Origin of the sequence: Nostoc sp. NMS7, from assembly GCF_017115085.1 — a bacterium.
Taxonomy (GTDB): domain Bacteria; phylum Cyanobacteriota; class Cyanobacteriia; order Cyanobacteriales; family Nostocaceae; genus Nostoc.
In genome coordinates this window covers 1-55,897 of sequence record NZ_JABXKJ010000242.1, presented here as the reverse complement: position 1 = coordinate 55,897, position 55,897 = coordinate 1, and the positions used below count along the sequence as shown (strand labels likewise).

59 protein-coding genes and 1 pseudogene are annotated in these 55,897 nt (G+C 41.6%); 40 read left to right on the top strand and 20 right to left on the bottom strand.

Going from position 1 to position 55,897, the window contains the following annotated elements; all coding sequences use genetic code 11:
* Window positions 1-298: 298 nt before the first annotated feature.
* Window positions 299-667, bottom strand: a complete 369-nt coding sequence (locus HWQ38_RS32655) for a hypothetical protein (protein WP_366933366.1) — start codon at window positions 665-667, stop codon at window positions 299-301.
* 70 nt (window positions 668-737) lie between these two features.
* Between HWQ38_RS32655 and HWQ38_RS32650 the strand changes: the two genes are divergently transcribed.
* The 3 genes from HWQ38_RS32650 to HWQ38_RS32640 all read left to right on the top strand — a co-directional run bounded on the left by HWQ38_RS32650 (window position 738) and on the right by HWQ38_RS32640 (window position 2,525).
* Window positions 738-929 (top strand): hypothetical protein, encoded by a 192-nt coding sequence (locus HWQ38_RS32650; RefSeq protein ID WP_292802110.1) that lies wholly within the window; start codon window positions 738-740, stop codon window positions 927-929.
* A gap of 273 nt (window positions 930-1,202) precedes the next feature.
* A complete protein-coding gene (locus HWQ38_RS32645; protein ID WP_292802108.1) occupies window positions 1,203-1,883 on the top strand; it encodes a HEAT repeat domain-containing protein in 681 nt (226 codons plus the stop codon).
* A gap of 75 nt (window positions 1,884-1,958) precedes the next feature.
* A complete protein-coding gene (locus HWQ38_RS32640; RefSeq protein WP_292802106.1) occupies window positions 1,959-2,525 on the top strand; it encodes a phycobiliprotein lyase in 567 nt (188 codons plus the stop codon).
* Between the two features lie 386 nt (window positions 2,526-2,911).
* Here the strand turns inward: HWQ38_RS32640 and HWQ38_RS32635 are convergent, their stop codons facing one another.
* A complete protein-coding gene (locus HWQ38_RS32635) occupies window positions 2,912-4,432 on the bottom strand; it encodes a site-2 protease family protein (protein WP_292802172.1) in 1,521 nt (506 codons plus the stop codon).
* Window positions 4,433-4,625: 193 nt separating this feature from the next.
* On the opposite strand from HWQ38_RS32635, the gene HWQ38_RS32630 reads away from it, so the two are divergent.
* From HWQ38_RS32630 to HWQ38_RS32615, 4 genes are all read left to right on the top strand, one after another.
* Window positions 4,626-5,357 (top strand): MBL fold metallo-hydrolase, encoded by a 732-nt coding sequence (locus HWQ38_RS32630; protein WP_292802104.1) that lies wholly within the window; start codon window positions 4,626-4,628, stop codon window positions 5,355-5,357.
* The gene (locus tag HWQ38_RS32625; RefSeq protein WP_292802102.1) at window positions 5,354-5,488 is read left to right on the top strand and encodes a hypothetical protein; all 135 of its coding nucleotides are present in this window, start codon (window positions 5,354-5,356) and stop codon (window positions 5,486-5,488) included. Before HWQ38_RS32630 ends, HWQ38_RS32625 begins: the two co-directional genes overlap by 4 nt.
* Before the next feature lie 183 nt (window positions 5,489-5,671).
* The gene (locus tag HWQ38_RS32620) at window positions 5,672-6,373 is read left to right on the top strand and encodes a Uma2 family endonuclease (protein ID WP_292802100.1); all 702 of its coding nucleotides are present in this window, start codon (window positions 5,672-5,674) and stop codon (window positions 6,371-6,373) included.
* Window positions 6,374-6,434: 61 nt separating this feature from the next.
* Window positions 6,435-7,115 (top strand): Uma2 family endonuclease, encoded by a 681-nt coding sequence (locus tag HWQ38_RS32615; RefSeq protein WP_292802098.1) that lies wholly within the window; start codon window positions 6,435-6,437, stop codon window positions 7,113-7,115.
* Window positions 7,116-7,184: 69 nt separating this feature from the next.
* Here HWQ38_RS32615 and aroQ read toward each other — a convergent pair whose 3' ends face one another.
* Both aroQ and ctpA read right to left on the bottom strand, forming a co-directional pair.
* On the bottom strand, window positions 7,185-7,865 hold the full coding sequence (gene aroQ, locus HWQ38_RS32610; RefSeq protein WP_292802096.1) for a gamma subclass chorismate mutase AroQ: 681 nt from the start codon (window positions 7,863-7,865) through the stop codon (window positions 7,185-7,187).
* Window positions 7,866-8,077: 212 nt separating this feature from the next.
* Window positions 8,078-9,322 carry a carboxyl-terminal processing protease CtpA gene (gene ctpA, locus HWQ38_RS32605; protein ID WP_292802094.1) on the bottom strand — a complete coding sequence of 415 codons (1,245 nt, stop codon included), beginning with the start codon at window positions 9,320-9,322 and terminating at the stop codon, window positions 8,078-8,080.
* A 408-nt stretch (window positions 9,323-9,730) separates the two neighbouring features.
* Here ctpA and petB point away from each other — a divergent pair, with 408 nt between their 5' ends.
* From petB to HWQ38_RS32580, 5 genes are all read left to right on the top strand, one after another.
* Window positions 9,731-10,378 (top strand): cytochrome b6, encoded by a 648-nt coding sequence (gene petB, locus HWQ38_RS32600; protein WP_292802092.1) that lies wholly within the window; start codon window positions 9,731-9,733, stop codon window positions 10,376-10,378.
* Between the two features lie 119 nt (window positions 10,379-10,497).
* The gene (gene petD, locus HWQ38_RS32595) at window positions 10,498-10,980 is read left to right on the top strand and encodes a cytochrome b6-f complex subunit IV (RefSeq protein WP_292802090.1); all 483 of its coding nucleotides are present in this window, start codon (window positions 10,498-10,500) and stop codon (window positions 10,978-10,980) included.
* A 515-nt stretch (window positions 10,981-11,495) separates the two neighbouring features.
* Window positions 11,496-11,939: an anti-sigma regulatory factor gene (locus tag HWQ38_RS32590; RefSeq protein ID WP_292802088.1), complete on the top strand. Its 444-nt coding sequence runs from the start codon at window positions 11,496-11,498 to the stop codon at window positions 11,937-11,939.
* Between the two features lie 288 nt (window positions 11,940-12,227).
* Window positions 12,228-13,409 carry a glycosyltransferase family 4 protein gene (locus HWQ38_RS32585; RefSeq protein ID WP_292802086.1) on the top strand — a complete coding sequence of 394 codons (1,182 nt, stop codon included), beginning with the start codon at window positions 12,228-12,230 and terminating at the stop codon, window positions 13,407-13,409.
* A gap of 104 nt (window positions 13,410-13,513) precedes the next feature.
* Window positions 13,514-13,885 carry a hypothetical protein gene (locus tag HWQ38_RS32580; protein WP_292802084.1) on the top strand — a complete coding sequence of 124 codons (372 nt, stop codon included), beginning with the start codon at window positions 13,514-13,516 and terminating at the stop codon, window positions 13,883-13,885.
* Window positions 13,886-14,011: 126 nt separating this feature from the next.
* Here HWQ38_RS32580 and HWQ38_RS32575 read toward each other — a convergent pair whose 3' ends face one another.
* Window positions 14,012-14,443, bottom strand: coding sequence for a hypothetical protein (locus tag HWQ38_RS32575; protein WP_292802082.1), 432 nt, complete (start codon window positions 14,441-14,443; stop codon window positions 14,012-14,014).
* A gap of 735 nt (window positions 14,444-15,178) precedes the next feature.
* Here HWQ38_RS32575 and HWQ38_RS32570 point away from each other — a divergent pair.
* The 11 genes from HWQ38_RS32570 to proB all read left to right on the top strand — a co-directional run bounded on the left by HWQ38_RS32570 (window position 15,179) and on the right by proB (window position 24,735).
* Complete coding sequence (locus HWQ38_RS32570; RefSeq protein ID WP_292802080.1) at window positions 15,179-15,523, top strand: hypothetical protein; 345 nt, start codon at window positions 15,179-15,181, stop codon at window positions 15,521-15,523.
* 183 nt (window positions 15,524-15,706) lie between these two features.
* Entirely contained in the window at window positions 15,707-17,848 is a 2,142-nt protein-coding gene (locus HWQ38_RS32565; protein WP_292802078.1) for a pentapeptide repeat-containing protein, read from the top strand.
* Window positions 17,839-17,994, top strand: coding sequence for a histidine kinase (locus tag HWQ38_RS32560; RefSeq protein WP_292802076.1), 156 nt, complete (start codon window positions 17,839-17,841; stop codon window positions 17,992-17,994). Before HWQ38_RS32565 ends, HWQ38_RS32560 begins: the two co-directional genes overlap by 10 nt.
* Window positions 17,995-18,018: 24 nt before the next feature.
* Window positions 18,019-18,510, top strand: a complete 492-nt coding sequence (locus HWQ38_RS32555; RefSeq protein ID WP_292802074.1) for a hypothetical protein — start codon at window positions 18,019-18,021, stop codon at window positions 18,508-18,510.
* Between the two features lie 143 nt (window positions 18,511-18,653).
* On the top strand, window positions 18,654-18,860 hold the full coding sequence (locus HWQ38_RS32550) for a hypothetical protein (RefSeq protein ID WP_292802170.1): 207 nt from the start codon (window positions 18,654-18,656) through the stop codon (window positions 18,858-18,860).
* Between the two features lie 549 nt (window positions 18,861-19,409).
* Entirely contained in the window at window positions 19,410-20,666 is a 1,257-nt protein-coding gene (locus HWQ38_RS32545) for a GNAT family N-acetyltransferase (protein ID WP_292802072.1), read from the top strand.
* Window positions 20,647-21,141, top strand: a complete 495-nt coding sequence (gene ruvX, locus HWQ38_RS32540; protein WP_334789076.1) for a Holliday junction resolvase RuvX — start codon at window positions 20,647-20,649, stop codon at window positions 21,139-21,141. The genes HWQ38_RS32545 and ruvX overlap by 20 nt, the downstream gene beginning before the upstream one ends.
* 141 nt (window positions 21,142-21,282) lie before the next feature.
* Entirely contained in the window at window positions 21,283-21,855 is a 573-nt protein-coding gene (locus HWQ38_RS32535; protein ID WP_292802070.1) for a DUF3727 domain-containing protein, read from the top strand.
* Window positions 21,856-22,124: 269 nt separating this feature from the next.
* Window positions 22,125-22,751 carry a hypothetical protein gene (locus HWQ38_RS32530; RefSeq protein ID WP_292802068.1) on the top strand — a complete coding sequence of 209 codons (627 nt, stop codon included), beginning with the start codon at window positions 22,125-22,127 and terminating at the stop codon, window positions 22,749-22,751.
* A gap of 53 nt (window positions 22,752-22,804) precedes the next feature.
* Window positions 22,805-23,344: a YqeG family HAD IIIA-type phosphatase gene (locus HWQ38_RS32525; RefSeq protein ID WP_292802066.1), complete on the top strand. Its 540-nt coding sequence runs from the start codon at window positions 22,805-22,807 to the stop codon at window positions 23,342-23,344.
* 281 nt (window positions 23,345-23,625) lie between these two features.
* Window positions 23,626-24,735 (top strand): glutamate 5-kinase, encoded by a 1,110-nt coding sequence (gene proB, locus HWQ38_RS32520; protein WP_292802064.1) that lies wholly within the window; start codon window positions 23,626-23,628, stop codon window positions 24,733-24,735.
* A 157-nt stretch (window positions 24,736-24,892) separates the two neighbouring features.
* Here proB and HWQ38_RS32515 read toward each other — a convergent pair whose 3' ends face one another.
* Window positions 24,893-25,858: an ROK family protein gene (locus tag HWQ38_RS32515; protein WP_292802062.1), complete on the bottom strand. Its 966-nt coding sequence runs from the start codon at window positions 25,856-25,858 to the stop codon at window positions 24,893-24,895.
* A 111-nt stretch (window positions 25,859-25,969) separates the two neighbouring features.
* Between HWQ38_RS32515 and HWQ38_RS32510 the strand changes: the two genes are divergently transcribed.
* A complete protein-coding gene (locus tag HWQ38_RS32510) occupies window positions 25,970-26,191 on the top strand; it encodes a hypothetical protein (RefSeq protein WP_292802060.1) in 222 nt (73 codons plus the stop codon).
* A 133-nt stretch (window positions 26,192-26,324) separates the two neighbouring features.
* Here HWQ38_RS32510 and HWQ38_RS32505 read toward each other — a convergent pair whose 3' ends face one another.
* Entirely contained in the window at window positions 26,325-27,095 is a 771-nt protein-coding gene (locus HWQ38_RS32505) for a Mut7-C RNAse domain-containing protein (protein ID WP_292802166.1), read from the bottom strand.
* Window positions 27,096-28,298: 1,203 nt separating this feature from the next.
* Here HWQ38_RS32505 and HWQ38_RS32500 point away from each other — a divergent pair.
* On the top strand, window positions 28,299-29,276 hold the full coding sequence (locus HWQ38_RS32500) for a sucrase ferredoxin (protein ID WP_292802058.1): 978 nt from the start codon (window positions 28,299-28,301) through the stop codon (window positions 29,274-29,276).
* Between the two features lie 276 nt (window positions 29,277-29,552).
* Here the strand turns inward: HWQ38_RS32500 and HWQ38_RS32495 are convergent, their stop codons facing one another.
* Entirely contained in the window at window positions 29,553-31,148 is a 1,596-nt protein-coding gene (locus HWQ38_RS32495) for a helix-turn-helix domain-containing protein (RefSeq protein WP_292802056.1), read from the bottom strand.
* Between the two features lie 1,030 nt (window positions 31,149-32,178).
* Between HWQ38_RS32495 and fdxB the strand changes: the two genes are divergently transcribed.
* From fdxB to HWQ38_RS32460, 7 genes are all read left to right on the top strand, one after another.
* Window positions 32,179-32,472, top strand: coding sequence for a ferredoxin III, nif-specific (fdxB, locus tag HWQ38_RS32490; RefSeq protein ID WP_292771319.1), 294 nt, complete (start codon window positions 32,179-32,181; stop codon window positions 32,470-32,472).
* A gap of 651 nt (window positions 32,473-33,123) precedes the next feature.
* Entirely contained in the window at window positions 33,124-34,113 is a 990-nt protein-coding gene (locus HWQ38_RS32485) for a cytochrome c oxidase subunit II (RefSeq protein WP_292802054.1), read from the top strand.
* 232 nt (window positions 34,114-34,345) lie between these two features.
* Entirely contained in the window at window positions 34,346-36,034 is a 1,689-nt protein-coding gene (gene ctaD, locus HWQ38_RS32480) for a cytochrome c oxidase subunit I (protein ID WP_292802052.1), read from the top strand.
* Window positions 36,035-36,255: 221 nt separating this feature from the next.
* The gene (locus HWQ38_RS32475; protein ID WP_292802050.1) at window positions 36,256-36,855 is read left to right on the top strand and encodes a heme-copper oxidase subunit III; all 600 of its coding nucleotides are present in this window, start codon (window positions 36,256-36,258) and stop codon (window positions 36,853-36,855) included.
* A 68-nt stretch (window positions 36,856-36,923) separates the two neighbouring features.
* The gene (locus HWQ38_RS32470) at window positions 36,924-37,409 is read left to right on the top strand and encodes a hypothetical protein (RefSeq protein WP_292802048.1); all 486 of its coding nucleotides are present in this window, start codon (window positions 36,924-36,926) and stop codon (window positions 37,407-37,409) included.
* 201 nt (window positions 37,410-37,610) lie between these two features.
* Entirely contained in the window at window positions 37,611-38,222 is a 612-nt protein-coding gene (locus HWQ38_RS32465; protein WP_292802046.1) for a cupin, read from the top strand.
* Window positions 38,223-38,317: 95 nt separating this feature from the next.
* A complete protein-coding gene (locus HWQ38_RS32460; protein WP_292802044.1) occupies window positions 38,318-38,791 on the top strand; it encodes an ArsC/Spx/MgsR family protein in 474 nt (157 codons plus the stop codon).
* Window positions 38,792-38,855: 64 nt separating this feature from the next.
* Here the strand turns inward: HWQ38_RS32460 and cysK are convergent, their stop codons facing one another.
* Window positions 38,856-39,815, bottom strand: coding sequence for a cysteine synthase A (gene cysK / locus HWQ38_RS32455; protein ID WP_292802042.1), 960 nt, complete (start codon window positions 39,813-39,815; stop codon window positions 38,856-38,858).
* A gap of 1,036 nt (window positions 39,816-40,851) precedes the next feature.
* Between cysK and HWQ38_RS32450 the strand changes: the two genes are divergently transcribed.
* The 6 genes from HWQ38_RS32450 to HWQ38_RS32425 all read left to right on the top strand — a co-directional run bounded on the left by HWQ38_RS32450 (window position 40,852) and on the right by HWQ38_RS32425 (window position 44,103).
* Window positions 40,852-41,274 (top strand): hypothetical protein, encoded by a 423-nt coding sequence (locus HWQ38_RS32450; RefSeq protein WP_292802040.1) that lies wholly within the window; start codon window positions 40,852-40,854, stop codon window positions 41,272-41,274.
* Window positions 41,275-41,313: 39 nt separating this feature from the next.
* The gene (locus HWQ38_RS32445) at window positions 41,314-41,595 is read left to right on the top strand and encodes a hypothetical protein (RefSeq protein ID WP_292802038.1); all 282 of its coding nucleotides are present in this window, start codon (window positions 41,314-41,316) and stop codon (window positions 41,593-41,595) included.
* A gap of 2 nt (window positions 41,596-41,597) precedes the next feature.
* Window positions 41,598-41,909: a hypothetical protein gene (locus HWQ38_RS32440; protein ID WP_292802036.1), complete on the top strand. Its 312-nt coding sequence runs from the start codon at window positions 41,598-41,600 to the stop codon at window positions 41,907-41,909.
* Between the two features lie 314 nt (window positions 41,910-42,223).
* On the top strand, window positions 42,224-42,586 hold the full coding sequence (locus tag HWQ38_RS32435) for a hypothetical protein (protein ID WP_229463951.1): 363 nt from the start codon (window positions 42,224-42,226) through the stop codon (window positions 42,584-42,586).
* 145 nt (window positions 42,587-42,731) lie between these two features.
* A complete protein-coding gene (locus HWQ38_RS32430; RefSeq protein WP_292802032.1) occupies window positions 42,732-43,739 on the top strand; it encodes an LLM class flavin-dependent oxidoreductase in 1,008 nt (335 codons plus the stop codon).
* On the top strand, window positions 43,729-44,103 hold the full coding sequence (locus HWQ38_RS32425) for a hypothetical protein (protein ID WP_292759922.1): 375 nt from the start codon (window positions 43,729-43,731) through the stop codon (window positions 44,101-44,103). Before HWQ38_RS32430 ends, HWQ38_RS32425 begins: the two co-directional genes overlap by 11 nt.
* A 149-nt stretch (window positions 44,104-44,252) precedes the next feature.
* Here HWQ38_RS32425 and hypB read toward each other — a convergent pair whose 3' ends face one another.
* The 11 genes from hypB to HWQ38_RS32370 form a co-directional block, all read right to left on the bottom strand.
* Window positions 44,253-45,077, bottom strand: a complete 825-nt coding sequence (gene hypB, locus HWQ38_RS32420) for a hydrogenase nickel incorporation protein HypB (protein WP_292802030.1) — start codon at window positions 45,075-45,077, stop codon at window positions 44,253-44,255.
* Entirely contained in the window at window positions 45,068-45,409 is a 342-nt protein-coding gene (gene hypA, locus HWQ38_RS32415) for a hydrogenase maturation nickel metallochaperone HypA (protein WP_292802028.1), read from the bottom strand. Before hypA ends, hypB begins: the two co-directional genes overlap by 10 nt.
* 13 nt (window positions 45,410-45,422) lie before the next feature.
* On the bottom strand, window positions 45,423-46,526 hold the full coding sequence (hypE, locus tag HWQ38_RS32410; protein WP_292802026.1) for a hydrogenase expression/formation protein HypE: 1,104 nt from the start codon (window positions 46,524-46,526) through the stop codon (window positions 45,423-45,425).
* Window positions 46,527-46,593: 67 nt separating this feature from the next.
* Complete coding sequence (hypD, locus tag HWQ38_RS32405; protein WP_292802024.1) at window positions 46,594-47,778, bottom strand: hydrogenase formation protein HypD; 1,185 nt, start codon at window positions 47,776-47,778, stop codon at window positions 46,594-46,596.
* Window positions 47,779-47,963: 185 nt separating this feature from the next.
* The gene (locus tag HWQ38_RS32400) at window positions 47,964-48,224 is read right to left on the bottom strand and encodes a HypC/HybG/HupF family hydrogenase formation chaperone (protein ID WP_292802022.1); all 261 of its coding nucleotides are present in this window, start codon (window positions 48,222-48,224) and stop codon (window positions 47,964-47,966) included.
* 104 nt (window positions 48,225-48,328) lie between these two features.
* On the bottom strand, window positions 48,329-50,743 hold the full coding sequence (hypF, locus tag HWQ38_RS32395; protein WP_292802020.1) for a carbamoyltransferase HypF: 2,415 nt from the start codon (window positions 50,741-50,743) through the stop codon (window positions 48,329-48,331).
* A 48-nt stretch (window positions 50,744-50,791) separates the two neighbouring features.
* The gene (locus tag HWQ38_RS32390) at window positions 50,792-52,000 is read right to left on the bottom strand and encodes a hypothetical protein (protein ID WP_292802164.1); all 1,209 of its coding nucleotides are present in this window, start codon (window positions 51,998-52,000) and stop codon (window positions 50,792-50,794) included.
* Window positions 52,001-52,550: 550 nt separating this feature from the next.
* Window positions 52,551-53,396, bottom strand: coding sequence for a NifU family protein (locus tag HWQ38_RS32385; RefSeq protein WP_292802018.1), 846 nt, complete (start codon window positions 53,394-53,396; stop codon window positions 52,551-52,553).
* Between the two features lie 54 nt (window positions 53,397-53,450).
* Window positions 53,451-53,675: a hypothetical protein gene (locus HWQ38_RS32380; protein WP_292802016.1), complete on the bottom strand. Its 225-nt coding sequence runs from the start codon at window positions 53,673-53,675 to the stop codon at window positions 53,451-53,453.
* Window positions 53,676-53,683: 8 nt separating this feature from the next.
* Window positions 53,684-53,950 carry a hypothetical protein gene (locus tag HWQ38_RS32375; RefSeq protein WP_292802014.1) on the bottom strand — a complete coding sequence of 89 codons (267 nt, stop codon included), beginning with the start codon at window positions 53,948-53,950 and terminating at the stop codon, window positions 53,684-53,686.
* Between the two features lie 61 nt (window positions 53,951-54,011).
* Window positions 54,012-54,986, bottom strand: a complete 975-nt coding sequence (locus tag HWQ38_RS32370) for a hypothetical protein (protein WP_292802162.1) — start codon at window positions 54,984-54,986, stop codon at window positions 54,012-54,014.
* A gap of 282 nt (window positions 54,987-55,268) precedes the next feature.
* Between HWQ38_RS32370 and HWQ38_RS40650 the strand changes: the two are divergent.
* Together HWQ38_RS40650 and HWQ38_RS40645 are read left to right on the top strand one after the other, a co-directional pair.
* Window positions 55,269-55,571 (top strand): annotated as a pseudogene (locus tag HWQ38_RS40650) (DUF2887 domain-containing protein); the annotation flags it as partial.
* Window positions 55,572-55,670: 99 nt separating this feature from the next.
* Window positions 55,671-55,874: a hypothetical protein gene (locus tag HWQ38_RS40645; RefSeq protein ID WP_366933367.1), complete on the top strand. Its 204-nt coding sequence runs from the start codon at window positions 55,671-55,673 to the stop codon at window positions 55,872-55,874.
* Window positions 55,875-55,897: the final 23 nt, after the last annotated feature.

Genomic DNA, 55,897 nt, shown 5'->3' with positions numbered 1-55,897 from the left:
CTTTACCCTGTATAGTTTAAGTCTAATTCAGAATGCTTATTGGTTGAATTGGCTGAATCTATAGATTTTCACTCAAACAATAAGATAAGCCTATTTCTCTGTAAACCTATCTCTATTTTAGATCGCTATGTTCTTGGACTAATACTCTAAGAAATTTGACATAGGCTCCCTAGAGAAGTAGACATAAAAAATCCCCAACTTTAAGAGATCGGGGACTTTGCGCGTTGCGGTCGAAAACTGATTTACTGATTTAACAGTCCGATAGCCATCTCAAGGTGCATCTTAGCCTTGTGCAAGTTCAGTAGGTTCTCTTGATCGGATAGCTCATCACTTTGCGCTCCATTGTTAGCTTAATTAGGGCTGCTTGCTCATCAGTGGGAGAATTCATCTCATCTACCACTCCTTCGAGGAATTGAATAACGCTAAAACCTGGTGACTTCAATCCTCTTCCTTGCCTTAATTGAGCGAGTGCTATCTGTGGGAATGCCATCAAGGTAACAATCCAACTAGTCTTGTATCCCCCGTTCCCAGTGGGCTTTAGTCCGTAACGCCTACACAAATCTCTCAACTGGGCGTAGTTTTGATTTCGAGTTCTGACCTTGTGAACATAAAATAGAGTTACCCATTTGTAAAAGTGGTATCGGTGGTGAACCAGTTTGTCAGACACGAACACCACCGATTTAAAAATTTATTCGCTCGTTTGCACGCAGTTCAAGCGTTATTTACATTTCTCAACAATGCCCAATCCCAAAGGTAATCCAGAGAATTTAAAAAATTTCACCACAGAAAGAGAAGAGCCGCTATCGACTACTATTAGTTTTCGGGCTACTGAAAAGATGAAGGAGGAGGTAAAGTCTAAAGAAGATCCTCCAGAATTTTGCCGTCGTGCTATTCAAGAAGCATTAGATAAGGACAACAACAAAGACTAATATCTATTCATAAAAGCCATAGATCCTCGACAACTTTTACGAAGTCGGGGATCTCGTTGTTCACAGATAATTAAGTAGGGCTATACTGAGATTACTAAGTGTTAAATCTGACTGCTAAATTCAATACACAATCTAACGGAAAGTAACATTTGTTTATTTATTACTCATAATTGAGGCATTTTGTCAAGTCGCCAAACTCCTACTTCACTATGGCGACAGCCTGATGAACGGATCGGGTAAATTAAGATAAGTAAAGAAAACCCTTTAAAATAAATGGCAACTCTAAGCTTACAAGAAATTTCTACTCAGTTAGAAAGTCCGAATTTACGCGATCGCATGGTAGCATTGGCGAATCTGCGTCATGTTGCTGCTGAGGATGCAGTCCCTTTGATTAAAAAGGTCTTAGACGACGAATCTTTGCAACTGCGATCGATGGCAATATTTGCTCTGGGAATCAAGCCGACGCCAGAATGTTATGCAATTTTGGTAAGAATTCTCGTAAATGACCCAGATTATGGTATACGTGCTGATGCCGCCGGTGCATTAGGATATTTGGGTGATGCTAGAGCCTTTGAAGTGCTTTCACGGGCGTTTTATGAAGATACTGATTGGCTAGTACGCTTTAGTGCAGCCGTTTCTCTAGGTAACATTAAAGATCCACGTGCGCGTCAAATTCTTCTTCAGGCATTGGATAGCAAAGAAGTAGTATTGCAACAAGCTGCAATCTCTGCGCTGGGAGAAATTCAAGACATTGAATCTGTCGATCAGATCCTGCGCTTCGCTCAATCAGATGATTGGTTAGTCAGGCAGCGTTTGGCTGAAGCCTTGGGAAATCTTCCTACTCCTAAGAGTGTCTCAGCTTTGAAATATTTGGAAAAAGACAATCATTTCAACGTTGCTGAGGCAGCCAGGATTGGACTGAAGAAGCTTGAGGAAATAGGCAATCAAGCTTAATATTAAAGTTTCCTGCTAGGTTTTAATCATAATTAAGTGGGAATTTTAGCATTTTGATGCAGGGTAATTTCATTCATGAATATTGAAGAGTTTTTTGAGTTAAGTGCTGGTAAATGGTTTTCTCATCGTACTAGTCAACATTTGGCTTTTAACCAATCTGAAAGTAGCAAGTCAGATATCATCATTGAGACGCTGGCAGTAGATGATCCAGAAGTGAGCAAACTGTGTCAACAGTACAAAATTAATCTTAGTTCCGCCTCTTGTGCTGCCAAAATTACCTGGAACGGCACAATGGAAAAGGATCAAGCAAAACACAGTGGTTCTACTTTGTTAGTTTCGGTACCTGATGCAGATAATCCGGCGCAAGGTAAGTTACTGCGAGAAATAGTTGATGCTGATAAAACTCCAGTTGCCGGACGCTATAAAATTGATAGTGATGGTGCTTTGATTCTAACTACAGAGGATGAAACCATGAGTTCTGAAGAGCGCCTGTGGTTTGCTAGCCCTAATTTGCGAATGCGGGCAAATGTCCTCAAGAGTTTTGGTGGATTTAGTATCGCTTCTTTTACTTCTGAGATTCGCATGGGTGGTTTTCCACCAGCCGCGAAGCCTTCCGAGGCGGCTAATTCAGTATCTAGTTAGTTGTAATACAACATATTCCCCCTGTTTCTAGGGGGAATTAAGTTTAATATTTTTTATAAACTAAAATCAGGCTATTGTTGAATACTGTTTATAATCTACTATAAAAAATCCCAACCAATAGTTAATTTCATAGTGGGAAAAAAGTGCATTAGACGTAGACGTAGGTTGGGTGGAGCGGAGCGTAACTCAACATATATCAGGATGTTGGGTTACGCAAAGCCTCCAACGCCACTCGCTACAACGCTCTTAACCCGCGCAACGCAGTGGCTCCCCAACCGACAATTTTTTTGCAACATTTTAGGCAAGAGGGTTCACTACAAGACTACCGATATTTTTTCAGAAATCAAATATGATTCCTATATATCTCTCTCTGGCGTTGATAGTTTTTAAATTTGCAAAAAGTTAGCGATCGCCTGCGGTAATGGTAGAACAATTATAATCAGTAAAGCGATCGCTAGTAATCCCCAAATGTCACGTCCATTATCCAATTCAGTCACATCATTTAGCGCTGGCTCATCAACCAACGGCATAAATAATAAGATAATCGCCCACACCAAAAATTCTTCCCGAACTAAAGACAGTAATAGCAACAACACGCGAGCAATTTGACCAATTACGAGCGCAGCTCGTTGTCCAAACATGGCATGGACAATGTGACCTCCATCTAGTTGTCCCACAGGCATTAAATTTAAGGCGGTGACAACTAGTCCCAGAAAACCAGCTACCGCAACTGGATGCAGGTCAAGGGCTGATTTTGCTGTTAACTGACTTCCCAAAGCTAACTTCGAGAGTAGCGCCAATAAAATTGAATACTTGGGATTTAGGGCATCAAGATTCAAAACTCGGGTTTTTTCATTCAGGGAAACCACGTCAGAATGAGCCAAGCCCCATATTAGTAATGGCAAGGTAACAACAAAACCTGCAAGTGGCCCAGCGATACTAATATCAAATAAAGCTTTGCGGTTGGGAATCGGACTACGCATCTGAATAAATGCCCCAAAAGTTCCCAAGAAGAAAGGCACGGGAATAAAGTAAGGCAATGTCGAGCGAATATTGTAAAATTTAGCTGTCAAATAATGCCCAAGTTCATGAATACCCAAAATAGTCATTAGTCCTAAAGCATAGGGCAATCCTTTGAATAGGACATCTGGGTTAGATAGAAGGTTGAACAAAGAGCCAAATTTCCAGATAGGCCCAAGAGAAACACCAGCATTTTCCACTCCCACTAAGGTAGTAGTTACCAAAGTAGCTACTAGTAGCAGAAGCGCTAATCCTGGTCGAGTTAACCGTTCTTGGTCGCGTTGTGGTGTATTTCTCTCTTTAGCAGCTTGAGTGTTGGGAACCAGCACAAAGAAAGGTTTGTCATTTAGACCTTCTTGAAAGATCAGCACGAAGCGATCGCCAAATTGTGCTTCAATATTAGTCTTAATCTGCTGGTAGGCATTGCTGGCTTTAGTTCGCAACTGACCACGGCAAATTACAGCTTGTGGTCGATATTCAATATTTTGAACGTAGTATACAGACCAAGGAAAACAATTTCGCAGTTGAGTTTCTTCCGTTAGCTCGATGGGACGCACTATTGGTTCTGCGGGAGGCTCGATAGTCGGCTGTGATTCAGAGGCTTGGGCTGGGGCTTCGGTCTGTGTATCTCTTGGCGCTTGACGCCCCCATTGAAACAACGTCCAGTACAACACTGTGGAGACAAATAACGACGAAATAATCAGCGCTGGTGGCGGAGCTTGTTTGGCCCCGTACATCAGCGTCCATCCACTCAACAAAAATGCTGGTGTCATTAAAACCAGCCATAACAACCATACTGGTGTCCGGGTGATTTGAGCGACGCTATGCTGCACCATTAGATAAGTAGCTAGCCCCAGTAGGAGGATAAACAAAAACCAAAATTCCATATTATCTTCAGTAATTTGGACAAAACGCCCCACCAGTAGCTTCAGCACCATAGCATTAACTACAAGGCAGACTTCAAACCCCAATTTTATTCACAACGGTTAACAGCGCTAGTTAACCCTGAAGTTGCAATTCTTCAGAATTTCCACACTGTAACAAAATTATCCACAACTCCTCAGTTTCGGTTCTTTTATAATGTGCCCTTTACCACAAGTGCCAAGTCATATAACTAAGCCACCACGGGCTGTCTTCCCTGACGAAGTTCCTAGCGGAGGTTCTCTGCAATCGGACTTCGCCCCAAAGAGCATTTTTGCCTTTTCACCCAATCGGGACACATTAGGAGGAACCTCTTATCTTATTGTAAGAAATGAAGGCAATATCCTCATAGATTGCCCTGCCTTAGACCAAACAAATCAAGATTTTTTAAGAGTGCATGGAGGCGTGCGTTGGTTATTTATCACCCATCGAGGCGCTATTGGCAAGACGGCTGAAATTCAGCAAATCTTTGGCTGCGAGGTGCTGATTCAAGAGCAAGAAGCTTATTTATTACCAGGCTTAACCGTAACTACCTTTAGGCAGGAATTTACTCTTGATGCCGCAATACAAGTGATTTGGACATCAGGACATTCTCCTGGTTCATCTTGCCTCTATTACACAGAGCTTGGAGGTATATTGTTTTCTGGTCGCCATTTAGTCCCTAACCAACAGGGTCAACCAGTACCATTACGGACAGCGAAAACCTTTCACTGGCCTAGGCAAATTCAGAGTCTTCGATTCTTGTTAGAAACTTTTACATCGGAAACTCTTTGCTACATATGTCCGGGAGCTAATACAGGCTTTCTCAGAGGCAAGCGATTCATAGATCAAGCTTATCAACACCTCGCCTCTCTGGATTTACCCGAAATCCTTGGTAGGCACAATTCATGAATTCTGCCTACGTAATTTTCACTCCTATGTCTAATGGTAAGAGAATGACTGAAGAGGTCAAACAAAAGGTATTTGACTATTTATTTACCACGAAAGCTGTCGGCAAAGGAACAGGATTAGGACTAGCGTAGACGCAAAGCGGCTTGTTGTCAGACATCGCTCGTCAAATTGTTGGAAAAAAACATGGCGGAGCAATCAATGTGAATTCTCAACTTGGCAAAGGAACTGAATTTGTGATTCAGCTACCGTTGTCCCCATCAGAAAATAAAATCACAGTTATTGTAGGATAAAAATAAATTGTCGCTGCCCTAATTATGCCTCGTTCCTCGCTTTGGCGTTTGACAGTTCCCCCCTTGGAAAACGGCGATCGCCTAACCCGCTTTGAATTTGAGCGGCGCTACAGTGCCATGCCCAAGCTGAAAAAAGCCGAATTGATTGAAGGAACTGTCTACATGGCTTCCCCTCTGCGTTTTGAACCCCATGCTGAACCTCATGGTGACTTGATGGGCTGGTTATGGACTTATAAGATTGCGACCCCAGGTGTGCGTCTTGGTGATAACCCAACCGTTCGCCTTGACTTGGACAATGAACCCCAACCTGACGCGGTGTTATTGATTGATGCTCAGGCGGGTGGACAATCACATCTGAGTCAGGATGGGTATCTGGAGGGAGCGCCAGAACTGGTTGCCGAAATTGCCGCCAGTAGTGCCACGGTTGATCTGGGTGACAAAAAGCGTGCTTATCGGCGGAATGGAATACAGGAGTATATCGTGTGGCAGGTGTTTGAGCAGCGCATCGATTGGTTCCACCTAGAAGCAGGAGAGTATACAAATTTGCACCCCGATACGGCAGGTGTGATTCAAAGTCAAATCTTTCCAGGATTGTGGTTAGATCAATCTGCCTTGCTGTCGGGTGATATGCAACAGGTATTAAGCGTATTACAGGCAGGGGTGAATTCTATCGAACATCAAGCCTTTGTGCAGCAGTTAGCCCAGGCAGTCGAATCGGATGGATAACGGCATAAACGATAAAATCACAGTTATTGTAGGATAAAAATAAATTGTCCCTGTGATAATTATGCCTCGTTCCTCACTTTGGCGTTTGACAGTTCCCCCATTGGAAAATGGCGATCGCTTAACCCGCTTTGAATTTGAGCGGCGCTACAGCGCCATGCCAAAGCTGAAAAAAGCCGAATTGATTGAAGGAACTGTCTACATGGCTTCACCTCTGCGTTTTGAACCCCATGCTGAACCTCATGCTAGAGTCATAACCTGGCTAGGAGTGTATCAGGCCATGACCCCAGGAGTGCGTGTTGGTGATAACCCAACCGTTCGCCTTGACTTGGACAATGAACCCCAACCCGACGCGGTGTTATTGATTGATGCTCAGGCGGGTGGGCAATCACATCTGAGCCAGGATGGTTATGTCGAGGGAGCGCCAGAACTGGTTGCCGAAATTGCCGCCAGTAGTGCCACGGTTGATTTGGGTGACAAAAAGCGTGCTTATCGGCGGAATGGCATACAGGAGTACCTCGTGTGGCAGGTGTTTGAGCAGCGCATCGATTGGTTCCACTTAGAAGCAGGAGAGTATACAAATTTGCATCCCGATACGGCAGGTGTGATTCAAAGTCGAGTCTTTCCGGGATTGTGGTTAGATCAATCTGCCTTGCTGTCGGGTGATATGCAACAGGTATTAAGCGTATTACAGGCAGGGGTGAATTCTATCGAACATCAAGCCTTTGTGCAGCAGTTAACCTAGGCAGTCCAATCGGATGGATAATTTGGCACATCTTAGATACATAATTGGCATTAGGTGTCGCTAACCCGATCAACGGAAGTTACCCACTTTGCAAGAAGCGCTTTGAAATTGCAGCAGGGGTGAAATTGCTAGGGTCTGGACTCGCTGATCAATACCATCTCCCTGAATAATTACCTGGGAACGTGACTGAATTAATTGCCGTATCTGCGGACAACCTAGAACAGGAGTCAGTTCTTTTAAAGCAAAGACAAATTCTGTGTTTAATTTATCTAACGATGGTCGCAATGTCTGGTTTAAGTCTGGCACGTTAGGAAAAGATTTAATGCCTTGCTTTTGCCAGTTTTGAAAATCAACTGTTTGGATGAGTTTTCCTGCTTCTATTTGTGCTTGAAAAAATGCTGCAACTGTATCGGGTTCTAGACTATGGGTTGTTGCTTGTTGCCTAACCTTTAATAGTAACTCTTGTTCCCGCTTTCGATCCTCAATAGGACGTTTGTGATTCCATTTCCACCGGGCTACATCATGTGCAATTAGTAATCGCTGCTGGATCAATTTTAGTAATTTATCTACAGGTAGTTGTTGATCTGCGATCGCAATAGCTTGAGGATTTGCTGATTTTACTGACCCAGAGTTCTGAGCAGCGAAATATAATTTTAAGTTGGCAGCAACTACTGTACTACTGGAAAAAAGCCCAAAGAAAGTTATGATGACAAACAACAGTGGATGCTTTCTGAAAAAACTTAAATTCATGTCAAAAAGTTTATACACCCTGCTACTTAGCAATAATTTTCAGTAATTCGATAGGAATACAGTATTTTCAATCTCAGACAAAATATCTCATAGTTACTGACAAAAAGCAAGTTCACCATAAAAAACTGTTGCATTCTGGTTATTCCCAGTCAGAGACTGGGAACAAGGCAAACTCCTAACTCCTGTACAGACGCGATTAATCGCGTCTCTTTTTACGCCTTTCCCGCCATCACGGAGTTTTTAAGCAAAAGTTCCACTGCTGCTTGATATTGCAAATCTGCTTGGGTGCCAATCTCTTCGCGGTTAATGGCCGCTTGGGAAATCACTTTATCCGGTTTAATACCTAATTTATTAATATCCCGGTGTTCAGGAGTTTCATACTTAGCAATTGTCACTGCCAAGCCCGAACCATCTGATAATTCAAATAAGGATTGAATTAAGCCCTTTCCAAAGGTGGTTTCGCCTACCAACTGGGCACGACCATTATCTTGGAGTGCGCCGGCGAGAATCTCGCTGGCACTGGCTGTTCCTTGATTGACTAAAATCACCAGAGGATCATTGGTCAGGGCTGGGCCAAAGGCTTCAAAACTACCCTGAATGCCTTGTCGGTTAACAGTGTAGACGATGGTACCGGAGTCTAACCACAAACGGGCGATTTCAATTCCTGATTGCAATAGCCCCCCAGGATTATTTCGCAAATCCAGAATGTAGGCAGCAGCGCCTTTTTTTTCTAGACTAGAAATAGCGTGTGCCAATTCCGTTGAAGCGTTGGCATTAAATTGAGTCAGGCGAAGGTAGCCAATGGGTGTACCCTCAGTGGAAACACGTAATTCGGAAACCACAGGGTTAAGAGCAATGCGATCGCGTGTGAGTCTAATTTCCCTTTCTGCCTCTCCGTCACGTTCGATCAAAAGAGTAACAAGGCTGCCACTAGTGCCGCGCATTTTGGTCGCAGCTTGATCAAGGGTGAGATTTTTTGTAGAAACGCCTTCAATTTTGAGAATGCGATCGCGTGGTCTAATCCCGGCTTTATCTGCTGGTGAACCGGCGATGGGAGCCACTACTTCCAACTTTCCAGTCTGAGGATTCAAGGCAATTTGCAATCCTACCCCAGTCAGTTCCCCAGAAGTATTGACCTGCAAGCTGTGGTACTGTTCTGGATCTAAAAAGCGGGTAAAAGGATCATCGAGGCTCTTAAGCATCGTCCCAATTGCCGTATAACTGGCATTTGAGTCCGTGAGCGGCTTCTCCAGAACCTTTTGCCGCACAGCCGCCCAGTTTTGATGATTAAACGTCTCATCTAGATAAGTGCGATTAACAATTCGCCAAACTTCCGAAACCAGCTTTTGTTCCGTTGTCAAAGCCACCGCCGGCTGGGTGAGCGTACCCAACGCCAACCAAAACGCCATTAACAATGAAAATCCAACCCGAAAGACTTGTTTATTCATGAACCCCATTATCAATTTCACCTCAACCCAAATTGCCTAGAAATGCCCACTTGCCCTGTTGTTGATGAAATCTATCTCTCGATTATGTTACTTTTTTTATAGAAGTGGTGCATTTTTCTCATCAAGTTGTTCAGTCAACTGAGGCATCGTATCCACTCACCAAAGGATAAAATCTACTTTGTGTCCACCATTTTGTGTGTAGGGGCGTAAAGAGATCGCAATATATTCCATCTTTACAGAGTGTAAAGTTTCTGAAGTCTCTTAGCACGCTAAAAGCTGACAAGCTTTCCAAAAAAAACTCACCTTTACGAAAATCCCAAAATTGCTAATTGGGAGAGAAGTCTGAGCGAAGGCTTCTGCCGATTCAGAACTTCGAGATTTATCAACCGCAACCGATTCTTAGGGACTTGAGATTGTATGGCCAACGTTTACGACTGGTTTGAGGAACGCCTAGAAATTGAGGCACTCGCTGAAGATGTCACTAGCAAGTACGTCCCTCCCCACGTCAATATTTTTTACTGCCTGGGTGGAATTACCCTGGTTTGCTTTCTCATCCAGTTTGCCACTGGATTTGCCATGACCTTCTACTACAGACCAACAGTAGCTGAAGCTTTCTCCTCAGTGGAGTACATCATGAATGAAGTCAGCTTCGGTTGGCTAATTCGCTCCATTCATCGCTGGTCTGCCAGCATGATGGTATTGATGATGATTTTGCACACCTTCCGGGTTTACCTGACTGGTGGTTTCAAAAAGCCCCGCGAATTGACCTGGATAAGTGGTGTCATCCTGGCTGTGATCACCGTTTCCTTTGGAGTCACCGGCTATTCCCTACCTTGGGATCAAATTGGCTACTGGGCTGTGAAAATCGTTAGCGGCGTACCAGAAGCAATTCCCGTGGTTGGCGTTCTCATCTCCGACCTGCTGCGTGGCGGTTCGAGTGTTGGTCAAGCAACACTAACTCGTTACTACAGCGCCCACACCTTTGTGTTGCCTTGGTTGATTGCGGTCTTCATGCTGTTTCACTTCTTGATGATCCGCAAGCAAGGTATTTCCGGTCCTTTGTAATATCAGCTATTAGCGAAAGACAACATTTGTCAGTTTTCAGATCAAGGCTAAGGTTGCCTAGTAGCTGATAGCTTTCACAAATGCTTTAATTTAACTTAAGCAGGAGAGCATATTTCAAAATGTCAACACAAAAAAAACCTAACCTGAGCGATCCTCAGTTAAGAGCCAAACTCGCTAAAGGCATGGGTCACAACTACTATGGTGAACCCGCTTGGCCTAATGATCTACTTTACGTGTTTCCCATCGTGATCATGGGTTCCTTCGCTGCGATTGTGGCTCTAGCTGTGCTAGACCCGGCGATGACCGGTGAACCAGCAAATCCTTTCGCCACACCATTGGAAATTTTGCCGGAGTGGTACTTGTATCCAGTCTTCCAACTTTTGCGATCACTCCCTAACAAACTTTTAGGAGTGGTAGCAATGGGTTCGGTTCCAGTCGGGCTAATTCTCATTCCCTTTATTGAGAACGTCAATAAATTTCAAAACCCTTTCCGTCGTCCAGTTGCAACCACAGTATTCCTCGTTGGTACTCTTGTCACCCTGTGGCTGGGTATTGGTGCTGCCTTACCATTGGATAAATCTTTGACCTTGGGACTATTCTAAATTAGTCACCAGGAAGTGCTTTGACGCCTGTGAGTTTCAAGAGCAGATGCAGATGTGCTTTTGAAACCAATCAACAGGCGTCAATTTTCATAGTTGAGATTGCATCTGGGATTTTAAGTTTTGGATGAAAAAGCTATTCTCAAGTCTGAAATCACCAAAAGTCAACGAAAATCGGCGGGAATCCCATCCCAACAAGAGGGGTGTCCGGAATAGCCGCCCGCCTTTCCATTGTCATTAGTCAAAAGTCATTGGTCATTGGTACTAATGACTAATAACTAATGACTTCGATTTCCCCCCGGCTTCAAGCCGGGGGATGAGTTAACAAATACAAACATTTTTCACTTACTTAACGTAAGTTGCTAGTTACAACCCTCGAAACGCCAAAATCGATGATCTTTTGTATTTTGGTAAACAGAATATCTCAATTAAGATTTTTCTATATCAGAGAAATTTTGCACTATTGGCAAAATTTAATAACTAGCAACTTGGGTTTACTTATATTTAAGTCACAGTTAATGTTTAGCATAGTGCAGCAAGACCATCTGACGGTTAAGAGCGAACTCAGTCTCCTAAACCAGGTGCAAGAATGGTTCGAGCAATTTTGTCTGCAACATTTGTCTCAACTTGGCTGGTCAAAAACCCAACTTGATCGCCTCAATTTAGCATTAGCAGAAGGCTTTACCAACGCTGTTCGTCATGCTCATCATGCTTTACCCCCGGAAACAACCATTGAAATTAACGTTTATCTCTGGATTGACCGACTAGAGATTAGAATTTGGGATTATGGAAAACCTTTCAATCCTGATGCGATCGCAGAGCCAGAGCCAGGTACACTGCAAGTAGGCGGGTATGGATGGTTTCTCCTGCGGCGGTTAGCTGACCGTGTTGTATACGAGCGTGGTGCAGATGGGAGAAATTGCCTGCTCATCGTCAAATACTCTGTAGAAGCACAAACGTAAAACTGAAGCAGTCAAGGGTTGGAAGCTGCTCGGTAATATTTCTGTAAATATCAGCAGATGTCTGGATTATTACCTAGATTTTGCCCAAACCATGCTTTTTTTAATATAAAATAAATCAACTATATAGTTATTTGATTGATAAAAGTATACTCTTTTTTCAATCTTATTTGGATTACAATGGCACACGGGAACCCCCAGTTTTAGCTGTAGGGTAGATGTGAAAAAGCGGTGCGTAGGCATAGCCCGTCGTAGACATCGCGCCCTAACCGCGAGTATAAATAATCTAATATGCATATCACTAGAGCGACAAAAAACCTAAAATTAGGTGATAAAGTTAACAAAAAAACTAACCATGTCTTCGTGTTTTTAGAAATTTTTGCCCAGGAAGGTGGTATTCAATCATATATAAAAGATATTTTTTGCGCCTATCTGGGATTGAGGCAAGGTTACAAAGCGGAAGTATTTTTGCTACGAGATAGTCCTGATAGCTTAAATCCGTTTGAACAGGAGAACTTAAAATTTCATTACTTTAAAAATCAGTCTCCCGATTTAGGAAGACTGCAAATGGCAGCCGCTTTAGTTAAGTGTTTGTTGCAAAGCCGTCCGCAGCAAGTTTTCTGCGGTCATATTAACTTAGCAGTATTAGTACAAATTCTTTGTCAGCCCTTAGGGATTCCTTACACAGTGCTAACTTACGGCAAAGAAGTCTGGGAACCGCTCAAAAATCAAGAACATCGCGCCCTGACATCAGCAGGTGGAATTTGGGCAATTAGTCGCTATAGCCGCGATCGCACTTGTATTGCTAATAGTCTAAACCCGAAAATGGTAGAGATGATGCCTTGTGCAATTGATGGGGATAAATTTACTCCTGGTTCCAAACAGCCAGAATTAGCAAAGAAGTATGGCTTAATTGGTGCTAAAGTGTTAATGACAGTAGCGCGGTTATGGTCAGGGGATATTTACAAGGGTGTAGATGTCACAATTCGGGCATTACCACAAATCGCTCAAGTTTTCCCAGAAGTGAAATATTTGGTAATTGGTCGCGGTGATGACCAACCGCGATTAGCGAAACTGGCAAAAAATTTAGGTGTTAGCGATCGCGTCGTATTTGCTGGTTACGTTGCCACAGAAGAATTAATCGAACATTACCGCCTTGCTGATGCCTATATTATGCCTTCGCAAGAAGGCTTTGGCATTGTTTATCTGGAAGCAATGGCTTGTGGAATACCTGTATTATCCGGTGACGACGATGGCTCTGCTGATCCCTTGCAGGATGGTAAACTGGGATGGCGAGTACCACACCGCAATCCTAATGCTGTAGCAGCAGCTTGTATAGAAATGCTTCAAGGGGATGACCAGCGATGTGATGGAGAGTGGCTGCGAGAACAGGCGATCGCACTGTTTGGCATAGATGCCTTCCAACAGCACTTGCAAAAAATACTTCTATCCTCAGTAATCAAGTCCAAATGACAAATACTTCTCTACGAGAGGCTGCGCCAACGGCTTCGCTCAGTATCAAGTGACCAATGACTAAAATCGCTATCCTAGAAGGAGAGCAGGACGACATTTAAAAAATGAGCTTTAAGTCATTTCAATTGAATCTTTTAAATCTCCGCCCTTGGCTCACCCTGCTGGCAGTTATTTGGTTACTGGCATCACTGGGCTTGGGTTGGTTGGTTAATTCGTTGCTAATTATTTTCGGGTTGCTGTTTTTGGCACCCATTGTGGCTTTTTTTGGCTTTCGTTGGTGGCTGCAACGCAACTTGGTTGCTGATCAGTGTCCCGTCTGTCGATATGAATTTACAGGTTTAAATAACAGTCAGTTGCAGTGTCCTAACTGTGGGGAGTCACTGTTAGTCCAAAATAGTCATTTTCAGCGCTTGACACCAGAAGGCACAATTGATGTGACTGCTGTCGAAGTTCCAGCCCAATCACTGGAAGATTAGTCATTAGTCATTGGTCATTGGTCATTGGTCATTGGTAAAGGACAAATACTTTCTCTACCAGAGGCTACGCCAAGGGCAACGTCTCACAGTTAGCCTGTCGAACAGCTCAGTACAAGTGACTTATAATTATTTATTTTTTTGCGAGATTGAGAGCGTGTAGCTATACTCTTGTTTGGATAGTTCGCCCACATGCAGCGAGTATGTTCCTGCCTGCCAGAAACCAGAAAGTTCTGACTTGCCTCCAGAGTAACTATCTGCTAGTACACAAAAGCGCCCCCCAGGTCCGTCAATCAACAGCGTTGGCTTCCCTTGACTCTCTACTGTTAATCGCAAATAAGGTAGTGACTCTGTAACCTGAATAACTTGATTGGGTTCAGCGCTAATATTGCCACAATTACTTTTGACAGTTCCGCCAGACTTTCCGTTCAAAACCAGTGGATCTGGTTGTAAATTTTGATGAATTTGGATTGTTGGTGTCTGTGCTAAATTAGCCTCAGTAAAAACCAAACTCATCGCCAAAGCTGTGGGAACAATTGCAAGTAGCCTAAGCTTCTTCATTTTAATTAATGCTCCAGATTTTTTTAGAGCAATATTGTTATGCAGTAGTGATTTAATAGACGACAGCAATCCGTCTTGGTTCCAAAAGCTGCTGTATAAAGCAATACCATTAACTTCAGGATTGGTTGTGAAGATTTAATGGGTTCTAGAAACCACCAATCGTGCAAATTATCTATATTAGGTGGCACTTCTGTACCAAAATATTTCACCCTACTAAGACTTATGCATTCAAAACCTGAAACCTCGATCCCCCTTAAAAAGCTATCCATTACCCCGATCTTTCTTAACATTTGCGAGAGCGAAGGCTCACGTTTTTTCTAAACCTTATTCCTTCGTTGTCCATTCTCAATAAAAACCTAATTTTAGCGAGAAGACTAAGAGCTAATTTGTCAAGTATGCCTGATACCTCAGTGCTCAAGATACTTATAAAACAAGCGTTTCAAGATTGTAAAGAAAGATGTGACTAATGGATAGCTTAAAAAGGGGGAGATATGAAAGAGCCAACTTTATTAATTAAAGGGGTTGGGGGATTTCTTATGCGTAAATCCTACCTAGATTCCGCACTTGAATCCGTAACAAGCTAGTAGGATTCTAAAAATCATCATAATAAATTTTATTTGTCCAGAAAGTTCTTGCACGCACAGACATTAGCTAAAATCACTAAGACAACCACCAAAAATAGAATTTGGTTGGTCTGTTGTTGAACAAGTGACTTAGCTGAGGGATAAAAAATTGATGAATCCTCAACCTGAAGAAGACTTACAGCGTCGCCTCAATAAGCTAGAGGCAGAGATTAATTCCCCACCGGGGGTAGTTCCACAACCACAAGAACAAAAACAAACGCCTCAGTCTGTTTTTGGGAACTTGAACTTGCAACTGGAGCGATTTCAGATTTGGTTTAAGAGCTTATCTGGGGCGAAAAAGCTGGTAGTTTCGGGTGTGACGGTGCTAGTGGGCTTGGCGATGCTGCAAACAGTGTTTAAACTGGTTGCATCTGTAATCACTCTGGCACTTTTGGCGGGGTTAGTGTATGTTGGATACAAATTTTTTGTCTCTAGTAGCTTTCAACGTAAGCAATAAGTTGATATGCATTTGCCTTGCATTCTGCCCGGAGTTATGAAAGTCAGGAGCCAGAATACAAACGGCTCCTGACTTATAACTCCATAAATTCTATTTCAATATGCTTTTCTTTTTGCCAATTAGCTTAGTCTATTTTAATTGTGCCGATCGCGGCGTAGAAATAATATCAAAGGGAATTATGCGATGACGACACCAACTGTCAGGAGAAGTAGGAATCAATCTGGTCAGTCAAAAGAACCGGAAAAAGCCAAGTCGCTGTTGCTAGCAGGTAGGCGTTTTGCTGCTTGGGCGGCTGAAATCACACTAGTAGTTGCCAGTGGGTTGATTCCCTTCGGCATTGGTGTCTATGCCAATTCTCGAAGCGATCTGAATCGAGTGCCGCTTAACCCCGTGCTGATAGTAACCCAAAGAGCGATCGCCAGACCCCTGGCTCTGCCTGTGAGCTATGGCATCCCTAACGTTGCATGGCCGACTAATATTTTATGGACAATCGCCCTGTTAGCGCCTGTAACTCTCTCGTGGTGGCAATTGTATTTACTAGCTAAGACTGGTAGCACAATTCCTAAACGTTGGTTAAAAGTGCGGGTTGTGAACCAGCAAGGGAAGCCGCCCGGATTGGGGGCAGTTGTGATTAGAGAAGGCGTTGGGCGTTGGACTGTACCCATTTCCATCGCTTATCTGCTGTGGCGCTACAGCTTTGCTTTTCCGAATTTAGGATTATTCACATTTTTGTCTTTGTTAATGATTGTGGGTGAAGGGATCGGCTTACCGTCGCGCCAGGGGCGTCGCGCACTGCATGATCAACTCGCAGGCACTTATACAATAGATGGACTCTTACCTAGGAACAAACAAATTCAGTCTGCTGGCGGTAATGATCAAGCAGAAGAATGGCAGGAGGGAGATGAAGAATTAGCGGCAGCCCAAACCAATCAGTCGCCGAATCTGTGGCGGCGGATACAGCAAAATCCTAATCTGATTTTGTTTGGGGTAGGGCTGACGAGCATGACTGCTGTGTTAGCAACTTTAATCGGCACTCAAGTTTATATCCAAATTCAACAATCCCAGCGAGCAACTAAGCAAATCAACAGCCAACAGTTCCTCGAACTTATCAAACCATTGAGTCCTAACTCTGGGGCGACTAATCAGCAACGCCAAAGTGCAATTCTGGCTATTGGTGGTCTTAATGACCCACAGTCTATTAAATTTCTGGCGGATCTCTTGGTTAGCGAAACCAACCCCAGCCTCCTGGATACAATTCAACAAGCTTTGACAACTGTCGGGCCTCAAGCCATCCCGGAACTAAAAAATAAGAATCAGTTTTTGGTTAGCGAACTGGAGTCTGTGGGTAGCGCTGCAACCGAAGAACGGGAATTGCGGCAAGGGCGACTACAAAGAAATCAGGGGACGATCAACAAGATTCTCTCTGTTTACAGTGGTAAAACCGAGGGCGTTGACCTTAGTAGCACCCAATTAGGTCAAAGCGGTACTCCAGGAAGTTCCTTTTTTAACTTGGTGCTAGACAATATTGATTTATCAGGAGTTAAGTTAAAATCTGCAAATCTTAACCAAGCCAGTTTGAAGGGTAGCCGCTTTCGGGGCGTGGGTGAAGATGGACGCTGGGATACTTATGACGATGCGATCGCTGATTTAAGCCAAGCTCAGTTGCAGCAAGCCAATCTGACTGATGCTAACCTCAGTCGCGTCTTGATGAACCGTACCGATTTGAGCCGCGCCACTCTCAACAAAGCCAACTTATCCAACGCGCGTTTATTTGAGGCTAAACTCAACAGCACCCAACTAGTAGGAGCCAATCTGCAAAACGCAGTTTTGGAAAAAGCCAGCTTAACTGGAGCAGATTTAGGCGATGCCAACTTGAACGAAGCCAATTTGTACGCGGCGCGTTTAGGTCGTGTCAGTGCTATAGGAACGCAATTATCCTTTGCCAACTTAACTAACACTGATTGGCAAGGGGCAGATTTATCAGGAGCCTATTTGGATCGTGCTAATCTCAGTAATGCTAACTTGAGCGCCACTCGTCTAACTGGTGCTGTTTTGCGTTCTGCCCAGATGGAAAACGTTAATTTGCAAAATGCCGATCTGAGTTTTGCCGATTTACGGGGGGCGAATGTCGCCGGAGCAGATTTTAAGGGGGCAATTCTCGCCCCTAGCAAACAAGATCCAGCAGATCAATTTGTCCAAACCCCAGATTTAGGCTCAGTATCTGCCGTAGTCCAAGGGGTTGATTTTTCTCAAGCCAAAAATTTAGATTCCAAGCAATTAGCATACATTTGTACTCAAGGAGGCATTCATCCGCGTTGCCCGTAGAATTGAGAGGAGGAGCTGGGGGAGCAGGGGGAGCAGGGAGACAAGGAGACAAGGAGACAAGGAGAATAACCAATGCCCAATTCCCAATGCCCCATGCCCAATGCCCAATGACAAATGCCCAATGCCCAATGACAAATGACAAATGACAAATTGGTGTGAGGAGTTCGGTTATGAAGTATATTCCATGTTTGGTTTCAGTTTTAGGGGCTGGTTTGGTCTTGAGTCTGGCGAGTACTAAACCGGTGCAAGCTCAAGTAGCCTATGGCAGTTATATCGGTATAGGCCCGGCTATTGGTATTACTGATGGTATCCAACTCGGAGGGGTGATAGCGGGACGCTACAAGCTTTTGGAAGCACCGATTTCACTCCGCGCCCAAGTGTTAATTGGTAATAATACGGCAGTTGTACCAACGGTTTCTTACGATTTCCCCCTCAACTGGCAAGCTGATGCCTACCTGGGTGCTGGGTTGGTCTTGGCTGGTGGTGGTGGATCTTCTCCTGTGGGTGACAAAATTAGTTTTGCTTTACAACCAGGTATTGACTATATGATCCCAAATAGCAATACTGTCCTTTTTGGCAACGCGATCATCGCTTTTGATGCCTATCGTGATAGTAGTGGTACAGCTGTCTCCGTACAAGGTGGTATTGGTTTGAGATTTTAATGGGCAGATGAAAACCCGATAGCGATCGCTATTCCGAAAAAGCGTTAAACTTCATTGCAAATTCCGAAGTTAGTCCAAACAACGTGATAATTTTGGTCATGAAGAGAGACAGCACAGGATTAACACAGGAGAACACAGTGGCAATGGAATCAAATTTATTAACGAATGCGGGCGCAGATCAACTGAATCAAGATTTCAGTGAATATGTCGCCAACCTGCAACTTCACATGACTCTGCAAGCTCGCAATCTTGTTCCAACCCTGAAACAAACAGTAGTAGATAGTCGCCATCAATTACTCCATCAAACCCAAGCCCACTTTGAAAAGCTAGTCTCTCGACAAGGGTTATAAATATATACAAATTTTAATCAAAATTCAAATAAAATAAAGGCAGATGTTGTTGGGTCAATGCCAATGGTGTTCTCACAAGGTCTGCTTTTTCTGCTTTTTTAAGTATTAAATTACTCAAATCACCCTTTTGGCGCAATAGTAAGGGGCAAAACACTGTTGCCCTAAAACATAGATTTATCTAGAAAACAAAATAGCTAATTCTGGTTATACAAGTATGCTTCTACTGTAGAATAAGATTACGCTTGATTAGTGCGGGATGTCAAAGCTTAGTTGGTGTGAAAACAAAACTTACACTTAACACGAACTAATCTTCAAAAAACATAATACCTAAAGTCCTTCATCTGAATTGATCATCTCTAACTGGGAATATCAGGTCAAGCTGACTATGGGCTTGGTCGTAGGACGCTTGATATAGGCAGAACATAAACCGCGATTCTCCCTTTATGCAGATTTTCTTCTATTGTGAAATTTGCAGAGATTATTAGAAGCGGCAGAAAGTAGTTAATATTATTGCATCAGTTCCTTTGAAGATCAGTTAGTGAAAGCTAAATGGCGGCTCGAATTAAAATGACTTCATTACTTCCCCGAAACCTCAGCGTTGTTATCCGACCAGTCCAATACCGGGATCTGGACGGGATTGAGCGCATAACTCAAGAGTCATTCGCAGCCCTGACTCCCCAAGGAGCAGGTGTTGCGATCAGCCAGATGCAAAGGCTGCGTCGCTGGTATGGATTACTCAAATTTTTGAGTTGGTTTCCTAACCCGCTCCAGTATCGCCTCTGTGCCTACATAGCAGAGCAAGGGCGGATGCTTCTAGGGATGATTCAAGTGTCACCCTTTAACCGGACACGCAGCACTTGGCGGATTGATCAAGTGTTGTTGGAGCGTGGTGTCGATAAACAAGGAATTGGTTCGCAACTTTTGCGTCATTGCTTTGAATCGATTTTAGAAGCTCGCACTTGGCTACTGGAAGTTAACATCAATGACATTGAGGCGCTGGCACTATATCGACAAAATGGATTTCAGCGTCTGGCAGAAATGACATACTGGGAAATTGGCCCAGAATTATTGGTTGAATTGGCACAAGCAGAGCCAGATTTGCCCAACCTCTTACCAGTAAGTAATGCTGATGCCCAGCTGCTATATCAACTAGATACGGCATCTATGCCACCTCTAGTACGTCAGGTTTTTGACCGCAATACCCGCGACTTTAAAACCAGTTTGTTCGGCGCTTTAACTGATGCAGTGACGCAATGGCTGACCAAAGCAGAAGTAGTCAGTGGTTACGTATTTGAACCCCAACGCAAAGCTGCGATCGGCTATTTTCAGGTACAACTTGACCGTAAGGGTGAAGTCCCCCACGCTGCAACACTGACAGTTCATCCTGCTTACACTTGGCTGTATCCAGAATTACTATCTCAATTGGCTCGGATTGCCCAAGATTTTCCCCAGCAAGGGTTGCAACTAGCTTCCTCAGACTATCAGGCAGAGCGAGAAGAGTATTTGGAAGGAATTGGAGCAAAACGCATAGAACATACATTAATCATGTCTCGTTCTGTGTGGCACAAGCTACGGGAGTCTAAATTCGTCTCCTTAGAAGGAATTCAGTGGACTGATATGCTGCAAGGTTTACAACCGGCACGTAAACCTATACCAGGTGGGATGTCATGGATACAACCAGGAAAGTTGCCATCGTCAGAGAAACCACTGCAAAGCTTGTCAGAACCGATTAACTTTCCGGTAAAAAACCCTAGCATGGAAGCATTGCCGATTTCGGAATCAGCAGATGCACAGCAGGAGAATTAGTGTGATATCCCCACAAGCAAAACCGTTTATTTCAGCGTTGGGACTGGATTTCGGTCGCAAGCGGATTGGTGTAGCTGGGTGCGATCGCACGGGTTTAATTGCCACGGGGATCACCACAATTGAGCGAACATCTTTTGAGCGGGATGTCGAGCAAATCCGACAAATAGTTAATGAACGCGAGGTGCAAATTCTAGTTATGGGCTTACCTTATTCAATGGATGGCTCACTAGGATTTCAGGCGCGTCAAGTTCAAAAATTTACTATAAGACTTGCTAAAGCACTGAAACTGCCTGTGGAATATATGGATGAGCGATTAACTTCATTTCAAGCAGAGCAACTGCTGATAGCTGAAAACCGCTCCCCGTCACGCCATAAAGGTTTGATTGACCGCAAGGCAGCCGCTTTGATTTTACAACAATGGCTGGATGTTAAGCGTGCCAATTCCCGCAGTTCAGTGGCGGTTATTGAATATTGATACCTTTTAACATGATATTCTGAAAACGATTAGCCAGCAGTTGGATCTACGTGTAAAGCTATTTAATTAACATAAGATGTGATTAAATAGTTAAGCGATTTTCAAACTTGCTGGTATTTATTAAATTTCTAGATTTCGGCTATGTTTCCCTCCCCATTTCCTGAAGAAAATGATAACGCTCATGCGGGTTCCATCACTTTAACCGATGACAAAGGGCGATCGCTCGAATGTTATATAGAGCATTCCCTGGAGGTAGATGGGCAAGAATATGTTTTACTTCTTCCTGTAGACTCACCTGTAGAAATTTTTTCTTGGGAAGGTGAGGGTGAGGAAGAAGAAGCGGTTCTGGTAGAAGACGATAGCACTATTGAGCAAATTTTTGCCACTGCTCAAGCGGTACTATCTGAGCAGAACCTGATATTGAAGAACACAGCCTATGCTTTGACAGTCGCAGGTGATTTACCGCCAGTTGAAGAATCAGAACTCTTTACCTTAGAAATTGAAGATGAAGAGGCAGATTTAGAGCCAGAGCAATTACAGCTACTCGCTAGCTTCTATGATGAAGATCAGGAGTATGCAATTTATACACCCCTCGATCCCCTGTTGTTTTTTGCACGGATAGCTAAAACAGGTCAACCGGAATTACTCTCTCCAGAGGAGTTTCGCAAAGTGCAACCTCTGTTAGAGGAACATCTTTTTAATGAGGTGGAATAAGATTAAAAATTCAAAATGTAACATTTTCATTTTGAATTTTTTAATTGGGAATTTTTCAATGTAATCACAATCTACTTAAACCTTTTGCCATGTCCCATTAAATGTGGAAGCAATGAAACATTGACACTAAATTGGGACTATTAATATTGTTTGAGATTCGGAAAAAAAGACTTTGGTAAAGATTTTCAATCTAAAATTCAAAATCCAAAATCGTTCGACTGAAAGTTCACGACAAATCTAAAATCCAAAATTACTATGAGGTGCTGAAAATGGCTTATAGTGACTTTACATTAAGTAAATTTAAAAAGTCATTCAGCATCCGCATTGATGAAGAAACTGATTTATGTGCCGACATAGAACCTTTACAGGCAAGTGAGAAACTCAAAAATTCTTTAGAAGAAACTACAGAACTGGCTTTAGCAATTAATACTGAAAAAGCTCGTTCGGAAATGATTATTACTCCGATATTGTTGGAGGTAAGACGCAGGGCTAATTATCCAATTAGTTTATTTTCGGGAACAGACTTTAATGTAGATGCAGAAAACGGACTGAATGGCTATTGTGACTTTATCATCAGTCGTTCTAAAGAGCAACTAACAATTAATGTGCCTGTGGTGGTTATTATTGAAGCCAAAAATGAAAATATTAAAGGTGGATTAGGTCAATGTGCAGCCGCAATGTTGGCAGCACAATTGTTTAATCAACAAGAAGGAAATGAAATTAGGATAATTTACGGCGCGGTAACAACGGGGGATATTTGGAAGTTTTTGAAGTTAGAAGAAAACGATATATTTATTGATTTAAGTAATTATTACATCAAAGAAATAGATAAGATTTTAGGAATTTTATCTCAAAGTGTTCAGGGAGATATCCCAGGATGGAGTTCGACTAACTAAACTATATTAGGTTATGCTCATTTGTTTGACCTATCTACATTTGACTGTTGACTATGACTTGGAACAATCTTTTACAGCCTGACTTGATTTTAGAGGGTTCAGTGTTGAACCTAACACCAGATATTATCCAAAAATACGGGCTTAAAGGGCTGGTATTGGATGTAGATGAAACTTTAGTACCTTTTACAGTCGGGATGGCTTCCCCAGAATTACGGCAGTGGGTGGAGCAAATTCGCACCTGTACTAGATTGTGCTTGGTGAGTAATAACCTGAGTGAAGTGCGAATTGGTGGAATTGCGCGATCGCTCAATCTACCTTACTATTTGGGTGCAGCCAAGCCTTCCCGACGCAAAATTAGGGCTGCACTTAGGGGAATGGATCTACCAGTGCATCAAGTGGGGATGGTAGGCGATCGCTTGTTTACCGATGTTTTAGCAGGTAATCGCCTGGGGATGTTTACGATTTTAGTTGAACCGATTGTTCATGCAGATGCAGCTCTGCGCTCTCATCCAGTACGCAACTTTGAAGTTTGGATATCAGAAATCTTAGGAGCCTCTATTACTCCCAAGAAAACTAAGATTCACAAAACTTGAGAAATCGTCAGGAAAGTAAATCTAAAGAAATGATTAAGGAATCTTATTGTCAGCCAAAAATCGGGGATCATAAGTATTAATAAGATGGGATCAGCCAAAAAAGACCCTAACCCATACTAAGTAAATATACACCCGTAAAGCGTCAGCCTTCACTATAGAAGGATTGGCGCTTTACAATTTGAGTTAGGAGTTAGAAGCGATGCCCTGAGCTTGTCGAAGGGTTATGAGTTATGAATTAAATTCAACTCCTAACTCCTAACTCCTAACTCCTCACTATTTAAATGCCACTAACAATTGTTGTCAAAATCGGCACTTCTAGCCTAACCCAACCAGAAACAGGACAATTAGCACTTTCTACGATCGCTACCTTGGCGGAAACACTCTGCCATTTAAGACGCCAAGGACATCGGGTGATTTTGGTTTCTTCTGGTGCTGTGGGGGTGGGTTGTGCGCGATTGGGCTTAACTGAACGTCCCAAGGCGATCGCACTGAAACAGGCTGTAGCAGCAGTTGGGCAAGGCAGGTTAATCCGTATATACGATGATTTATTTAGTACTCTTCAACAGGCGATCGCCCAAGTATTATTGACTCGCAGCGACTTAGTACAGCGCAGCCGCTATCTGAACGTCTACAACACTTTTCAGGAACTACTGAGACTGGGAGTGATCCCCATAGTTAATGAAAATGATACCGTAGCAATAGACGAACTAAAATTTGGTGATAATGATACCCTTTCGGCATTGGTTGCCAGCCTCGTAGAAGCAGATTGGCTATTTTTGCTTACCGATGTCGATCGGTTGTACTCAGCTGATCCGCGTTCCGTACCAGATGCGCGACCGATCGCTCTAGTTAGTAGCATTAAGGAATTAACAGAATTACAAATACAAACAGGTTCCCAAGGTTCTCAGTGGGGTACTGGTGGTATGGTGACAAAAATTTCGGCTGCGAGAATTGCGATCGCGGCTGGAGTGCGTACCGTAATTACTCAAGGGCGATTTCCCCGGAATATCGAAAAAATTATCCAAGGTGAACTTATTGGAACGCATTTTGAACCGCAACCTGAACCAACTTCGGCGCGTAAACGTTGGATAGCTTACGGACTTGTACCTGCGGGAAAATTGTATTTAGATGAAGGTGCGATCGCGGCAATTTCTCTAGCGGGAAAATCCTTATTAGCGGCTGGAATTAAGACATTAGAAGGAGAGTTTGATACCCAGGATGCCGTGCAATTGTGTGACACCAACGGGAACGAAATTGCTAGAGGACTTGTGAATTACAACAGCGATCAACTGCAAAAGATTCGCGGGTTCCATTCGCGGGAAATTCCGACAATTTTAGGTTATGCCGGTGCGGAAACCGTAATTCACCGAGATAATTTGGTTTTGACTTAAGATGGAAATGAGATAAATTTCGTGACTACTAACTGGGAGAGTAAAAAATATTATGACTCAAACGTTAGAAAATGCTGTTAACTTACCAGAAGAACAACGCTTCTTTCGACCTGGGTTAAGTTGGGAAAAGTTCAAAATAATTCCCTCAAAGCAAATATCAAACTAACATAGAAGCGATCGCCACCGCCCCCCACAACGGCGCATCATCACCCAGCACCGCCGGCACAATTTCAAAATCAACTTCCGGCAAAGCCGTGTCCCGCGCCACCTGACGCACAACCCGCCAAAAATCCTCCCCCGCCTTCATCACACCACCTCCTAATACAAAGCGCTGCGGATTCATCAAGTTCGCCACATTGCCAATACCCACACCCAGCGCCCAAGCAGCCTTGTGCAAAACTTCCTTAGCCAAATCATCACCAGCCGCCGCAGCTTCACTTACCAGCTGTCCCGTTAGCAACTCTAAATTATCCCCCACCAAATGCCTTAAAACCTCTCCATCTCTGAGTCCTCCGCGTCTTGGCGGTATCTTTTCCAAAATTTCCCTAAGATTTTGTGCCATATAAGGCCCCGACGCCAAACGTTCCACACATCCCCGCTTACCACATAAACAAACTGGTCCAGCAGGATCGACAACCATGTGTCCAATTTCGCCAGCCATCCCACCAGCACCCCGCCAAGGCTTACCGTTGAGTATCCAACCACCACCGACGCCAGTGCTAACAGTTATGTAAAACAGGCTATCGTATCCCTGACCGGCACCAAAACGATGTTCACCCAAAGCAGCAACGTTAGCATCATTATCTACACCAACAGGAACACCAAACTCCTTCTCCAACAAACCTTTGAGGGGAATATTTTCCCATCCGGCGACATGATGAGATAGTCGCACCGTCCCCGTGGAAGCGTCCACTGGTCCCCCAAAGCTGACACCGATCGCAGCAGGTTTTGTATCTTGCAGCAGCGAGTAAATAAGCGATCGCATAATTTCCAAATCAGTTTTAGCATCTGCACTCCCTGGCGAGAGACGACGTTCATAACCCAACCACTTTCTAGAACCAATATTTACAGTTGCCGCCGCCAGTTTAGTTCCGCCAAAATCGAGAGCTAGGATAAATGCCACAGTCTTTTATGCTCCTTTTATACCATCACAAGGCAAGGTTTCTCTCTCAGGAAAGATGTTTGCGATCAAGATACATTTAACACTAGAGAAAACTAGATGATTTAGCAACTTATGACTACCGAGCAACCAAAACCACTTATTGATTTATCTCACGCTAAAGAACCTCCTGAGTCTATTGATATCGATAAAGCTCAAGAGGCAGATCCCATTGAACCTGAAGAAGTTAGTGGACAGAGGAAGCAAAACCCCACTCCTGATGATTTCAATGGCGAAAATGAAGATCCAAAAATTGGGGATAGTCCAATAGTTAGCGCCAATCTTTCAGGTGGATAAATAATTATCATTACTAAGGAACGTAGATTAAATAAAATGGAAAACTTCATCCTGTCTCTAGCTTCCCTCTCCTTTATAAGGAGAGGGATTGAGGGTGAGGTAAATTGGATGTTATTTAATTCTTATTCCTAACTTACTCATCTGTTTGTGAGTTAACTACTCCATCAATAAACTGTTGTAATCGTTCATAATGCGAACCTTTCCAATAAATGCGATCGCAGTCTGGACAACGCTGGAATTGATCAATCTGCGTAGCTTGCCGCCGTAGGCATCGCACCTTTTCTGGCACTTGATCAATGATGGATTGCTTATCTACAGGTTCTAATAATCCATTGCAACGCAAACACCGTTTAAATGGTGAGATTAATTGAAATAAGTCAAATCGTTGCAGTACTTCTATGATTTGTTGTTGAGGGTTAGTGTTTCTAACGTAATACCCATGCGTTACCAAACTACGCATCAGTAGACCTTTATCACGAGTCAAGAGAATCCGCGCTTGATTGGAGGATATTTGGGCTAATTTCTCATCCTCGTAGTCATTGCGGTATAAAGTATCAAAACCTAAAAGTCGTAGAGATGTCGCTAGCTTGCCCAAATGAATATCTAAAACAAAGCGGATAATACTAAGCGGTTTTCGGAGAACAGAAACGCTTGGTATAATAACACTCCTAGCTGAAATTGGATAAACATTAATAGTATCTCCATCCGAAACAATGTAAGAAAAATTTACATATTCACCATTCACATTGAGCAAATCAACTTCTGGATGAGGCACACCCAACGACTGAATTATGTCCTTAATTGAGGCTTTCTCCTCAAAAAAATGAGAGATTCTTACCTGCTGATGATGTCGTGGTAAAAAATAATTCAATTCTGCATGGAAATAGAAATATGCGATCGCCATAGCCACAGATATTTGGATTAGTAGGCGCACACAGCTCTGCTACCCTACTGACAACAATTTGTCACAATTACAAAACTTTATCTATTATATTCAAAGTATCAATGCTTGTTAGAGTCAGTTGTCTCCATTATAAAATGCGGTTAACCTTGATTTAACCAACCTCCTGAAAGTTATAAATTGTAAAGGATTAATAAAGATTATCAAATACTTGCATTTATTATTGACTTCAGCTACAGTCAAGGCAGATGCCTATGATCAAACTCTGACATGAGGTTCAGAAAGTTAGATTAGGTAAAAAGCTAAATATCAGGTTTGTTAATGTTGATGTCAGTGACGCTGTTAATAATTAGTCACTAGTTTTGATCATTAACTTATCCCGCATGGACTAAGGGGCAGTAAAGCATTTACCCCTGATTTAATTATTTTTATTTATTCTTAGATAATTGAGAATAATTTGCAATATGATTTAGATATCCATAGATACATTAAAAGCAAATAGTGTGGAATAAGTCTTAAAACAGTATAGGCTTTGGCAAGCTTATACTGTTGGTTAAATGTTGACGCATCTACCTTGAGGAATATATTCCTCAGAATAACGACACAGGATTATATCTTTATCTATAAAAATAGGATTTGTAACTAGTTATGTAGATAATTTTAGGAAAACTTTAAATAAGTATCTTGCTGCTAGTAATATTTTTAATTGTAATATCAGCGACATCGACATTGCCAGCAAGTTAATCGCCTGTTACTCTCCAAGCGATGTCTGACAACAAGCTGCTTCTCTACCAGACCCTTCGGCAAGCTCAGGGCAACGCGCTGGGTGTAGCTAGCTTCGACCTAGTAGTATGCATCTACGCACAAAGTTTAATATATTTGATTTTGCCAAAAAAAACAACTTCAGAAAATCCGAGTTTCAGCAAGTGAAAATTTATGAAATACTAGATAACAATAAAACTCGATACAAAATTAATTCCACTACTAGGAAAAAATATCTCTTGACACTATTTATCTCTATTGGGGAGAATTTATTAACGAGGAAGAGGTTGATCAAAAACGATGTTCTAAAATGGCTAGTTAGTTTGAACTGCGAAATACATATTGTTCTTTTTTATCTCCTTGAATTAAGGATATTGTAGTTAAAAACACAATTGTAGTTTCTAATACCTTTCGTCCATAAAATACGCTAATGAGTATAGCTAGATGAATACTGTTTTTTGTTCTGACTATTCGCGGCAAGCAGGAGAAGATGTTATTGGTAGTGCCACCAATTACCAAACCTATATTTTAGTTGAGTGTCCTCTACCTTGGACATCAGAAGCCTTTAGTTCCAAGTGGGTGCCAGAGAATTTGAGGATTTTAGTACAAGAAGTCAAGCGTGCTAAACTACCAATTATATTCCTGTTAATTGCTAATGATCTATCACACAAAGTCAACCAGACTACGCTTTTAATTTATCAAAGAAAAGAAGGACTAAGTAATGGTTTCTGCAAGCAAGAGTTTAAACTAGGAAATATTGAGCAAGTAGCAGCAGTTGTCCAAAAATGTTTATCGGGTATCAGTGCTAATTTTGAGGTGGAAACTAGTACAACTAGAGATATTTTAGTGTGTACCCACGGTAGCCATGATAAGTGTTGTGCCAGATATGGCGCTCCCTTTTACTTCAAAGTAACAGCGACTACTGCTGATTTATGCTTGGATAATGTGCGAATTTGGAAATCATCACACTTTGGAGGACATCGGTTTGCACCAACAGTTATAGACTTGCCAGAAGGAAGATATTATGGTGTTCTCGATCAAGATTCATTCAGATCAATTCTGAACCGTACTGGTGATATTCAATGCTTAAATAAAGTCTATCGAGGCTGGGGAATTCTGCCTGCTGCACTTCAGATTTTGGAAAGAGAACTAATCCTCCAGAACGGATGGGATTGGTTTAACTACAAAGTTGCAGGCAAAATTTTGGAGCAAAGTTTAGACAATAATACTATTCTCGCTGAACTAAGTTTTGAAAAGCCTTCTGGTTCTCTCTACACTTATCAGGCTAAACTTGTGAAAGATGAAACAAAGACTCAACAATTGAAGAGTTCATGCAATGCTACACAAGAGTTAGTAGTTACTAAATATGCTGTAGGTAGTCTCTGGCCTACCTCTAGTAAGGTAATGAGTTATAGTACATAAAAGTGGAGATTTTTTAAACGCAGAGGGGAGGCAGCGCGTTGCGGGGGTTCCCACGCCACTTGCTTTATGCCGGGGAACCCGTCCACCGCAGTGGCTCCCCGTTGTAGCGACTGCCATCACGCAAAGGGAAGCGCAAAGTATTGCCAAATTTAGCTATGAATTAATGAAATGCTATATTTAGTACAACATTGCATAAATTCGTAATAAAATCTCTGCGCCCCTCTGCGCTTCCCTTTGCGCCCTTTTGCGTTAAAGTTCTAAATTCCAAATCCAAAATTAAGATGAAGCCATATTTAAGACTTTCCGTAACAGTATTTGGTCTTCTAATTTGGCTTTTAAACGACCATTTTCGATATCTCGAATCCAGCTTTGACTTTTACCTGTGAGTTTTGCCAACTCTCTTTGAGAAAGATTCAAATTTTTTCGCGCTTGCAAAATCTGTTCACCTAGTAAATCGTTTGTAGTTTTAGGCTTTCTTTTGGCTTTAGCAGTTCTTGTTTTCTTTTTTTCCGATTCTGAGATTTGCTGTTCCCATTCTGGTGGGAGTTCAAAAGCCAAAATTCGCGCATTCATTAGCAGATTCCACTTCCCACGGGGACCTGTGTCTGTGAGGCGAGTTTCAGCACCACCGTCATTAGTCCAAAATTCTAATGCTTCATCTGGATCTTCGGGAAGATCAACTAATTTCGCCCACAAAGGTTGAATTTCTAATGGATAGGTAACTGGATCGAAAAGTGGTTTCATTCCATAATGATGGAGAATTTCCAAATCGCTTTCAAAAGTTCGCAGCAGACGTTTGCGTTCTTCCCGTTGTCTGGATGCAAGGGCAACTTTTTCTTCACCGTAAGCAATACGCAGCAAGGTAGGAATGGTGATGCGTTGTTCTTTGCCCATTTTGGTTTTAAACAGCAACCACAGCATTAGTCGGACTGCGCCTTCATGTTGCTGCCAAATACTCATGACTGTGGTTAACAGCGTTTTAGGAAGACTGCCGTATTGATAGAATGCGGTTCGCTCTTTACATGCTTGTTTGTTTAAGAAATATTTTGCCCATAAGCCTGCTTTTACTTTAAAAGTTAACCCAATAAGATATTTGCATCCAAGATTGTCTTCTTGAAAGTGGTGTTGAATATCTACTAAGTGCCATAAGCGGCTGCCTGTAATAGAGAATCCGTTAATTCGACCTTGTTGAGGCCAATCAATGGAGATAATCAGTGAGCAAGCTTGCTGAACGATATTTTTCATTAAAGCTAGCTTGGCAGCTTTGCTCAAATCTTTGCGTTTTTCCATCCCCAAATATTTCTCGATTTGTCGTTCATCGATCGCAAATTCTTGTTCGCAAGGTTGATCTAAGGCTGTGGCATAAGCTGCAAAAATCAGATGTATGCAAGCAGCTCTGATGTCAAGCCCCTCAATTGCTGCCAAATCTGTCGCCTTGTCGTTAACTTTGAATGGATCTTGGATGTGAAAGGCGATCGCACCTCGACCTTGGTTGACTTGTCGGCTGTAACATAAATAGCCGTCTTCATCAGTTTCCCAATGTAGGGATGTGCGTTGCGCCAATACATTACAAGCTTCCCAAATTGCGATCGCTGAAGCAAATGGGTTATTCTTGCCGTTAGAAAACAAGTCTAAGCTAGTAGCATCTCTCGGTTCAACTTTGCATCTCCCCTTTTTCGCCTGCCAAGGAATCGGAGAATTAGTTGGACAAGCGATTACACATTGCGGCTCTGGATAATAGCCCTCACAATTATTACAAAGACCAGGATCAACCCAGTATTCATTGTCCTCTATTTTGATTGCACCCGTAGGACATTGGGGGCGGCAGTTGTCACATCCAACGCAACTGTTGTTAGGAATTGTATAAGGCATAAGGCTCTTTTCCCACTCTAATCGTTGAGATGTCTGTCTCAGGTCTCCCCTGGATGAGTCCTGTTTATTCATGACTCGCTACCACATTATCTTTCTGGCGAGAATCATCTTTTCTCACCACACTCACTCCCCACATCCATATTTTGATTTCGCATCCAATTGGAAGATATTTAAGGCTTTAAAACTGAGCCTAAGAAAACTTCTTATTAACTATACATTTCATGAAAAAAATGATTAATTTGTTCGTACTGAGCTTAGAAAAAAATCTTAACATTTATTTTATTAGGTAATTAATGAACATTTTAGATTTGACCATAAAACCTTACCCAAACTCTTTTTATGAAAAATTTAAGCCGATTGTAATTAGACTTAATCTGATTTGTTAATAATTTTAATATTTAATGCATGATAATATTCTGCCACAAACTTTACAGTTACTTCATAAATTCATTATGTTTCTTTATTTGACAAGATAATATTTATTTTGTCAAGATTTCTCTAAATACTTTAATCACAGCTAAATTGAAAATTGTTGCTTGATAAAATACATATTGCATATATGAAATTGTAACTAATGAACATCTAATTTTGTATATATATACTATTCGTCTATATTTATTTGCCTAAACCTAATTATATTTGAAAAAGAATATCATCACTGTTATAGATATAGTTGCATTTGCGGGAAATAATAAAACTGCATCTACACGAGGCTTTATCCCCAATTTTTCCTTCTCTCTTTCTATGCTCTGCATGGGAATGGCTGATTAGGGGCTGCTGCCTTGAGTTAGATTTGAGTCAGAGACTCAATGAATGCATTCCCGTGCAGAGCATGGGAACAAGCAAAACATATTATTAGTAATAATTTTCATCTATAAATTGAAATAAAAATAATTTTGCATTGTGTTCAAAGTCATCGAAATTTGATGAGATAAAAGTAATTTTTGAATACCAATAAAATAAAATATTAGGATAATATGATGATTAATGCACAAACAGATTGACAGGCAAAATTGCTGAGGATTTATTCATGGCACAACTAACAGGCTTGACATTTGGCGGTAAGACTTGGACACCAAAATTTGCTCAGGAAATCGACAAGGATAAATGTATCGGCTGTGGCAGATGCGTTAAAGTATGCGGATACAATGTGCTAGGTTTGAAGGCGCTCAATGAAGAAGGCGAATTTGTAGAAGATGAAGATGATGAAGAAGTTGAACGGAAAGTAATGGCAGTTACTTCTCCTGATAACTGCATTGGTTGTGAAGCGTGTTCACGGATTTGTCCCAAGAACTGCTACACCCATGTTGCATTAAACAATTAAGGTTTTTGGAGTTAGTCAAAATTGTTGTTCATTCAAGGGGCACTGTTTGTAGAAAGTGCAAATGCGCTAGGCAAGGTAACTTGAGGGGAAGACTAAATATTTACTAGAACTAATAAAAAGTTCACAGTAAACAAATCCGTAAATCGCAAATTGTTAGCTATTAACAAATTTAAACTTGCTGCTAATATAGCCTAATCAATATTAGGTCTAACAACAGTGCTATTTTATTCTCATCTAGCCTGCCTCAGAATTTATTCTGAGTCTAATAGTACTTATTCGTCTTTAGACGAATGAGAAAAGATTATAGTCCGTTTTAACGGACTTTAGCTATAAGAGAGGAACTTTAGTTCTGGGCGGTTTATGTCTAGAACAAAATAGCCCTGAGTCTAACAGTGCCCTCTTGGAACAACTAGCTTTTCTGAAAGCAGGGGGCTAACTTTGTCATAGGAGTTGAAATATAATTTGTAATTTTATGGGGGAAAGATATGGAAAAAATCTGGAAGTTTCCCCCATTTTTTATGGCTGCACGTTAGAAAGTTAATAAGTGAAAAGGGAATGGGGAATGGAGAGTAGGGAATAGATAACAATGCTCAATTCCCAATTGCTAGAAAATCACACGTTTAAAGACGGTTTACAAAGCAGGTAGCATGTATGCAACAAGTTCCTGTTTCACTATGGACTCTGGTTGCTGGGATAGTAGTTACAGCAATCAGCATTTGGATTGGTCAAAACCACACTCTCATGCCGGTGCAAGCATCGTTACAAGCGCCTTTGGTAGACGGTTTTTTTAACGTCATGTTTACCATTGCGATCGCACTCTTCTTAGTGGTAGAAGGAACAATTGTAGTTTTTTTGATTCAGTTTCGTCGCCGTCCGGGTGACGATACCGATGGCGTGAGAGTGGAAGGCAACGTTCCCTTAGAAGTCTTTTGGACAGCAATCCCAACAGTGATTGTCCTCCTCTTGGGCATCTACAGTGTAGATGTTTTTAACCGAATGGGAGGCTTTGATCCTGCGGGTCATCCTCATTCAGCAGCACATGTTGCTCAGATGCCGGGAACCGCTATCGCGGCTACATTAAGCAATACCTCCCAAGCAACAACTGCCCCAACAATTGCCCCGACAATTGGCATCGGTGCATCTCCTCAAACCCTAAACAAACCAGCCGATTTAGTTGTTGATGTCAAAGGCATACAGTACGCCTGGATATTTAATTATCCCGATAGTGGCATTACCTCTGGGGAATTGCACATACCCGTCGGTGCTGATGTCCAACTCAACCTTTCAGCACAAGATGTAATTCACTCATTCTGGGTGCCAAATTTCCGCCTGAAACAAGATGCACTTCCCGGTATCCCTACCGAACTACGATTTGTCGCCACCAAACCAGGTACATATCCCGTAGTTTGTGCTGAGTTATGCGGTGGTTATCACGGTTCAATGCGGACACAGGTAATTGTCCACACACCAGAAGAATATAATAGCTGGCGGACAGAAAATCAAATTGCTCAACAGCAAAACCTAAATCAAGTCGTTGCAATTAATCCAGCCGACTTATCAACATCAGAGTTTCTCGCGCCCCATACCCATGATCTGGGAATTAGTGCAGCAACTCTAAAGTCATTGGTCATTAGTCATTAGTCATTGGTCATTGGTCATTAGTCATTAGTCAAGAGTCACATTTACAGGGATTTTTAGTTGAGTAGACTACAAAAAAAAGACCTAAACCCCTACCCTCTTCCCTAATAGGGAAGGGGAAAATTCAAAGCCTCTCTCCTTCAAGGAGAGAGGTTTGGAGAGAGGTCTATTCATTTGAAAACTGCTGTAATTACTTTGGACGTTTGACCCTGGACTCCGCATAGTGGTAAAAAATATGACGCAGGTAGAATTTCCCCGGAATACTCCACCAGAAGAAAATAAACCGAAAATGGTGGCTGGCCACACCTCCCATCCGCAGGCGTGGAAATGGCAGGACTATTTTACATTTAATGTTGACCACAAGGTTATTGGTATTCAATACCTAGTGACAGCGTTTGTATTCTATCTCATCGGTGGACTGATGGCTGTTGCTCTGCGTGTCGAATTAGCAACACCAGATGCAGACTTCCTCGACCCCAATCTGTATAACGCTTTCATGACCAATCACGGGACGATCATGATCTTCCTGTGGATTGTCCCTAGCGCTATTGGGGGATTTGGTAACTATTTGGTGCCATTGATGGTTGGTGCTAGGGATATGGCTTTCCCGAAGCTGAACGCGATCGCTTTTTGGTTAAATCCACCAGCAGGAGCGCTGATATTAGGTAGTTTCATTTTTGGCGGTTCGCAATCTGGTTGGACAGCTTACCCACCATTGAGTTTGGTGACAGCACCCATCGCTCAAACTATGTGGATACTGGCGATCGTTTTGGTGGGAACTTCTTCAATTTTGGGTTCGCTGAACTTTGTGATCACCATTTTGATGATGAAGGTTCCCAGCATGAAATGGGATCAAGTACCCCTGTTTTGCTGGGCAATCTTGGCAACCTCCCTGTTGGCGCTTCTCTCTACACCTGTATTAGCAGCCGGTTTAGTTCTGCTGTTGTTTGACCTCAACTTTGGCACCTCCTTCTTTAAACCAGATGCAGGCGGTAACGTTGTAATTTATCAACACTTATTCTGGTTTTATTCCCACCCTGCAGTATATTTAATGATTCTGCCCATCTTCGGCATCATGTCGGAGGTAATTCCAGTTCACTCCCGCAAGCCCATCTTTGGTTATAAAGCGATCGCTTATTCTAGTGTAGCAATCTGCGTTGTGGGTTTGTTCGTCTGGGTACACCACATGTTTACCAGTGGTACACCCGGTTGGATGCGGATGTTCTTCACTATCTCTACGCTCATAGTTGCAGTTCCGACTGGCGTGAAGATTTTCGCCTGGGTTGCGACCCTCTGGGGTGGTAAAATCCGCTTCACCAGTGCGATGCTTTTTGCCATTGGTTTGTTGTCGATGTTTGTCATGGGCGGCTTAAGCGGTGTGACGATGGGAACAGCCCCCTTTGATGTTCACGTCCACGACACATATTATGTTGTCGGACATTTTCACTACGTTCTGTTTGGCGGTTCCGTGTTTGGCATCTACGCCGGTATTTATCACTGGTTCCCCAAAATGACCGGAAGAATGCTAAATGAAACCTGGGGACGCGTTCATTTTGCCCTTACTTTCATCGGCACTAATCTGACCTTTTTACCCATGCACGAGTTGGGTTTAAAAGGAATGCCCCGACGAGTGGCAATGTATGACCCCCAATTTATCGACCTCAATCAGATTTGTACCTTTGGTTCATTTGTTTTGGGGATATCAGTAATTCCTTTTGCCATCAACATGATTTACAGTTGGCTGAAGGGGCCTTTGGCTGGTGATAATCCTTGGCAAGCTTTGACTTTAGAATGGACAACTAGTTCACCACCCGCAATTGAAAACTGGGAAGTGTTGCCGGTTGTCACTCATGGGCCTTATGACTACGGTCATGGTCATAGCACTGAAATACAGCCATCTGCAACGCCGGAAGTTAGTGCTTAGTAGACAGTTTCGTAAATTCGTGGCGAATTGAGGGTTTAAGTTTAAACGCAAAGGAGCGCAGAGGTAAGCGCAGAGGAGCGCAAAGTTTGTTTGAGTCCATTCGCTACGAACTGAGGTAAAACTCTGCGTACCTTTGCGTTTACTTTGCGTTCCTTTGCGTTTAAAAAAGACTTCATTCATTCTCCACAACAGACGCAGCAGATAATATTGTCAAAAAATCTATGACTATAGCTACAACGACAAGCGAAGATCACAGTGCAGAACACGAAGAACATCCAGATTTAAGAGTTTGGGGACTGTTGACGTTTCTCGCCTCTGAATCCCTGATGTTTGGAGGATTTTTTGCCACTTATTTGTTTTTCCGAGGTACTACAGCCGTTTGGCCTCCAGAAGGAAGTGAAGTAGAATTACTTGTGCCGACGATTAACACCATTATTTTGGTGTCTAGTAGTTTCGTGATTCACTTCGGAGATACGGCGATTAAAAAGAATAACGTCAAGGGAATGCAACTGTGGTATGCAATTACTGCAATCATGGGAGCAATTTTCTTAGGTGGTCAGGTTTATGAGTATTCAACCTTAGGATACGGACTGACTAGCAACGTCTTCGCCAACTGCTTTTATCTCATGACAGGGTTCCACGGTTTGCACGTTTTTGTGGGACTGTTATTGATATTACGTGTATTGTGGCGATCGCGTCATCCCGATGAATATTCTGCAACAAATCATACTTTCATCGAAATGACAGAAATTTACTGGCACTTCGTAGACATTATCTGGATTGTTTTATTTACCTTAGTGTACGTTCTGACTTTGTTTTAAAAGTGAGTGGGGAGTGGTCAATATTCCTACCCCCTACTCCCCATTGCCCACTCCCCAATAAATTTATTATGCAACTTGATCCCCACAAATTCTCATGGTTCCAGGTTCCAGATGACATCAAAAGTTTATTAATTTTAGCTGCACAAACCTGGGAAAATACATCAGAATCGGAAAAATATATTCAACAGGCTTTAGACCAAACTGGTGAAAATACAGATGTCTTGGTAGCAGCATATAGATTTTTCTATTATAAAAATAATTATTCTCTTGCTTGGCAAACAACAGTCAAATTATTAGATAAAATTAAAGAAGCAGAAAAATTTCCTGATGACTGGGAGCAACTGAAGCCTATATTAGTCAATCGCAAAGAAGACCCACAAATTCGATTGTACTTGAATGCTTATGCCGCTTCTGGATTGGTACTAGCAAAGTTAGGAGCGATAGAGCAAGCAAAAGAAATCAGCACCAAAGTCAAAGAGATAGACGAAAAGAATGATTTTGGTGCCGGGATTCTCCTGGATATTTTGACACGTCCAGCAGAAGAAGATGATTAATTACTCAAGAATCAAGGTGAACATCATGAACAATTTGTTATCTACTAGATCATATTCCTCTAACTCTCTCTGGGGAGCGGCTACTAATAGTAACCCGATCTTCCCTGCTGTCACCGTACCTAATCAAGTTCATCTGAGCAGTATTCCTAATATCTCTCAGTTGATTGTGCTCCAATCTTATTCCCTATCAATTTAAAAGGTATGAAAGGTAGGGATTTGCTCGTAACAGGGGATGGTCAGTATCAAGCCTGTAAATCTGTGAGAGCATGGGATTTATTGAGAGAGAATTATCGTCTTTATCGGTTTTTAACTGAACTAGAAGATGTTCTTAATAATGGGGATGATCAAGCCAGTCGTCTGCCAGAAATCCGAATGTTAGTAAGGCGATTGATTGTAAATTCCTACTGGGTGGGAAGTCAATATTTAGAGCCTTCGCCTAAAACCGGAACCTCTGTTTTACTCCTATACGAAGAATTGGGTTTTCCGTTGACGGTGCAAACAGTAACATTTGCACCGGGAACCCGATCAACTATTCATAATCATGGGACGTGGGGAATAGTGGCGGTGTTAAAAGGTCAAGAAAAAAATACTTTTTGGCAACGCACCCATAGCCCAGATTTTCAGGAAAAAATTGAACCGACGGGAGAGGTAACTCTATTTCCAGGGGATATTATTAGCTTCACTCCCGATGCAATTCACAGTGTAGAAGCAGTGGGTGATGAACCAACTGTGACTTTTAATGTCTACGGCGAAACTGATCCAAAACAGAGATTTGAGTTTGACTCAGTTACCCATAAGTCTAGGAATTTTTAATTGGGAATCCTCAGGATTAATTTCATCGGCTCGTAGTTGGTGCTTTAGCGTTAAAGCACCAATTACAAACAATTGAGTAATTAGGAGATAGTTAAATGGCAAGAGTAATTTTTTATAGCAAACCAGGCTGTAAAGGTGGTACTAAGCAAAAAGTTTTGCTCACAGCTGCTGGTCATGAGGTGATACCATACGACCTGCTAACAGAACCTTGGACAGTTGAGCGGTTGCGTTCATTTTTTGGCGATCGCCCCGTAGCCGAATGGTTTAATCCTTCCTCCCCCAAGATAAAATCTGGTGAGGTGGTTCCTGAAAAAATTGATGCAGATACCGCTTTGGGGCTAATGCTAAGAGAACCACTGTTAATTCGCCGTCCTTTGTTAGAAATAGGCGAACGCCGCGAGGTAGGATTTGATGCAAAAAAGATTGATGCTTGGATTGGCTTAAAGCCTGTGGACGAATCCTTGCAAGAAATCAGCGAAAATCTGATGAAGCAAGATTTGCAAAACTGCTCTCACGGTCATGTTAAGAGTCATGAACATCACCATAAGGAAGGTGGCTGTAAACATTAGTGGGCTATAGGGGGATGAGGAGAGGTAATATTTCAAAAAGCTCCCTCATCTCTCCCTATTCTCCTTAACGGACGCCAGCAGTTTCTAAAGACAAATCTTGAAACATGGGTGTGCTGAGGTAACGTTCACCAAAGGAAGGCTGAATCATCACAATTAAACGTCCAGCATTTTCTGGACGTTTACCTACTTGAATTGCGGCGCACAAAGCTGCACCAGAGGATATCCCAGACAATAAGCCTTCTTCTTTTGCCAAACGGCGTCCATAAGCGATCGCTTGTTCATCGCTGACTCTAATTACTTCGTCAACCAATTCCAAACGGAGAACATCGGGGATAAATCCGGCGCCAATACCTTGAATTTTATGTGGACCGGCTTCACCACCTGAGAGAACTGGGCTGTTGCTGGGTTCAACTGCGATCGCTTTAAAAGTCGGCTTGCGTTGTTTGAGTACTTCTGCAATCCCAGTAATCGTCCCACCAGTACCTACCCCAGCAATCACAATATCCACTTCCCCGTCTGTATCAGCCCAAATTTCTTCTGCGGTGGTTTCCTGGTGAACTTTGGGATTGGCAGGGTTGCGGAACTGTTGCAGCATGAAAGCATTGGGAGTATTAGCCACAATTTCTTCAGCTTTGCGAATTGCTCCCCGCATTCCCTCAGTGCCTGGTGTCAACTCTAAAGACGCACCATAAGCTCTAAGCATAGCGCGTCGTTCTTGGCTCATTGTCTCTGGCATTGTCAAAATCAAACGGTAGCCACGCGCTGCTGCTACCATCGCTAGAGCAATTCCTGTATTACCGGAAGTCGGCTCAACTAAAATCGTCTTTCCAGGGAAAATTGAGCCAGCAGCTTCTGCTGAGAGTACCATACTTAACCCAATCCGGTCTTTCACCGAAGCTGCTGGGTTCATGCCTTCTAATTTGACAACTATCCTTGCTACTACTCCCTCAGCTTGAGGAATTTTGTTCAGTTGAACTAAAGGAGTTCGTCCGATAAGTTCTGTTACGTCTTGAGCAATCCGCATTATTTAACTCCTAAAATCCTAAAACTTAGTACAGAGTATTTACTTCTAACAATAAGCTTTTGTGTATTTAATTTGTAGTTTAGTATCAATGAGTGCATATACTATGTATTCTAACTAAACCACAAAATATGAAAGTTTAGGAAGAACTTTTATCAGATATTCCCATTGATTATCACTTCAGCAGAGGTTTAGCTTGCCATACTTATATTTTACCATCGGAAATTGTTGATTATTGTCTCTTGGGCTGAGATTCGTTAGTTCAATTCTGTATATATGCATAATTTTTACCAAATCAAGGCAGAGGGCAATATCTGCTATTTGTGATGGAAATGCAATTTAGTTTCAAAAAATTTAATTGTTTTTCCTAATTTATTAGTCTATCTTGATCAAAAGACATTGATATTTGATTTTGAGTGCAGTTTTTGTTTGCCAAAATTGCTTCAAAAACAGTCCTTAACCATTGCCTAGATTGCTTTGAGGTTGAGTACAGAAATACCAGAACCCCATCTCAGAAATACTAGAACCCCGTCCCAAAAACACTAGCACCCATACCCCAATAAATTTTTATAAGACTTATCAGGTGAGGATTACAAGCTTTGAGTACTATTCTAATGAATTTAATAATCTTAACGGGGCTGAGGTAAACTGTTTTGTGGAGAGGGGCTGATATAAATCGTATAGGATTTACGCAGAGATTCCCCTCTACCCCCCAACATTCCTGAGCGAAAGCTTAGTGAACTAGGGGGGACTTCTTAATCTCTCTTTTGAAAGTAGGATGAAACGACATTCTTTGAATCTGAATGCGTTATTTCTGACTGAATAATCCTATGTTTTACGAAAAGGTTGGTAACTTTTCAGTGGTTAGTGGTCAGTAGTAATTAGGAAAATAACTGACAACCAACGATTTTAAAAATTACCAATTACACATATTTTAATATCAAAACTGTTTGAGAGGTAGAAATATATATCTACTTTAGATAAACAGCAAAAGATATTTTCTTTCTGGGTGCATACTACCTAGCAAGGGAGAGCCACGATGAAAGCCAAACTTTTAAATGTTCTCACAGTTTGCGTAGTTACCTTAGTAATGCTTTCTCCAGGACTAGTAGTATTTGGGATAATTTGGGAGCGACATCTGGAGTTAGTAAAATCCCAGAATTTAGCTTCGGAAGTTAACAATATTAGTACAAATTCTCCGGCCTTGGCTCCCCAGACAGAGGGTACACATTCCTCTCAGACTAGCATCCAATCCTCTGACCGTAATGTGGTTGATCAAATGCTGACTGTTACTGAACAATATAAATTTGCCACTATCCTACAATGGTTCTTCTTGTTAACCCCTATTTGTATTGGGTTAGGGATTCTCTTTTATGACAGATATCTTGTTCATCGTGCGGCTGTTTTAAAAGAACAAGTTGAAATGTTGGAAAGACTGTGGCGGCAAAGTATCGAACAGTAACGAATTCACAATTTACTTACTCAAATCACCAAAAGTACCATGACAGAACAACGCGAACAGCTATATTTTAATCTGATTGATGAGTTACTTAAATGTCCCAATGGTCATGAACCAGAAATTTTAGAATCTAAGCCAGAATTGATTGATTCTGGTTTAGTACAAACAATGTTACAAGTAGCAACTATGTTTGCCCATGAAGGCAATCAAGATGGTGCCAAATTTTTATTTTTTGTGGCGCGTGAGCTAGCTAAAGAACTGGGTTTATACCCGGAAGTTCCCAATACTGAAGTTGCAAATCCTGAAGTTGCAAATAAGGAGTAAAAATGCTGTTGACTTCAACGGATGCGGGACAAATAGCTTTAGAACTGCTGATGGCAGACTGGAATATTTCAGAAGAAAACAGAGAGTGGTTTACAATCTTTAACTCGCGTCTGATTGGCGATAGTTGGTACACTGTGGAATTAGGTATAGAAGGATTTCCAGATAGGTGGTTTCTTCAAGTATATGACAATGGAGTCTGTGACCCAAACTATACATTTATTTCACCGATGGGTGGTTCGGAAGGATTTACGGATTTAATAAATGTGCCGGATATCGTAGCAGAGGTCTTAGTTTGTGAACGCAATGCTCGATAATAATAATTAAAAATTCCAAAGCAAATATACTTGGCAATTAGAAATCGCGGCGGCGCGGACTCCAGAAATTTGAAACCCACGGAGGTGGGTTTTGTATTTCGACTCCGCTCAATACAAGTCTGTATAGCTACAAATTCTATTCGCCATAGGGGTATTCTAAGCTTTGATATTTCATTCAAAATAAAGATGCTTTAGGCAAATCTGAGGTAATACCAGATAAGGTACACCTCTTTTTTTATTTAATATTTTATTTAAGTTTTATAGTCTATTTTGTCATATTTAACTGACAAATTTATGTTATATTAAATAGCGTGATGGACGCTACAGAAATATCAGTTCCAATGATTGCTGAAGATATCTTAGCCAAAGAATTCACAAGAGTCGTCAACCATTACTACCCGCAAGTTGGGGAATTGCTGGATGGGTGTTATGTGAAAGTCATCACCTGTTTTTGGGGACGACCTGCCAGACGCTTGCAATATATAGGAATTTATTGCTCTGACGAAATGATTTCCTGTGTGCAAGCTCAAAAAGAAATACTCCGAGAAGTAGCAGACAACATGGGTCTAATGCAGGTAGTCTGCATGAATGCCAAGCGATTGTTACGCGATCCGATGTCGAAGGTGAAACAGAACAACCCACGCCTATGGTTGGAGTTGCAGTGGGTTGCAAGTTAATGATTCATCGGATTAATTGAGTTTGTAGTAAGCACTTTAGTGCTTAAATATTTGAGGACTAAAGTCCTCACTACAAACCTATCAAATGCGATAGACCACTAGAATAGCCAGCACCTACGGTGAGTACAAAGTATCAACGCAAGTAATGAAAACTGGAATTTTCTGCAATTACGATAATTATCACCAAGATGCTCGTCGTGCCATCTTTGAGCAAGTCGCGCTGGTAAAACAGGCGGAAAGCTTAGGTTTTGAAGAAGCCTGGGTAAGTGAACATCATTTTAGTGAATCCAATCTCAGCCCGTCCATGTTGGTGTTAATGGCACACTTGGCGGGATTGACTTCAACTATCCAATTAGGCACGGCGGCGGTGCTACTGCCATTCCATAACCCGATTCGGGTGGCGGAAGATGTTGCCACTTTGGATAACTTGTGCAATGGACGATTATTATTTGGAGTTGCTAAAGGCGGCCCCTTTCCCGAACAAAATAAGCATTTTGGGACATTACCAAGTGAATCCCGTCCCAAGATGCTAGAGGCGATCGCATTGATTCAAAAGCTTTTATATGAAACTGATGTATCATTTAATGGGCAATATTATCAATGCGATCGCCTGACAATTTACCCAAAACCATTGCAGAGTAAAATACCAGTGTATGTTGCTACTGGCGGTGATGACGGCATCGAGTTGGCCGCTAAACATTCCTTCAGCTTGATGGGTGGCCCGCCATTTTCCCTAGAGAGATTGAAGGATACTGTTGCCAAATATCGAGCTTTAAATTCTAGTGATGCGGAAAACTTTGTGCTGGCACGCTTCTTTTTTGTTGGCAAAACATCTGATGAGGCAGTGAGTGAGGCGTTACCTTTCATTCGCAAATTTAGCCAGAAAATGAAAGCTAATTCGGCTGAAATATTGCAGAATAGTGCGAATCCCAACCAAAAACCATTTGATCGCACAAACATTTGTTTTGACGAAGACTATTTGATTGAGAACTCAATTATCGGTGATGTGGAGACTTGTCGAGACAGAATCAAGAAATTTCAAGACGAATTAAATTTAGGTACGCTAGCACTCAAACCCTCGTCTTCTGATATGCAAAAAAACCTGGAGAGTTTGACGCGCTACAACCAAGAGGTGCGAAATTATGTCTTCTAAACTATATCTGCTTCCTCCCGATGATTTACCTCCAACTGAGGTAACGAAACAGGATGGAATGTTGCAGATGGAGCTAGAACAGTCTACTGGCAGATGCTTTTATCTAGCCTGCGATCGCATTACGCGAGTACTGTTATCTAATTGTCAGTGGTATCTCACAACAAATGCTAGCATCCTAACATTAATTATTGACTGCCCTGACATATTATCTTACTGGCATATCGTCAGCAATATTCCCCAGTTGGGTAATAGGTTGGAGCGGTTTGCTAAGAATGGCAAAATTCGCGTTTATCCGCCATTTGGCAAAGGGATGCCGTTTGAAATCAGCGTAAATGAAATATCAGCTTATCGAGATTGGCTTTGAGGTAAATAGAAATTGGGAATCACGCAAAATATAGCTTATTTATCCTTATCGCTGTCTTTCACCCTGTACTTTTAAAGTGCGGGGTGTTGAAATATTCAGTGACTTTAATTTAAACGCAGAGGAAAGCGCAGAGGGGCGCAGAGTTTTTGTTATAACGATGCAGTTAGCCACGCATACCAATTTTCTAAGCCAGCACTCGTGGTTGCAGAAATTTGAAAAATCTGAATTTGGGGATTTACTTGTTTAGCATATTCTATGCACTTTTGAACATCAAAATCTACATAAGGTAGCAAATCAGTTTTAGTGAGAATCATTATGTCACTAGCACGGAATATATGCGGGTATTTTAGCGGCTTATCTTCTCCCTCTGTAACCGAGAGAATCACGACTTTTGCCTGTTCTCCTAAATCAAATAAGGCTGGACAAACCAAATTTCCCACATTTTCAATCATCACAATTGAGTTGAGCGGCGGATTCAGTTGTTGTAAACCCCTATCTATCATTGATGCATCTAAATGACAGCCTGTTCCAGTGTTAATTTGGATGACTTTAGAGCCTGTTTCTTTAATTTTTTTGGCATCGTTAGCAGTTTCTTGGTCGCCTTCAATTACACTTATAGATAATTGATGCTTTAAATCATTAATTGTGCGAGTTAAAAGAGTTGTTTTCCCTGCACCGGGAGAACTCATTAAATTTAAGGCGAGAATATTTCGACCTTTAAACCATACCCGATTTTGGGCAGCTATCAAGTTATTCTTGGCCAATATATTTTGTTCTAAGGATATCGTTGTGCTGTGTATTTTGGCATGAATTTGAGACGCTTCTATCTGAGTGTCGTGACTGTGGGAATGAGTGATGAGAGTACCATCTGGTAAAGTGTGAGTATGATGATGATGGTTATGTTCAGCTTCACCTGTTTCTAGATTGGTAATTTTAGTTTCGCCATCATCAGAACAACCGCAGGTTACACACATAATTCCTCTATTTCGATTTCTTTAATTTTCAGTTCTTCACCAGTGATTAAATCTAATTGCACGCTACCGCAGTTACAGATACCATAAGGTTTATCTAAAGCAATTTCTGCACCGCATTGGCGACATTTTGCTAAACCTGGGATTTCTAAAATTTCTAATGTCGCCCCTGCTAAAACTGTATCTTGAGTGCAAATATCAAAACAAAATCGGATAGCGTCGGGCATAATGGCTGAAAGTTTGCCAATTTCTAATAAAACTCGCTGGACTTTTGCGCCTTTGGCCTGTTCAGCTACAATTGCTACAATATTTTTGGTAATTCCAAGTTCGTGCATACTATAAAATCTATTAACAAATTCTTGGTAATTGTTCGCCTACTAACATATCAACAATCCTTTCAGCACCAAAAACTGTTTTTAACAATACTATACCTGGGGGTGAGGTAATAACTTCGCCGATAATACAAGCATCTTTACCTGCTGGGTGAGATTTCATAGCTGATAAAATATTGTCAGCATTCTCTTTTGGAACCACCACAACTAACTTACCTTCATTAGCTAAATACAATGGGTCTAAACCGAGAATTTCACAAACTCCGTTGACTTCTTCACGCACTGGAATAGATTCTTCGTAGAGACGAATTCCCACATTGGAACTGAGGGCAAATTCATTTAATACTGTAGCTAAACCACCGCGTGTAGCATCTCGCATGGCATGAACTTGGGGACACACATGGAGAATAGTTTCTACTAAACTATGCAATGGCTGACAGTCGCTTTCAATATTAGTCTCTAAGACTAATTCTCCACGGGCAATTAAAATCGCTGCCCCATGATTGCCTAATTCTCCATTAATTATTACGGCATCCCCAGGTTTAATATTATGGGCGGAAATACTAATTCCTACGGGAATAATACCAATACCAGCAGTATTAATAAAGAGTTTATCGGCAGCACCGCGATGTACAACTTTTGTGTCGCCAGTGACAATTTGAACACCAGCTTTTTTCGCGGCTTCTTTCATGCTGGCTGCGACACGCCGCAAGGTTTCTACAGGTAATCCTTCTTCTAAAATTACACTACAAGTTAGATATAAGGGTTTAGCACCGCTTACAGCTAAATCATTAACTGTACCGTTGACGGCTAATTCTCCTATATCACTACCGGGAAAAAATAACGGGTCTACAACATAGGAATCTGTAGTAAATGCGAGTCTGTCTCCTTGTTGTAGGAGAGGGAGTAAGTTAAAGCTGGCTTGGTCTTCTAATTGGGAGAGAATTGGGTTATCAAAATTGCTGACGAAGATATCATCTATTAAATAACGCATGGCTTTACCACCACTGCCATGTGCAAGAGTTATATGAGTATCTTGCACTTTTCGTTGGTGACGGCGGACTTGTTCCATTTTTTTAAATAGAGGATTTTGTATTGAGTTTGTAGGAGAAATATTCATAACTTTTTTTAAACGCAAAGGCACGCAGAGGGAAGCGCAGAGGTACGGAAAGTATTTGTAAGATGTATTAGTCTGAGGAGAAGCCGCAGGCGGGGAGAGGTTCTTGAGTTAGAGTTAATTTTGGTTTTTGGGCGATTGTTCTTTTGGCAATCGTTGAGAGTCGCCCATATTTGTAATAGGCTGCACAAGCACCTTCGGATGATACCATACAAGTACCAATGGGTGTTTCTGGTGTGCAAGCTGTACCGAATACTTTGCATTCCCAAGGCTTTAAGACTCCTTTGAGAATTTCTCCACATTTACAAGCTTTATGGTCGGCTACTTTAAGATTAGGAATGGTAAATTTAAGTTCGGCATCAAATTGGGCATATTCAGGTTGAATTTTTAATCCTGAATAGGGGATATCACCTAAGCCGCGCCAATCAAAACTATCTCGCACGGCGAAAACTTTGTTTATGGCTTGTAGCGCTACTGTGTTTCCGCTTTTTTGGACAATTCGGTTATATTGGTTTTCAACTTCACAACGATTTTCTACTAGCTGTTGCAATACCATCCAAATTGATTGGAGAATATCTAAGGGTTCAAATCCTGAGACGACAATTGGCTTATTATATTGTTGGGAAATAAATTCATAAGGGTCAGTGCCAATTACCATGCTGACATGACCCGGCCCAACAAATCCATCCAGTTGCAAGTCGGGATTATCTAGCAGTGCTTTGAGGGCGGGAATCACGAGGACGTGATTGCAAAACATACTAAAGTTATGAATTTCTTCGGCTGCGGCTTGCAGAATGGTGAAGGCGGTGCTGGGGGCTGTGGTTTCAAAGCCTAAGGCGAAGAATACTACTTGTTTGTCGGGGTTATCTCTGGCAATTTGCAGGCTATCTAGGGGAGAGTACACCATACGGATGTCTGCACCTTGTGCCCTAGCTTGCAATAAACTGGTTTTAGAACCGGGAACTCGCATTGCGTCGCCAAAGGTGGCAAAAATGACGTTATGATTTTGGGAGATTGCGATCGCATCATCTAATCTCCCCTTTGGCATAACGCATACTGGACAACCAGGACCATGAATTAGTTCAATAGCTTCGGGTAAAATTTCTTCAATACCATATTTAAAAATTGAATGGGTATGTCCGCCGCATACTTCCATGATTTTGATGGGTTTTTCTAGCTGGTGGCATAATTTGGCGATTTCCCGGCGTATGGCTTCGGCTTTTTCCGGTTCGCGGAATTCGTCAACATATTTCATAGGATGTGAGGAGTAATGAGTTTTATGTATTACTTAATTTCGCTTTTGTAGGAGAAAGTTTTTTTTAACAAACCGCGTACTCCTGCGGAGAACAAGCTACGCGCAGCGTCTCGCAGAGAAGGAAGAAAGAAGAAGAAAGAAAGATGTGAGTTTTAAACTCTCGTGAGACAAAAAAAGTCTATTATTCAAGTACTAATCCCTGCTTGTGCTGCTGCTAATTCTTGGAAGAGTTGTAAAGTTTCTGCTGCTTCTTGTTCGTTAATTCTATTCATGGCAAAGCCAACATGCACTAGCACCCAATCCCCAATACAAGCTTCGGGAGGATGTTGTTCATCTAGGATACAAGCAATATTTACTTGACGTTTAACTCCACCAATGTTAACTATGGCTAATTTATGGTCAACGTTGGTAATTTCTATAATTTGTCCGGGAATTCCTAAGCACATTTTTTTATTTGTCAAGATAAACGTAGACGCGAAAGTGACTTGCCGCAGGCTACCGCAGAGGCGCAGAGAACGCAGAGAGAATGATACTGAGGAGAATTTTGTTATCAATAACAATTGATTAATTGTGCGGCTGCAATAACTGCTTGTCCTAAAGATAAGCCGCCGTCATTAGCTGGAACTAAACTGTGAGTGAGTACTTTTATTTCTAATGTTTGTAATCCTTTGGTAACTTGCTCTAACAATATACAATTTTGAAATACTCCTCCTGTTAGAACAACCTGATTAATCAGATTTTCTTGACAAAGACGCTTAACCATTTCCACAATCGCATTAGCTAACCCTTTGTGAAATTTGGCAGCCATAACTGTTTGTGGAATCTGCTGCTGTATGTCATCGAGCAAGGCTTGCCACATTGGGCGCGGGTCTATACAATAAATACTATCTGAAAATATAAAATTAAAAGGATATATTAGGGTTTCTTTATAATTATTTAAGCTGCTAACATCTATTATAGCTTCCATTGCGATCGCAGCTTGTCCTTCATAGCTACATTCTTCAAGGCAAATACCGATAGCCGCCGCCACCGCATCGAACAACCGCCCCACTGAGGAAGCTGTAGGTGAGTTAATTCCTTTCTCCATAAGTTGATTGAGTAATTTTAATGGTTTTTTATTCAGAAATTTTACGATTTCTAAATCAGCATATTGCTGTTGGCAATTATCCCAAAGTTTAGCAGCTATTAATTGAGCATAGGTATTACGCCAAGGCTGATAAATTGCTTGTTCACCACCAATCATTGCTACTGGTTTAAATGTTGCTAGTCGCTGAAATTTACGGTAATCTGCTAAAAGAAATTCTCCGCCCCAGAGTGTACCATCATCACCGTAACCTAAACCATCTAAAGCAATGCCTAATACCGGCGGCGAATCTAAAGGAATACCATTTTCTGTCATGCAAGCGGCGATATGCGCGTGATGATGTTGGATTTGATGAATTTTGATTTGATTTGTATCTGCGAGTTCTTTACCAAGTTTGCTTGAGAGATATTCAGGATGTTTATCAATTGCGATTACTTCTGGTTGATGTTGAAATAAATTAAAGTATAAATTTAAAGTGTCTTGGTAAGCATTGAAAGCCGCAGCTTTTTCTAAATCTCCTATGTGTTGAGAGAGAATTGCTTCTCCTTCACGCAATAGGCAAAAGGCATTTTTTAACTCACTGCCCATTGCTAAAATTTGCGGCAGATTGTGAAATCCCGGTGGTAAACTAATAGCTGCTGGTGCATATCCTCTGGCACGGCGAATTGTTTGAACTTTATCGCCGACAACCCGTACAACTGAATCATCTACGCGATTAATAATCTCTCGATTGTGAAGGAGAAAATAATCAGCGATTGCGCCTAATTTTTCTCTTGCCTCGTCATTATCAATACATTGTGGTTCATCGGCAAGATTGCCACTTGTTAAAATAATTGGGCGATTCATCCGCCGAAGAATTAAGTGATGTAAGGGCGTATAAGGTAGCATGAAACCGAGTGTATTTTGCCCTGGTGCAACTGATGATGCAATATGAAGAGTAGAGACGCGATTAATCGCGTCTCTACAGTAGTTAGGAGTGAATAAATTTTTCCCATCTCCCTCTCTTCCTTTTACCTGTAGTAAAACAATTGGTGCAGCAGAACTTGTCAATAATTCTTTTTCTTTAGCGTTGACAGTACAATATTGTTCAATTACTTCAATATCTCGCGCCATTAAAGCAAAGGGTTTATGATAGCGTCTTTTGCGCTGACGCAGTTTTTCTACAGCAGTTTCTTGTGTTGCATCGCAAGCTAGATGAATACCACCTAACCCTTTAATTGCCACAATCTCACCCTTTTGCAACAGGGTACAAACGGCATCAACATCATCTAGCATGGAGAACATAGAAGCAGTAACCGATTTACCATCGGCGCGTTCTAACCAAGCTGTGGGACCGCAAGCATGACAAGCGACAGGTTGGGCGTGAAAACGGCGGTTTTCGACATCGTGGTATTCCTTTGCACATTCTGAACATATCGCAAACGCAGACATACTGGTATTGCATCTGTCGTAAGGAATGGCACGAATAATACTTAGGCGAGGACCGCAATGAGTACAGTTAGTAAAGGGATAGCGATAATAGCGCCTAAAGGGGTTGAATATTTCTTGTTGACATTGCGGACAAGTGGCTGCATCAGAGGTAATTTCTGTTTTAATGACATTACTGACACTAGGAAGAATTACAAAATTATCAAAGTTAAATTCACTTTCATAAATAATTCTTGTTAGTTGATTAATTCTTGCCAACGGTGGACATTCTGTTTGCAATCTGGCAACAAATTCGGTTATTGCTTCCTCACTACCAGATACCCTAATTAAAATACCTTGACCATCATTACAAACATCTCCATGCAAATTGCAGGCTTTAGCAAGACGATATACAGTAGGACGAAATCCTACTCCTTGAACAGTACCACGAACTCTAATTTCTTCAGTCGCCATAAAAATTTAACTTTCCAAAATTATGAATTACGAATTACGAATTACGAATTAATTAAACTGCCACAGCAAAACTCGGTTATTTCCAGAATCAGCGATTATCGCCGTATTACCACAAATTTTTATACCATAACACCAATTTAAGCTATCTCGTTTTGGCAGTCCAAAATTACGATTTTCACCTTTACTTTCAAAATTTATTTGTCCTGCAAGCGCATTCGCCGCCGCACCTTGCAGTGATAAAATTAATTCTGGCTTTATCCATCCTAACAAACGGGAATTAGCAGTATCTGCAACTACTAACCAATCTCCAGCCACTCCTACGCCATAAGGCATACTCAAACTACCAGCAGTAGGATAATAAACTCCTTGATTCATTTCCACACAATCAAAGTTTTTTTGTCCTAAAACTACTGCACAAGGGGCATTATTTTCTGTTGGCATTCCCTGCCAAATCATTACTCGGTGATTACCTGCATCGGTGACAACCAAATTCTCTCCCCAAAAGGTGATATCGTGACACCAACGCATACTCGCTGCGGTTGGAGAATCACCGCCGTTTTCATTGCGAGATATCATATCTGGTTGTCCCAAAACTAAATCAGCCGGTTGACCATTTTCTGTTGGTAATTGATGCCAAATTAATACCCTTCGATTACCAGTGTCAGCAATAAATAGCCGTCCTTGATGATAGAAAACACCATAAGGCCAGTGCATTGTATTAGCAGATGCTGCATGATTGCCTCGATTTGGTTGATTATCTGTAAAATTAACTTGCCCTAACACCAAATCTGCTGGAACATTGTTATCTTCTGGTAAGTTTTTCCAAATCAAAACCCGATGATTCCAAGAATCTGCTACAGCTAATCCTTCGCCGCAAGCGCAAATTCCTGTTGGTACACTTAAGGTTGCCCTTCCTGGTGTACTTTTAGCATTTTGTCCCTCATGATAAAAGTCAGGTTGTCCAATTACCCAATCAGCCGGTTGACTATCTCTAGTGGGTAAATTTCGCCATCCTAATAATCGATGATGCCCCGTATCTGATACCCATAATCGGCCTATTTCTGATAACAAACAAGCAGCACGAGGCCCAAACATTGTTGTGGGACTGGGTGCTACAGGTATGACTAATTGTTGTGGTTCGATAATATTACCTAAAATTACCTCTGCACCTTGAGGTGATAGAGGTAAAGATTGAGAAATTTCTGTTGCTTCTGGCGGTAATTGTAATATAGGATTAGTTGTGATTGGGATATCCATGAACCGCAGATAGACGCTCATAATAATTTAAAAACATTAATGTTGATCAGTATGTAACAACATTAACAATTTTGTATTATGTTTAGATTTCAAATTAAATTAAAATTTTTTAAAAGTTTCGGTATTAATCAATCTTAAAAGATTCTGGCTAACCTTTACTAGCTTTTGCTACAGACCGATATTGATCATAAGTGCGTGATGTACCGAAATGAGCAAGTCAAATGGCATTTTGAGAAAGCAATATACCTTTTTGCTTGCTGAATCTACTGAAATGAGAAAGTCAAATGGCATTTTGAAAAAGCAATATGCCTTTTTGCTTGCGGAAGACACCCAAATGAGAAAGTCAAATGGCATTTTGAGAAAGTAATATGCCTTTTTGCTTTCTCAAAACACTAAAATAAATAACTGAATTACACAAATGATAAACAATTTCGGCATTTTGCTTGCACAAAATACTAAAATGAATGCGCGAACTACTGAAATTAAAAAGCAAAATAGCCGTGATTTCTTAATCGCCAAGTATATTTGCTGAGATGTTACCTTGGTATCATCATTTTTGCAGTTTCACAAAAACCTTATCGTCTTTAATCTTTAGTGGATATGAATGAAGTGAAACATCAGGTGCAGTTAAGCATTCACCTGTCTTTAACTTGTACTGAAATCCGTGGGAAGGACAGGTAATAATACCATTTTCAACCTTACCTTCTTCTAAGGAAGATCCTAAATGACTGCAAGCATTATGGTAACATGTTACTGTAACACCTTGACGATGTAAAATCAGGGAATTACCAGCAATTTGTACTGCCAATACACTAAATTCAGGAACTTGATCAATAGTCGCCACTTTTATCCAAGTAGAAGTTATTTTTGAAGAAAAGGGACTGATTAAACTGGAATTCGTGTTGTTAACAGTAGGGCTGTTATTGACCGCAACTACTTTGGTAATTTCAGGACAATGGTTTTTGATTACCTGTTCTACTCCCTGAGATAAAGTCAAAGTAGAAGCCGGACAACTGCTGCAAGTTCCGATTAATCTGATTTCTACTATATCTGGTGGCTTAATTGCTACTAGTTCTACATCTCCATTATGGCTTTTTAAACCTGGCCGAATTTCTTCAAGGGCTGTCTGAATGCGTTCTGCTAATGGTAGTTTTGGTGGTTTGACTAGTTCGTGATACAGTAGCACTCCATACACGACTTCATCAGCAACTGCATGGCGCAAAGCTGACATTGATTCTTGCTTTAGGCTTTTAATCAAACTAGTCAATGCAGCTTTATGCAAAGCTTCAATTGCTCTTTTTAAACCTACTGCTACACACCGTTGGCTTTCATCCCACTCGGATATAATTGCCTCAAAGCGGTTAATTTCCTGAACTAATTCTTCAAGGTTGGACATTGGTCATTGAGCATTGGAAAAACAAATAACAAAGGACTAATGACTAATGACAATTCACTTCATTTTAAAATCTTTAAGGAGAAATGGCATAATCATGCCCGTCACTAAACTAGATAATGTTATTGGTAAGTAGAAGGGAATTGGGGCTTGTGCGAGTAACACTAGTAGTAAGAAACCTACGGCAATACCAATAGTAGTTTGCTTGACAAAATACATCGGGTCACGTAGTAGCTTTCCTTTAAAAAATAACTTGACAGAAAACCACCCTATCTCTAACATATTTTCTCCTAATAGTTTGTCAGCCAATTTAAAACAGCCAGCCCTAAGATGATGGCGGGAATTGCACCAGCAGGGGCAAATAATGCACCAAGCATTGCTGAAAACTGATAGCCTATATCTTTTCCAGCTAACAGCATTCCACCAATTGCACCGCCGACCATAGACAAGGCTGTTGCTATGATTACCCACACGAATTCTGTTGCTATGTTCAAGTCGCCATCTGCTAAACTGGTGAGAAAATTTATCACACTTGAGTTTGTTAAAATATCTCTCATGCTGTTTTGTTCTCCTGATTAGTAGATTAGGGATGAGCAAGAATAATTAATGCCCAATGCCCTATTTTATATTGCCTATTTCTGCTTCCACATCTTGTAGCGCTTGGGCTACTACTTCTACTTGTCCAATTTGTTGGTATTTTGTAAATATTTCTAAGGCGTCTTGATAGTAGATACGCGCTTGCAAAAGATTTTTAGGATTACCAGCTTCTGGTTTTTCCTGATCGTCTGGTAAGTTGAATAGGGCGTTAGCCTTGTTAGAAATTGTGTTAGCGTACTCTAGAGGTGTATCTTTTGAATTACGCACTTTTAGCGCCTCATCGTAAGCTGCGATCGCACGCAAATTATTATCCACAGGATGGGAACTCACTAAATATTGCAAAGCGTTACCCAAGTTATTTTGCAACATCGCATATTCTCTGGGATGATCAATCAAATTAATATGCTTTAATGCCACCTCAAATGATTGCACTGCTAACCCTTGACGCAAGTATTCCCGTTCTGATGCTAGGGGCATAGAAAGGTAAGCGATCGCAATATTGTTATATAAAATCGCGTATTCCTGGGGGTAATTTTCCCAAGTAAACACCCGCAAAGCCTCATGATAAGCTTGGATGCTGTCGGTTATTCGTGCCAAATTGAATGGTACAAGCGACTGCAACACCAGCCCAAAATTCATTTGCGTCTCTGCCACTTCCTCTGGCGAAGCTAATTGTTGTAAAATTGGTAGGGCTTCTTCATAACCTGTTTTCGCTTGCAGCAGCAGTTGGTAGTCAGCATCCGGTATTGCTTGTAATGTCCCTGCCATCCCCACTTGAGACCTGGCTTTCAGTAGCGGATACTCCTCACCACACATCTCATAAGCCCGGTAATATAAACCAACTGCATTCCGCAAATCTTGGGCAGCTTTGGGCTTTTTTTGAAAACCCTGTGCTATCTCAATCAGCATTTGGATTTTTTCCTCTGCTGTGGCTGACTCCGATGCAACAGCTGCTAACGCAGCTTTCACCGCTGAATCTGTAATGCTGGGGGTCATAACTCTGCCGTACTCTAGCCAATTGGGAATTGAGTCTGCCAACGCCCACGAATGATCAAGACACGCTGAGAGCATCTAATCACGGGCCATACTGATTTACGCAGGCTTCGAGTCCTTTAGGCGGAATTTCCCCTTTTTGTCTGAGACTAGGGCTAAGGATTAGGGACTAGAGAAAAAGTTAACCCCATGCCCAATGCCCAATCAATTGTTTTACTATAAAACACCCTATTTCTAAAATTCTAGGGGGGAATTGCCAATATTAATGTCAGCTTTAAACACCTTGTGATTCGATGGCAAAGTTGGGTGTGTCATCTGCGTAGGCATAGCCCGTACTTCGACCCTTCTCTACGAGACGCTACGCGTAGCTTGCTTCCACGAAGTGGTACGGCAAAGCTCAGGGCAGGCAAGCTCAGTAACCATCGTAGACATCGCATACCGAAGTGTAAAATATATTCATCAACTGTAAAACAAGCTCCCTTGAAAACAGACAGTATCTTTTATCGCATCTTTCAAAGTATCCCCAGCACTTTCTTTGAACTGATTAACCAACCGCCGCAACTAGCTAGTGCTTATCAATTTTCTTCAGTCGAAGTCAATAGGGTGCCCGAAGGCTTAACAGTGCGTTTAATAAAGACGATATTAATCTACAAGTTGCCGCGATTGAGCCAAGAGGAGATCGGAAAAATGTTTGAATTAAATGACTTGAGGCAAACTAGATTTTTCCAAGATGTTTTTGAAGAAGGTAAAAAACAAGGTAAGCAAGAAGTTTTTGAAGAAGCTAAACAAGAAGCTAAGTTAGAAGCAATACCTCAGTTATTAGCGTTTGGGTTGAGTATTGAGCAGATAGCTCAAGGCTTAGGGCGTGTTTTCAAACTCGTTATATCCTAGAAAAAAGGCGATCGCTATATAGT

Bases quoted from the DNA above. Each gene is read 5' to 3' on its own strand.
- HWQ38_RS32650 (WP_292802110.1), top strand. From the start codon at position 738: ATGCCCAATCCCAAAGGTAATCCAGAGAATTTAAAAAATTTCACCACA.
- HWQ38_RS32645 (WP_292802108.1), top strand. From the start codon at position 1,203: ATGGCAACTCTAAGCTTACAAGAAATTTCTACTCAGTTAGAAAGTCCG.
- HWQ38_RS32640 (WP_292802106.1), top strand. From the start codon at position 1,959: ATGAATATTGAAGAGTTTTTTGAGTTAAGTGCTGGTAAATGGTTTTCT.
- HWQ38_RS32635 (WP_292802172.1), bottom strand. From the start codon at position 4,432: ATGGAATTTTGGTTTTTGTTTATCCTCCTACTGGGGCTAGCTACTTAT.
- HWQ38_RS32630 (WP_292802104.1), top strand. From the start codon at position 4,626: ATGTGCCCTTTACCACAAGTGCCAAGTCATATAACTAAGCCACCACGG.
- HWQ38_RS32625 (WP_292802102.1), top strand. From the start codon at position 5,354: ATGAATTCTGCCTACGTAATTTTCACTCCTATGTCTAATGGTAAGAGA.
- HWQ38_RS32620 (WP_292802100.1), top strand. From the start codon at position 5,672: ATGCCTCGTTCCTCGCTTTGGCGTTTGACAGTTCCCCCCTTGGAAAAC.
- HWQ38_RS32615 (WP_292802098.1), top strand. From the start codon at position 6,435: ATGCCTCGTTCCTCACTTTGGCGTTTGACAGTTCCCCCATTGGAAAAT.
- aroQ (WP_292802096.1), bottom strand. From the start codon at position 7,865: ATGAATTTAAGTTTTTTCAGAAAGCATCCACTGTTGTTTGTCATCATA.
- ctpA (WP_292802094.1), bottom strand. From the start codon at position 9,322: ATGGGGTTCATGAATAAACAAGTCTTTCGGGTTGGATTTTCATTGTTA.
- petB (WP_292802092.1), top strand. From the start codon at position 9,731: ATGGCCAACGTTTACGACTGGTTTGAGGAACGCCTAGAAATTGAGGCA.
- petD (WP_292802090.1), top strand. From the start codon at position 10,498: ATGTCAACACAAAAAAAACCTAACCTGAGCGATCCTCAGTTAAGAGCC.
- HWQ38_RS32590 (WP_292802088.1), top strand. From the start codon at position 11,496: ATGTTTAGCATAGTGCAGCAAGACCATCTGACGGTTAAGAGCGAACTC.
- HWQ38_RS32585 (WP_292802086.1), top strand. From the start codon at position 12,228: ATGCATATCACTAGAGCGACAAAAAACCTAAAATTAGGTGATAAAGTT.
- HWQ38_RS32580 (WP_292802084.1), top strand. From the start codon at position 13,514: ATGAGCTTTAAGTCATTTCAATTGAATCTTTTAAATCTCCGCCCTTGG.
- HWQ38_RS32575 (WP_292802082.1), bottom strand. From the start codon at position 14,443: ATGAAGAAGCTTAGGCTACTTGCAATTGTTCCCACAGCTTTGGCGATG.
- HWQ38_RS32570 (WP_292802080.1), top strand. From the start codon at position 15,179: ATGAATCCTCAACCTGAAGAAGACTTACAGCGTCGCCTCAATAAGCTA.
- HWQ38_RS32565 (WP_292802078.1), top strand. From the start codon at position 15,707: ATGACGACACCAACTGTCAGGAGAAGTAGGAATCAATCTGGTCAGTCA.
- HWQ38_RS32555 (WP_292802074.1), top strand. From the start codon at position 18,019: ATGAAGTATATTCCATGTTTGGTTTCAGTTTTAGGGGCTGGTTTGGTC.
- HWQ38_RS32550 (WP_292802170.1), top strand. From the start codon at position 18,654: ATGGAATCAAATTTATTAACGAATGCGGGCGCAGATCAACTGAATCAA.
- HWQ38_RS32545 (WP_292802072.1), top strand. From the start codon at position 19,410: ATGGCGGCTCGAATTAAAATGACTTCATTACTTCCCCGAAACCTCAGC.
- ruvX (WP_334789076.1), top strand. From the start codon at position 20,647: ATGCACAGCAGGAGAATTAGTGTGATATCCCCACAAGCAAAACCGTTT.
- HWQ38_RS32535 (WP_292802070.1), top strand. From the start codon at position 21,283: ATGTTTCCCTCCCCATTTCCTGAAGAAAATGATAACGCTCATGCGGGT.
- HWQ38_RS32530 (WP_292802068.1), top strand. From the start codon at position 22,125: ATGGCTTATAGTGACTTTACATTAAGTAAATTTAAAAAGTCATTCAGC.
- HWQ38_RS32525 (WP_292802066.1), top strand. From the start codon at position 22,805: ATGACTTGGAACAATCTTTTACAGCCTGACTTGATTTTAGAGGGTTCA.
- proB (WP_292802064.1), top strand. From the start codon at position 23,626: ATGCCACTAACAATTGTTGTCAAAATCGGCACTTCTAGCCTAACCCAA.
- HWQ38_RS32510 (WP_292802060.1), top strand. From the start codon at position 25,970: ATGACTACCGAGCAACCAAAACCACTTATTGATTTATCTCACGCTAAA.
- HWQ38_RS32505 (WP_292802166.1), bottom strand. From the start codon at position 27,095: ATGGCGATCGCATATTTCTATTTCCATGCAGAATTGAATTATTTTTTA.
- HWQ38_RS32500 (WP_292802058.1), top strand. From the start codon at position 28,299: ATGAATACTGTTTTTTGTTCTGACTATTCGCGGCAAGCAGGAGAAGAT.
- HWQ38_RS32495 (WP_292802056.1), bottom strand. From the start codon at position 31,148: ATGCCTTATACAATTCCTAACAACAGTTGCGTTGGATGTGACAACTGC.
- fdxB (WP_292771319.1), top strand. From the start codon at position 32,179: ATGGCACAACTAACAGGCTTGACATTTGGCGGTAAGACTTGGACACCA.
- HWQ38_RS32485 (WP_292802054.1), top strand. From the start codon at position 33,124: ATGCAACAAGTTCCTGTTTCACTATGGACTCTGGTTGCTGGGATAGTA.
- ctaD (WP_292802052.1), top strand. From the start codon at position 34,346: ATGACGCAGGTAGAATTTCCCCGGAATACTCCACCAGAAGAAAATAAA.
- HWQ38_RS32475 (WP_292802050.1), top strand. From the start codon at position 36,256: ATGACTATAGCTACAACGACAAGCGAAGATCACAGTGCAGAACACGAA.
- HWQ38_RS32470 (WP_292802048.1), top strand. From the start codon at position 36,924: ATGCAACTTGATCCCCACAAATTCTCATGGTTCCAGGTTCCAGATGAC.
- HWQ38_RS32465 (WP_292802046.1), top strand. From the start codon at position 37,611: ATGAAAGGTAGGGATTTGCTCGTAACAGGGGATGGTCAGTATCAAGCC.
- HWQ38_RS32460 (WP_292802044.1), top strand. From the start codon at position 38,318: ATGGCAAGAGTAATTTTTTATAGCAAACCAGGCTGTAAAGGTGGTACT.
- cysK (WP_292802042.1), bottom strand. From the start codon at position 39,815: ATGCGGATTGCTCAAGACGTAACAGAACTTATCGGACGAACTCCTTTA.
- HWQ38_RS32450 (WP_292802040.1), top strand. From the start codon at position 40,852: ATGAAAGCCAAACTTTTAAATGTTCTCACAGTTTGCGTAGTTACCTTA.
- HWQ38_RS32445 (WP_292802038.1), top strand. From the start codon at position 41,314: ATGACAGAACAACGCGAACAGCTATATTTTAATCTGATTGATGAGTTA.
- HWQ38_RS32440 (WP_292802036.1), top strand. From the start codon at position 41,598: ATGCTGTTGACTTCAACGGATGCGGGACAAATAGCTTTAGAACTGCTG.
- HWQ38_RS32435 (WP_229463951.1), top strand. From the start codon at position 42,224: ATGGACGCTACAGAAATATCAGTTCCAATGATTGCTGAAGATATCTTA.
- HWQ38_RS32430 (WP_292802032.1), top strand. From the start codon at position 42,732: ATGAAAACTGGAATTTTCTGCAATTACGATAATTATCACCAAGATGCT.
- HWQ38_RS32425 (WP_292759922.1), top strand. From the start codon at position 43,729: ATGTCTTCTAAACTATATCTGCTTCCTCCCGATGATTTACCTCCAACT.
- hypB (WP_292802030.1), bottom strand. From the start codon at position 45,077: ATGTGTGTAACCTGCGGTTGTTCTGATGATGGCGAAACTAAAATTACC.
- hypA (WP_292802028.1), bottom strand. From the start codon at position 45,409: ATGCACGAACTTGGAATTACCAAAAATATTGTAGCAATTGTAGCTGAA.
- hypE (WP_292802026.1), bottom strand. From the start codon at position 46,526: ATGAATATTTCTCCTACAAACTCAATACAAAATCCTCTATTTAAAAAA.
- hypD (WP_292802024.1), bottom strand. From the start codon at position 47,778: ATGAAATATGTTGACGAATTCCGCGAACCGGAAAAAGCCGAAGCCATA.
- HWQ38_RS32400 (WP_292802022.1), bottom strand. From the start codon at position 48,224: ATGTGCTTAGGAATTCCCGGACAAATTATAGAAATTACCAACGTTGAC.
- hypF (WP_292802020.1), bottom strand. From the start codon at position 50,743: ATGGCGACTGAAGAAATTAGAGTTCGTGGTACTGTTCAAGGAGTAGGA.
- HWQ38_RS32390 (WP_292802164.1), bottom strand. From the start codon at position 52,000: ATGGATATCCCAATCACAACTAATCCTATATTACAATTACCGCCAGAA.
- HWQ38_RS32385 (WP_292802018.1), bottom strand. From the start codon at position 53,396: ATGTCCAACCTTGAAGAATTAGTTCAGGAAATTAACCGCTTTGAGGCA.
- HWQ38_RS32380 (WP_292802016.1), bottom strand. From the start codon at position 53,675: ATGTTAGAGATAGGGTGGTTTTCTGTCAAGTTATTTTTTAAAGGAAAG.
- HWQ38_RS32375 (WP_292802014.1), bottom strand. From the start codon at position 53,950: ATGAGAGATATTTTAACAAACTCAAGTGTGATAAATTTTCTCACCAGT.
- HWQ38_RS32370 (WP_292802162.1), bottom strand. From the start codon at position 54,986: ATGACCCCCAGCATTACAGATTCAGCGGTGAAAGCTGCGTTAGCAGCT.
- HWQ38_RS40645 (WP_366933367.1), top strand. From the start codon at position 55,671: ATGTTTGAATTAAATGACTTGAGGCAAACTAGATTTTTCCAAGATGTT.